The sequence below is a fragment of the Aeromonas sp. SER genome, assembly GCF_038739615.1.
Classification (GTDB): Bacteria; Pseudomonadota; Gammaproteobacteria; order Enterobacterales; family Aeromonadaceae; genus Aeromonas; species Aeromonas jandaei.
Map to the genome: position 1 here is coordinate 1 of NZ_JBCGFC010000015.1, position 56528 is coordinate 56528.

The 56528-nt window shown below is 59.9% G+C and carries 52 protein-coding genes, 4 tRNA genes and 1 riboswitch (1 of these 57 running past the window's edge); of the genes, 34 read left to right on the forward strand and 22 right to left on the reverse strand.

Annotation, left to right across the window (positions count from 1 at the left end; translation table 11 throughout):
• The first annotated feature begins 551 nt into the window (after nucleotides 1-551).
• Nucleotides 552-1043 (forward strand): RNA-binding protein, encoded by a 492-nt coding sequence (locus AAHA41_RS18685; RefSeq protein WP_124242516.1) that lies wholly within the window; start codon nucleotides 552-554, stop codon nucleotides 1041-1043.
• A gap of 7 nt (nucleotides 1044-1050) precedes the next feature.
• Here the strand turns inward: AAHA41_RS18685 and murI are convergent, their stop codons facing one another.
• The 3 genes from murI to AAHA41_RS18700 all read right to left on the reverse strand — a co-directional run bounded on the left by murI (nucleotide 1051) and on the right by AAHA41_RS18700 (nucleotide 4960).
• Nucleotides 1051-1857, reverse strand: coding sequence for a glutamate racemase (gene murI, locus AAHA41_RS18690; RefSeq protein WP_323069297.1), 807 nt, complete (start codon nucleotides 1855-1857; stop codon nucleotides 1051-1053).
• Between the two features lie 111 nt (nucleotides 1858-1968).
• Nucleotides 1969-3792, reverse strand: coding sequence for a TonB-dependent receptor (locus tag AAHA41_RS18695; protein WP_323069295.1), 1824 nt, complete (start codon nucleotides 3790-3792; stop codon nucleotides 1969-1971).
• Nucleotides 3793-3843: 51 nt separating this feature from the next.
• Nucleotides 3844-4022, reverse strand: a riboswitch (cobalamin riboswitch).
• 35 nt (nucleotides 4023-4057) lie between these two features.
• Nucleotides 4058-4960 carry a LysR family transcriptional regulator gene (locus AAHA41_RS18700; RefSeq protein ID WP_215802464.1) on the reverse strand — a complete coding sequence of 301 codons (903 nt, stop codon included), beginning with the start codon at nucleotides 4958-4960 and terminating at the stop codon, nucleotides 4058-4060.
• A gap of 109 nt (nucleotides 4961-5069) precedes the next feature.
• Between AAHA41_RS18700 and AAHA41_RS18705 the strand changes: the two genes are divergently transcribed.
• The 4 genes from AAHA41_RS18705 (at nucleotide 5070) to AAHA41_RS18720 (ending at nucleotide 7997) form a co-directional block, all read left to right on the forward strand.
• Entirely contained in the window at nucleotides 5070-5996 is a 927-nt protein-coding gene (locus tag AAHA41_RS18705) for a sodium-dependent bicarbonate transport family permease (RefSeq protein WP_323069293.1), read from the forward strand.
• A 4-nt stretch (nucleotides 5997-6000) separates the two neighbouring features.
• Nucleotides 6001-6303, forward strand: a complete 303-nt coding sequence (locus tag AAHA41_RS18710; protein WP_323069292.1) for a transcriptional regulator — start codon at nucleotides 6001-6003, stop codon at nucleotides 6301-6303.
• Between the two features lie 63 nt (nucleotides 6304-6366).
• A complete protein-coding gene (gene purE, locus AAHA41_RS18715; protein ID WP_323069291.1) occupies nucleotides 6367-6876 on the forward strand; it encodes a 5-(carboxyamino)imidazole ribonucleotide mutase in 510 nt (169 codons plus the stop codon).
• Nucleotides 6873-7997, forward strand: coding sequence for a 5-(carboxyamino)imidazole ribonucleotide synthase (locus tag AAHA41_RS18720; RefSeq protein WP_323069290.1), 1125 nt, complete (start codon nucleotides 6873-6875; stop codon nucleotides 7995-7997). The genes purE and AAHA41_RS18720 overlap by 4 nt, the downstream gene beginning before the upstream one ends.
• Before the next feature lie 73 nt (nucleotides 7998-8070).
• Here AAHA41_RS18720 and AAHA41_RS18725 read toward each other — a convergent pair whose 3' ends face one another.
• The 6 genes from AAHA41_RS18725 to fabV form a co-directional block, all read right to left on the reverse strand.
• Entirely contained in the window at nucleotides 8071-9261 is a 1191-nt protein-coding gene (locus AAHA41_RS18725; RefSeq protein WP_323069289.1) for an MFS transporter, read from the reverse strand.
• 109 nt (nucleotides 9262-9370) lie between these two features.
• Nucleotides 9371-10102 (reverse strand): LytTR family DNA-binding domain-containing protein, encoded by a 732-nt coding sequence (locus tag AAHA41_RS18730; protein ID WP_323069287.1) that lies wholly within the window; start codon nucleotides 10100-10102, stop codon nucleotides 9371-9373.
• Nucleotides 10103-10148: 46 nt separating this feature from the next.
• Entirely contained in the window at nucleotides 10149-11822 is a 1674-nt protein-coding gene (locus AAHA41_RS18735) for a sensor histidine kinase (RefSeq protein ID WP_033115291.1), read from the reverse strand.
• Nucleotides 11823-11899: 77 nt separating this feature from the next.
• Nucleotides 11900-13084, reverse strand: a complete 1185-nt coding sequence (locus AAHA41_RS18740) for an NAD(P)/FAD-dependent oxidoreductase (protein ID WP_221885921.1) — start codon at nucleotides 13082-13084, stop codon at nucleotides 11900-11902.
• 150 nt (nucleotides 13085-13234) lie between these two features.
• Nucleotides 13235-13759 (reverse strand): non-heme ferritin, encoded by a 525-nt coding sequence (gene ftnA / locus AAHA41_RS18745; protein WP_041210835.1) that lies wholly within the window; start codon nucleotides 13757-13759, stop codon nucleotides 13235-13237.
• Between the two features lie 92 nt (nucleotides 13760-13851).
• Nucleotides 13852-15039 carry an enoyl-ACP reductase FabV gene (fabV, locus tag AAHA41_RS18750; RefSeq protein ID WP_127007939.1) on the reverse strand — a complete coding sequence of 396 codons (1188 nt, stop codon included), beginning with the start codon at nucleotides 15037-15039 and terminating at the stop codon, nucleotides 13852-13854.
• Between the two features lie 411 nt (nucleotides 15040-15450).
• Between fabV and AAHA41_RS18755 the strand changes: the two genes are divergently transcribed.
• Both AAHA41_RS18755 and trpS read left to right on the forward strand, forming a co-directional pair.
• Entirely contained in the window at nucleotides 15451-15888 is a 438-nt protein-coding gene (locus tag AAHA41_RS18755) for a universal stress protein (protein ID WP_005339229.1), read from the forward strand.
• Nucleotides 15889-16080: 192 nt separating this feature from the next.
• Entirely contained in the window at nucleotides 16081-17094 is a 1014-nt protein-coding gene (trpS, locus tag AAHA41_RS18760; protein ID WP_323069285.1) for a tryptophan--tRNA ligase, read from the forward strand.
• On the opposite strand, the gene AAHA41_RS18765 is transcribed toward trpS, so the two are convergent.
• Nucleotides 17073-18032, reverse strand: a complete 960-nt coding sequence (locus AAHA41_RS18765) for a LysR family transcriptional regulator (RefSeq protein WP_033115285.1) — start codon at nucleotides 18030-18032, stop codon at nucleotides 17073-17075. The genes trpS and AAHA41_RS18765 overlap by 22 nt on opposite strands.
• Nucleotides 18033-18123: 91 nt before the next feature.
• Here AAHA41_RS18765 and AAHA41_RS18770 point away from each other — a divergent pair, with 91 nt between their 5' ends.
• Nucleotides 18124-19023 carry an EamA family transporter gene (locus AAHA41_RS18770; protein WP_323069283.1) on the forward strand — a complete coding sequence of 300 codons (900 nt, stop codon included), beginning with the start codon at nucleotides 18124-18126 and terminating at the stop codon, nucleotides 19021-19023.
• Entirely contained in the window at nucleotides 19008-19169 is a 162-nt protein-coding gene (locus AAHA41_RS18775) for a hypothetical protein (protein WP_323069282.1), read from the forward strand. The genes AAHA41_RS18770 and AAHA41_RS18775 overlap by 16 nt, the downstream gene beginning before the upstream one ends.
• 127 nt (nucleotides 19170-19296) lie before the next feature.
• Here the strand turns inward: AAHA41_RS18775 and AAHA41_RS18780 are convergent, their stop codons facing one another.
• Nucleotides 19297-19755 (reverse strand): DUF6314 family protein, encoded by a 459-nt coding sequence (locus tag AAHA41_RS18780; protein WP_323069298.1) that lies wholly within the window; start codon nucleotides 19753-19755, stop codon nucleotides 19297-19299.
• 43 nt (nucleotides 19756-19798) lie between these two features.
• Between AAHA41_RS18780 and AAHA41_RS18785 the strand changes: the two genes are divergently transcribed.
• Nucleotides 19799-20653 (forward strand): carboxylate/amino acid/amine transporter, encoded by an 855-nt coding sequence (locus AAHA41_RS18785; protein WP_041210831.1) that lies wholly within the window; start codon nucleotides 19799-19801, stop codon nucleotides 20651-20653.
• A gap of 7 nt (nucleotides 20654-20660) precedes the next feature.
• Here the strand turns inward: AAHA41_RS18785 and AAHA41_RS18790 are convergent, their stop codons facing one another.
• Both AAHA41_RS18790 and AAHA41_RS18795 read right to left on the reverse strand, forming a co-directional pair.
• Nucleotides 20661-21524, reverse strand: coding sequence for a sensor domain-containing diguanylate cyclase (locus AAHA41_RS18790; protein ID WP_043851699.1), 864 nt, complete (start codon nucleotides 21522-21524; stop codon nucleotides 20661-20663).
• 70 nt (nucleotides 21525-21594) lie between these two features.
• Entirely contained in the window at nucleotides 21595-22308 is a 714-nt protein-coding gene (locus AAHA41_RS18795; RefSeq protein ID WP_033115306.1) for a 3-deoxy-D-manno-octulosonic acid kinase, read from the reverse strand.
• A gap of 200 nt (nucleotides 22309-22508) precedes the next feature.
• Between AAHA41_RS18795 and AAHA41_RS18800 the strand changes: the two genes are divergently transcribed.
• From AAHA41_RS18800 to AAHA41_RS18835, 8 genes are all read left to right on the forward strand, one after another.
• Nucleotides 22509-23564, forward strand: coding sequence for a glycosyltransferase family 9 protein (locus tag AAHA41_RS18800; protein ID WP_323069280.1), 1056 nt, complete (start codon nucleotides 22509-22511; stop codon nucleotides 23562-23564).
• Between the two features lie 299 nt (nucleotides 23565-23863).
• The gene (gene gmk / locus AAHA41_RS18805; RefSeq protein ID WP_033115281.1) at nucleotides 23864-24490 is read left to right on the forward strand and encodes a guanylate kinase; all 627 of its coding nucleotides are present in this window, start codon (nucleotides 23864-23866) and stop codon (nucleotides 24488-24490) included.
• Nucleotides 24491-24570: 80 nt separating this feature from the next.
• Nucleotides 24571-24846 carry a DNA-directed RNA polymerase subunit omega gene (rpoZ, locus tag AAHA41_RS18810; RefSeq protein ID WP_026456240.1) on the forward strand — a complete coding sequence of 92 codons (276 nt, stop codon included), beginning with the start codon at nucleotides 24571-24573 and terminating at the stop codon, nucleotides 24844-24846.
• 136 nt (nucleotides 24847-24982) lie between these two features.
• Entirely contained in the window at nucleotides 24983-27100 is a 2118-nt protein-coding gene (gene spoT / locus AAHA41_RS18815) for a bifunctional GTP diphosphokinase/guanosine-3',5'-bis pyrophosphate 3'-pyrophosphohydrolase (RefSeq protein WP_043851698.1), read from the forward strand.
• Between the two features lie 45 nt (nucleotides 27101-27145).
• Nucleotides 27146-27877 carry a tRNA (guanosine(18)-2'-O)-methyltransferase TrmH gene (gene trmH / locus AAHA41_RS18820; RefSeq protein ID WP_323069278.1) on the forward strand — a complete coding sequence of 244 codons (732 nt, stop codon included), beginning with the start codon at nucleotides 27146-27148 and terminating at the stop codon, nucleotides 27875-27877.
• On the forward strand, nucleotides 27877-28539 hold the full coding sequence (locus tag AAHA41_RS18825; protein ID WP_323069276.1) for a CatB-related O-acetyltransferase: 663 nt from the start codon (nucleotides 27877-27879) through the stop codon (nucleotides 28537-28539). Before trmH ends, AAHA41_RS18825 begins: the two co-directional genes overlap by 1 nt.
• Entirely contained in the window at nucleotides 28539-29579 is a 1041-nt protein-coding gene (locus tag AAHA41_RS18830) for an alpha/beta fold hydrolase (RefSeq protein ID WP_323069274.1), read from the forward strand. The genes AAHA41_RS18825 and AAHA41_RS18830 overlap by 1 nt, the downstream gene beginning before the upstream one ends.
• Nucleotides 29580-29668: 89 nt before the next feature.
• Nucleotides 29669-30481: a Cof-type HAD-IIB family hydrolase gene (locus AAHA41_RS18835; protein ID WP_323069272.1), complete on the forward strand. Its 813-nt coding sequence runs from the start codon at nucleotides 29669-29671 to the stop codon at nucleotides 30479-30481.
• Nucleotides 30482-30514: 33 nt separating this feature from the next.
• Here the strand turns inward: AAHA41_RS18835 and AAHA41_RS18840 are convergent, their stop codons facing one another.
• The 6 genes from AAHA41_RS18840 to AAHA41_RS18865 all read right to left on the reverse strand — a co-directional run bounded on the left by AAHA41_RS18840 (nucleotide 30515) and on the right by AAHA41_RS18865 (nucleotide 32166).
• Nucleotides 30515-31057: a lectin gene (locus AAHA41_RS18840; protein ID WP_255939625.1), complete on the reverse strand. Its 543-nt coding sequence runs from the start codon at nucleotides 31055-31057 to the stop codon at nucleotides 30515-30517.
• On the reverse strand, nucleotides 31054-31494 hold the full coding sequence (locus AAHA41_RS18845) for an RICIN domain-containing protein (RefSeq protein WP_042031112.1): 441 nt from the start codon (nucleotides 31492-31494) through the stop codon (nucleotides 31054-31056). Before AAHA41_RS18845 ends, AAHA41_RS18840 begins: the two co-directional genes overlap by 4 nt.
• A 222-nt stretch (nucleotides 31495-31716) precedes the next feature.
• Nucleotides 31717-31793: transfer RNA gene (locus AAHA41_RS18850), tRNA-Pro, on the reverse strand.
• Between the two features lie 63 nt (nucleotides 31794-31856).
• Nucleotides 31857-31942: transfer RNA gene (locus AAHA41_RS18855), tRNA-Leu, on the reverse strand.
• A gap of 20 nt (nucleotides 31943-31962) precedes the next feature.
• Nucleotides 31963-32038 (reverse strand) — tRNA-His (locus AAHA41_RS18860).
• Between the two features lie 51 nt (nucleotides 32039-32089).
• Nucleotides 32090-32166 (reverse strand) — tRNA-Arg (locus AAHA41_RS18865).
• 252 nt (nucleotides 32167-32418) lie between these two features.
• Between AAHA41_RS18865 and AAHA41_RS18870 the strand changes: the two genes are divergently transcribed.
• The 10 genes from AAHA41_RS18870 (at nucleotide 32419) to AAHA41_RS18915 (ending at nucleotide 48756) form a co-directional block, all read left to right on the forward strand.
• Nucleotides 32419-33015 (forward strand): TetR/AcrR family transcriptional regulator, encoded by a 597-nt coding sequence (locus AAHA41_RS18870; RefSeq protein WP_033115274.1) that lies wholly within the window; start codon nucleotides 32419-32421, stop codon nucleotides 33013-33015.
• Nucleotides 33012-34145, forward strand: a complete 1134-nt coding sequence (locus AAHA41_RS18875) for an efflux RND transporter periplasmic adaptor subunit (RefSeq protein WP_108570980.1) — start codon at nucleotides 33012-33014, stop codon at nucleotides 34143-34145. The genes AAHA41_RS18870 and AAHA41_RS18875 overlap by 4 nt, the downstream gene beginning before the upstream one ends.
• A gap of 15 nt (nucleotides 34146-34160) precedes the next feature.
• The gene (locus AAHA41_RS18880) at nucleotides 34161-37241 is read left to right on the forward strand and encodes a multidrug efflux RND transporter permease subunit (protein WP_124242534.1); all 3081 of its coding nucleotides are present in this window, start codon (nucleotides 34161-34163) and stop codon (nucleotides 37239-37241) included.
• A gap of 119 nt (nucleotides 37242-37360) precedes the next feature.
• Entirely contained in the window at nucleotides 37361-39328 is a 1968-nt protein-coding gene (locus AAHA41_RS18885; RefSeq protein WP_209297106.1) for an ATP-binding protein, read from the forward strand.
• A gap of 76 nt (nucleotides 39329-39404) precedes the next feature.
• On the forward strand, nucleotides 39405-40754 hold the full coding sequence (gene gorA, locus AAHA41_RS18890) for a glutathione-disulfide reductase (protein WP_323069269.1): 1350 nt from the start codon (nucleotides 39405-39407) through the stop codon (nucleotides 40752-40754).
• A gap of 338 nt (nucleotides 40755-41092) precedes the next feature.
• A complete protein-coding gene (gene kdpA / locus AAHA41_RS18895) occupies nucleotides 41093-42769 on the forward strand; it encodes a potassium-transporting ATPase subunit KdpA (protein ID WP_323069268.1) in 1677 nt (558 codons plus the stop codon).
• Nucleotides 42770-44827: a potassium-transporting ATPase subunit KdpB gene (gene kdpB, locus AAHA41_RS18900; protein WP_203974136.1), complete on the forward strand. Its 2058-nt coding sequence runs from the start codon at nucleotides 42770-42772 to the stop codon at nucleotides 44825-44827. It abuts the gene before it with no gap.
• A gap of 60 nt (nucleotides 44828-44887) precedes the next feature.
• Nucleotides 44888-45415, forward strand: a complete 528-nt coding sequence (locus tag AAHA41_RS18905) for a potassium-transporting ATPase subunit C (protein WP_071914552.1) — start codon at nucleotides 44888-44890, stop codon at nucleotides 45413-45415.
• A 69-nt stretch (nucleotides 45416-45484) separates the two neighbouring features.
• On the forward strand, nucleotides 45485-48073 hold the full coding sequence (locus tag AAHA41_RS18910; RefSeq protein ID WP_041210492.1) for a sensor histidine kinase KdpD: 2589 nt from the start codon (nucleotides 45485-45487) through the stop codon (nucleotides 48071-48073).
• Nucleotides 48073-48756, forward strand: coding sequence for a response regulator (locus AAHA41_RS18915; RefSeq protein ID WP_043851686.1), 684 nt, complete (start codon nucleotides 48073-48075; stop codon nucleotides 48754-48756). Before AAHA41_RS18910 ends, AAHA41_RS18915 begins: the two co-directional genes overlap by 1 nt.
• 4 nt (nucleotides 48757-48760) lie before the next feature.
• Here AAHA41_RS18915 and AAHA41_RS18920 read toward each other — a convergent pair whose 3' ends face one another.
• Complete coding sequence (locus AAHA41_RS18920; RefSeq protein ID WP_323069264.1) at nucleotides 48761-49888, reverse strand: multidrug effflux MFS transporter; 1128 nt, start codon at nucleotides 49886-49888, stop codon at nucleotides 48761-48763.
• Nucleotides 49889-49980: 92 nt separating this feature from the next.
• Here AAHA41_RS18920 and AAHA41_RS18925 point away from each other — a divergent pair, with 92 nt between their 5' ends.
• Nucleotides 49981-50769 carry a helix-turn-helix transcriptional regulator gene (locus AAHA41_RS18925; RefSeq protein WP_323069262.1) on the forward strand — a complete coding sequence of 263 codons (789 nt, stop codon included), beginning with the start codon at nucleotides 49981-49983 and terminating at the stop codon, nucleotides 50767-50769.
• Nucleotides 50770-50958: 189 nt separating this feature from the next.
• A complete protein-coding gene (locus tag AAHA41_RS18930; RefSeq protein ID WP_323069261.1) occupies nucleotides 50959-52209 on the forward strand; it encodes a valine--pyruvate transaminase in 1251 nt (416 codons plus the stop codon).
• A 72-nt stretch (nucleotides 52210-52281) separates the two neighbouring features.
• Here AAHA41_RS18930 and AAHA41_RS18935 read toward each other — a convergent pair whose 3' ends face one another.
• Nucleotides 52282-52722, reverse strand: a complete 441-nt coding sequence (locus tag AAHA41_RS18935) for an Hsp20 family protein (protein ID WP_323069259.1) — start codon at nucleotides 52720-52722, stop codon at nucleotides 52282-52284.
• A 92-nt stretch (nucleotides 52723-52814) separates the two neighbouring features.
• A complete protein-coding gene (locus AAHA41_RS18940; RefSeq protein ID WP_005339298.1) occupies nucleotides 52815-53228 on the reverse strand; it encodes an Hsp20 family protein in 414 nt (137 codons plus the stop codon).
• Nucleotides 53229-53509: 281 nt separating this feature from the next.
• On the opposite strand from AAHA41_RS18940, the gene AAHA41_RS18945 reads away from it, so the two are divergent.
• The 4 genes from AAHA41_RS18945 to AAHA41_RS18960 all read left to right on the forward strand — a co-directional run.
• Nucleotides 53510-54280: an MBL fold metallo-hydrolase gene (locus tag AAHA41_RS18945; RefSeq protein WP_323069256.1), complete on the forward strand. Its 771-nt coding sequence runs from the start codon at nucleotides 53510-53512 to the stop codon at nucleotides 54278-54280.
• A 91-nt stretch (nucleotides 54281-54371) separates the two neighbouring features.
• Nucleotides 54372-55331: a helix-turn-helix domain-containing protein gene (locus AAHA41_RS18950; RefSeq protein WP_323069255.1), complete on the forward strand. Its 960-nt coding sequence runs from the start codon at nucleotides 54372-54374 to the stop codon at nucleotides 55329-55331.
• Between the two features lie 64 nt (nucleotides 55332-55395).
• On the forward strand, nucleotides 55396-56100 hold the full coding sequence (locus AAHA41_RS18955; protein WP_323069254.1) for a YafY family protein: 705 nt from the start codon (nucleotides 55396-55398) through the stop codon (nucleotides 56098-56100).
• 66 nt (nucleotides 56101-56166) lie between these two features.
• A protein-coding gene (locus tag AAHA41_RS18960) for a VOC family protein (RefSeq protein ID WP_323069253.1) crosses the window boundary here: on the forward strand, nucleotides 56167-56528 show its 5' portion. Its footprint extends 16 nt past the window's final position; only the first 362 of its 378 coding nucleotides appear in the window; its start codon is at nucleotides 56167-56169; its stop codon lies off the right edge, out of view.

Here is a 56528-nt window from a genome sequence, read left to right on the forward strand (position 1 = left end):
ACATAAAGTTGCTTTGGTCACTTCATCAGACATTGAAAATCAAAAATTGTTTTTGATGCTCGATGCTGTGAGTGCCCACACAGATTGCTTGATTCAAATTGTTAAAGAGCGTCACGCTTATCGCGTTTAGGAGGCGCATATTACGCTTCTCACTTCGAAAGTCAAGCGGTTGTTTTCGCTTTTCTTTCGGCGCCCACTTCGCTAGGAAGCTGGCTCATCAGGTTGGCGTGTTCCGCCGTGCTGGTAGGGGCGCATTATAGGGAGCCGCGCCGCGATGACAATAGTTTTTTTGAAGAAAATCACGAAAATTTCAAATTATTCAATTAGAAACAGCTTATTCAGTGTATATATACAAGGTTATCCACAATCCAACTGTTTCACTCCCCTTTTAGCGTCATTTATATCGCCGCCAGAGCCTTTGGGAGTGCCATACTGGAGCCGATAACCTCTTCCGAGTGGACCATGGTAGCGCCAATCAGGAAAGCTGGTTACCATGGAGGTGAATACAGTGTTGCACCTTTTTTGCTTTCATTTACAAAAGGTCTTTTAAGATGAATTTATCCAAGTTTCCCGTCTATATGCAGGCCGCAATCCTTGCTCTGGTATTGGCAGTGGTTGGCTACCTGGTTGCCCAGGCCCTGCAATTCTCTTTGAAAGCGGAAGTCATTTTTGCTGCAGGTCTGGCGATTGGCGGTTTTGTGGTACCGCTGCTCCTGAAAAGAACCCCGGCTAATACAGCCGAAGCGATCGCCAATCAGGAGACTTGCACCTTATATGTAGGCAACCTGCCATATCGCGCCAACGAGATTGCCGTGCGCGAATTGTTTGCCGAACAGGGCCAGGTAATTTCCGTACGTCTGATGAAGGACAAGGCAACCGGCAAGCGCAGAGGATTTGGTTTCGTCGAGATGCCTGCTGCCGATGCTGCCAAAGCGATTGCCGCATTGAATGACAAAGAGTATCAGCAGCGCACCCTCAAGGTACGCGAAGCGAACGACAAACGAGACAAAGAGGAGAAGGAGGGTGGTGAAGTCGAGGCTTGATCCCCCGTCAGAACCCCACCTCTTCCAATGATGACAGCCCCCATGCTTGCAAGGGGGCTGTCAGTTTTTGGGCCTCCCCATCCAGCCTGGTGCAGTAAGCCCTGGCAATCACCTCTTCTATATGTAGTACAGGCTGCAAGGTTGCATGCCCGCCATTGCTCAGCAACCAGGCCACCCGTTTGGCAACTGCACTGCCCGAGTCGATCAGCTGACATTGCGGCATCAGCTGCCCAATCTCTTCATTGAGTAGCGGGAAGTGGGTACAACCGAGCACCAGCGTATCCGGCTGCTCTTCCCCCTCCAGCCAGTCAGCCAGCACTTCACGCAGCAGCGCCATATTGACCGGCAGGCCCGCAAGCTTGTGCTCCGCTTCTATTACCAGCTCGGTGGTGCCCTTGAGCAACACCCGCTTGCCGGGGGCAAACTGGGCGATCAGTTCGTGGGTATAATCGCGGCTGACGGTGCCCGGCGTGGCCAGCAGGCCGATACAACCGTTGCGAGTCTGCGCGGCGGCGGGCTTGATGGCAGGCACCACCCCCACCACGGGAATATCAAGGGCCTCACGCAGAGCCGGCAGCGCTATGGTGCTGGCCGTGTTGCAGGCAATCACCACCAGATCGATCTGATGACGGGCCACCATGGTGGTAACCAAGCGGGAACAGGCTGCAATAAGAGCGGGCTCACTCAATTCACCATAGGGGAAGTTGGCATTGTCGAAGCAGTAGAAATAGTTGTGTACCGGCAGAACGCGACGGATCTCGCGGTAGATGGTCAAGCCACCCATACCGGAGTCAAACACGAGAATATTGGCCACTTGACCTCCCCCTTTGGTGCAAGGCGGCGATCATACTCCCGCCTGCCGCCAATAGAAAAGGCCCTGCCAATGGCAGGGCCTCGGTTTTTCAAAGATGAACCGAATAAAGCATCAGAAGCGATAATCGGCAGTCACTTTGAACTCGGTACCCGGTGAGGCATAACCATAAGCAGGGGCGTAATCACGATCGAACAAGTTATCTATACGCCCCCCCAAGGTAAATTGCTGGGTCACCTCGTAACTGGCGGCCAGGTTTAACAACGTATACGCACCGAGCTCTACCCGTTGGTTTGTCGCCCAGTTATTGTCATAGCGCTTGCCGACATAAAGCAGCTCAGTCGTCAGTGTCGTGGCATCGAATCGGGTATCTGCGATCCAGCTACCCTTATGCTCGGCTCTGCGCAGCAACTGCAAATCCTGATTACCCTTGTCTTTGGCTCTGGTGTAGTCGTAACTCAAACGATGATGCACGGGCCCGGTATCGATACCGATTTCCGTTTCCACCCCTTTGATATCCGCCGTGGTATTTTTGGGATTGCATGTGTAGCTCATGCTGGTCAGGCAATAAATCAGATTATCGATGCGGTTGCGATACAGATTTACAGACCAGTCCCAAGCCGAATAGCGACCTGACAGACCCAGCTCCAGGTTTTTGCTCTCTTCCGGCTTGAGTGTCGGATTCTCAGACCCTGGATAATAGAGCTGGTTGAAGGTGGGCGCTTTGAAGCCAGTACCGTAGCTCAGCCGGACATTATGGTTTTCATCGATATCCAGCCCGCTGGCCGCAGACCAGGTGTTGTGACGGCCATATTGCTGGTTGTCATCGGTACGACCTGACAGCTCCCACAGCAGCGCCTGCCAACGGTAGCTCCCCACGGCAAACAGACCGGTATTGTCGCGATCAGGTGCGCTGAAGATTTTGCCATAGCTGCGGGAGTCTGATTTCATCTCCTCACGCTGCCAATCTGCGCCACCGGTCAGATTCATCCCTTCGATGCCGCTCCAACTGTTAATCCAGGAGAAGCGGGTTAAACCTGTATGAATAGGCTCACCGCTAGCTTCTCCTTTAGCCTCCTGCCAAGTCTTCAGCTTGTTCTCACCGTAACTGGCTTCAAGTCGACTGATCAGATCCTTACCCTGGAACTTGAGACCACCATCATATTGGAAAGCCTGTACCCGACTCTGGTCCGTGCTGCCATCTGTGTCGGTGAGATTGTCATAGCCCTGAGCATTGAAGTCCGCACTCCAAGCATCATTAAAAGCGTGGTTCAAACCAATTTGGCCATTACGGCTGGCAAAACCATCCCGATCCGGCTGTTTGGTATTGGCTACGACATCAAAACCATCGGTACGCTCGTAGCCGATCAGCATGTTCATATCGGTTTTTTGACCCAATGACTGAACCGTTCTGAGCTCGCCCTGACCATAGCCATGGCTGCCAGCACCGCCCTTCAGGTGTGTCTCGCTGCCATTTTTGGCGGATGTTTTGGTGATGAGGTTGATAACGCCGCCAATGGCATCGGAACCATACACAGCCGCGCGTGGGCCACGGATATACTCGATGCGCTCGATATTGCCGAGCGGGATTTGGCTGAGATCAGGCGTACCCGCCACCATGGCTGCAATCGGACGACCATTCATCAGAACCAGCGAGTGGTTGGAGTTGGTTCCACGGATAAACAGGCTGCTGATGTGACCCCGGCCTCCCAGTGTCGCTATCTGCACACCAGGCAGGGTTTTCAGCAGTTCGGGCAAACTCTGAACCTGACGAGATTCGATCTCGGCACGATCGATCACCACAACGGGCGCCAGCACCGAGCTGACCGGTTGTTCCACGCGGTTGGCCGTAATGACCAGAGTTGGATTGATGGGGATGGTGGTTTGGGCAAACGCCGCCGTCGGCAACAGGGCAGCCGCCAGAAATTTCTTCGACATGAGAGATCCTTAAGTTCGCGTAAGTATCTACTTCGTGGCCGGTTTCTCTCGGCCCGAAATACGAACTCTGGCAGGTCTTCGGGCTCGGGGGCTGATAGCCTACGGCGACGGCTTCCCGCCTGACGGCAGTGCCCTGATGTCGCTTCGTTCCCCCTTACCGCTGCGCGCCAGCTCCGGATTCTCACCGGATTCCCTATTAAGCATGATGCGCCAAAGCGGGAGGATTATAGGCAGAGCAATGCTGGATGTATAGCCATCCAGATTTCTATTTATTGCCAGCCAGCGCCTCCAGCCGCTGCTGGGCGCCCTCCATCACCGCCTGTACCCCGGGATGGGAGAGATGGCGCCCTGCCGAGACCAGATAATAAGAGAGGGTAACGTCGGTGAGGGTCGCAATCCGCTCCACTCCGTAGAGGCGACCAATCTCGTCGGCCATCGCCAGCGGCGCCGGGAAGATCCCCATCCCCGCCTTGCCGAACGACTTCATCAGGGTGGAGTCATCAAACTGCCCCACCAGATGGGGATGAATGCCCTGCTGGCGATACCACTCCAGCAGCCGATCGTGGGTGGCCGACTTCTCTCCGGGAATAAGCAACGGCAACCCCTCCAGCGAGGCGGGAAAGCCGTCCCGCGCCCGCGCCGCCAGCTCCGGGCTGGCAAACAACGCCAGCGGGCTGCGCCCCAGCTCGTGGTTGTAGCCGCGCACGCCGCTGTCGGGAGGGAGCGGGCGATCGATCAGCACCATATCCAGCTTGTGGCGGGCCAGCTCGCTGAACAGCTGCTCGGCCCGCTCTTCGTGGCACACCAGCCGCAGCGGGGTCGCCAGCGCCATGGCGGGAGCCAGCAGCTCGAACGCCAGGGTGCGGGGTACCGAATCGGCGATCCCCACCTGCATGGTCAGCTCCTGACTGGCGTGGCGCAGGGTGTGCTCCAGCTCGGCACCGAGCGAGAAAATCGCCCCCGCCTGCTCCTGCGCCTGCCGCCCGGCGGCGGTCAGCACCAGACGCCGCCCCACCCGGTTGAACAGCGCCACCCCGAGGGACTGCTCCAGCTCGGCGACCTGACCGCTGATGGTCTGCGGCGTGAGATGCAGCTGTTCGGCGGCCTGCGTCACGCTGCCGCAGCGCGCCACATGCCAGAAGTAGTAGAGCTGTTTGTAGTTGAGCATGCCGTTCCCTATCAGTTTTTTCCGAACAACCATCAGTGAGAATCTGATTTTATCGAAACATTGCGGGCTCTAGCATGCAACCATTATCTGAACTGCCCTGCGAGCCATCATGCTGGACGTCGTTGTTCTCTTCTTTCTGTTTGGTCTGCTGGCCGGTCTGGTACGCTCCGAGCTCAAGCTGTCGCCCGCCCTCTACGACACCCTCTCCCTCTTTCTGCTGCTGGCCATCGGCCTCAAGGGCGGCGTTGGTCTGGCCCAGCAATCCCTGCAGCCTCTGCTGCCGCAACTGGCGCTGGTGATCCTGCTGGGCGTGGTGCAGACCCTGCTCGGCTTTGCCGTGCTGCGCCTCAAGATGAACCGGGTGGATGCCGCCGCCACTGCCGCCCACTACGGCTCGGTCAGCGTCGCCACCTTTGCGGTCGGGGTGAACTGGCTCACCGAACGGGGCATCAGCTTTGAATCCCAGCTCTCCATCTTCCTCGCGGTGATGGAGATCCCGGCCATTCTGGTGGGCATAGTGCTCGCCCGCGGCATCAGCCGCGAGACCCGCTGGCGCATGCTGGCGCACGAGACCTTCCTCGGCAAAGGGGTAACCCTGCTGCTGGGCGGCATGGCCATCGGCTATCTGGCCGGGCCGGACGGGATTGCCCCGCTCAAACCGCTGTTTGTCGACCTGTTCAAGGGGGCGCTGGCGCTGTTCCTGCTGGAGATGGGCCTCATCGTCGCCCGCCAGTGTCAGGATCTGCGCCGCCACGGCCTGTTCCTGCTCGGCTTCGCCCTGTTGATGCCGCTCGCCTCGGCGGGACTGGGATTGGCTGCTGGCCAGCTGATGGGGCTCTCCCTCGGCGGCCTGACCCTGCTAGCCACCCTGGCGGCCAGCGCCTCCTATATTGCCGTGCCGGCCACCATGCGCATCGCCGTGCCCCAGGCCAACCCGGGGCTCTCTCTCAGCGCCGTGCTGGGGGTCACCTTCCCGTTCAACATCATGCTGGGGATCCCGCTCTACCACAGCTGGGCCCGCCACTTCACGGAGTAGCCACATGCAGACCGAGACCCGCACCCTGCTGACCATCATCACGGAAGCCAATCTGGAGCCGACCCTGCTGCGCACTCTCACCCGCGAGGGGCTGCGCGGCTACACCATCACAGATGCCCGCGGCAGGGGGGATCATGGCGAGCGCAACGCCAGCTGGAGCGAGAGCGGCAACATCCGGCTGGAAGCCATCTGCAACCGGGAGCAGGCGGAGCGGCTGCTGGCCCATCTGCAGAGTCGTTACTACCCCGATTACGCCATGGTCGCCTTTCTGCAACCGGTCGAAATCGTGCGACCCGAGAAATTCTGAGCCGGCTTGCCGGCTCTTTTTGTTCACCAAAAGCAAACGTTTAACAACAAGGATTCAGAGAAAATGAACACCCCTCCCATGATCGGCCTGGTAATGGGCTCCGACTCCGACTGGCCCGTGCTGCAGGCTGCCGCCCGCATCCTCAAGGAGCACGGCGTGCCCTACGAGGCGCAGGTGGTCTCGGCCCATCGCACCCCGGATCTGCTGTTCGAGTATGCCGCCACTGCCCGCGAGCGCGGCCTGCGCGCCATCATCGCCGGAGCCGGTGGCGCCGCTCACCTGCCGGGTATGGTCGCCGCCAAGACCACATTGCCGGTGCTGGGGGTGCCCATTCCCTCCCGACATCTCAAGGGGATGGACTCTCTGCTCTCCATCGTACAGATGCCCAAGGGGGTACCGGTCGCCACCTTCGCCATCGGCGAGGCGGGGGCTGCCAACGCCGCGTTGTTTGCGGTCTCCCTGCTCTCGGTCGCCCGGGATGACAACGCCCCCCGCTACCGGCAGCAGCTCGACGACTTCCGCAACCACGAGCGAGATCGGGTGCTGGCACTGCAACTGGAGGAGCCGACATGATAGTGCCACCCGCCACCCTCGGCATGCTGGGGGGCGGCCAGCTCGGCCGCTACTTCGTGATGGCCGCCCATCGGCTCGGCTACAAGGTGGTGGTGCTGGATCCCGACCCGGCCAGCATCGCCGGTGCCGCAGCCGATCACCATATTGTCGCCCCCTATGACGACCAGACCGCCCTGCACGAGCTGGCCAGCCACTGCACCGCCGTCACCTGCGAGTTCGAGAACGTGCCCGCCGCCACCCTCGCTCTGCTCGAAAAACAAAAGCCGGTGCACCCGGCCGCCAGCGCAGTGCGCATCTGTCAGGATCGCCGCGAGGAGAAAGCCTTTCTGCGCGGAGCCAACATCCCGGTCGCCCCCTATCTGGCGCTACTGCCGGAAGCGCCCATCCCCGTACAGGCCAGCGAACTCTTGCCCGCCATTCTCAAAACGGCCCGCGAGGGGTACGACGGCAAGGGGCAGTGGCAAGTGAGCGACCTGGATGAGCTGGCGACGGCGCTGGCAGCCAGTGCTGTGCCTTGCGTGCTGGAGCAACGGCTGACTCTGGAGGGGGAGTTTGCCCTGACCCTGGCCCGCAGCCCGAGTGGCGCCATCAGCTCCCTGCCACTGGTGCAGAACTGGCACAGCGGCGGCATTCTCGACCAGACTCGCTCACCGGCCAATGTGCCGGCGCTGGAGCGCGAAGCCAAAGGGATCGCCGAGCAGCTGATCACCGCCCTCGACTACATCGGTGTGCTGACGGTGGAGTTCTTTCTGGTGGAAGGCCGCCTGCTAGTCAACGAGCTGGCGCCCCGCCCCCACAATTCGGGTCACCCCAGTCTCGACAACGCTGCATGCAGCCAGTTCGAACTGCAGGTGCGGGCCCTGTGCGATCTGCCGCTGCCGGAACAGATCGCCGTGCGCCCCGCCCTGTTAATCAACCTGCTGGGGGATCTCTGGCAAAACGGCACCCCCGACTGGGCAGCTCTGCTGGCACTGCCCGGCGTGCATCTGCACCTCTACGGCAAGGGCGAACCCCGCTCCGGCCGCAAGATGGGCCATATCACGGTGACCGGTGACGACTGGCCAATGGTGGAGGATACCTGCCGCAAGGCCCGCCAGCTGCTGGGGCTAGCGCCGCGCTAATCGAGCATCGGAAATGCAAAGACCCGGGCATGGCCCGGGTCTCTATTTTTGCTTGCTGTGGCAGGGAGCCTTGTCAGGCCCGTTCGATGGAGAGGGGGGCAGGCAGGCGGATGGTGAGGGAGAGCACCAGCGCCACCACCAGCAACACCAGGATCAGGTGGAAGGTCGCCATAAAGCCGCCAAACAGGGAGGCTACGATAGAGCCGATGATGCTGCCCAGACCAAAGCCCAGATAGATGACACCGTAGTTCTTGGTCAGGTTGTTGAGACCGAAGAAGTCGCTCACCAGCGAGGGGTAGACGGTGATGGTGCCACCAAAGCTGAAGGCCACACAGGCAACCGCCACGAAGAACAGATTGGCATTGAGCGGCACGAACAGCAGCAGCGCCATGCCCGCCAGGGTAATCAGCTGAGCGATGGTAATAACCCGGATGCGGGACATCTTGTCAGAGAGGATACCCAGCACCAGACGGCCACCCAGGTTGGCCATGGCAATGATGGCGACGGCATTGGCGGCGACTACAGCAGGCAGACCCACCATCTTCTCGCCGATATCCTTGGCCACACCGATGACGTAGAGGCCGCTCATGCAGGCGGTGAGGAACATCAGCGCCAGCATCCAGTATTGCGGCTTGCGCATCGCCTCGGCCAGAGTGAAGTCACGGCTCTCGCTCTGCTGCACGGAGGCGGCCTGCTTGGGCGCATCCTTCATCAGCATGCCGCCCACCAGCACCATGGACATGGCGATCAGCCCCCACAGCTGGAAGGTGGTCTCAAGGCCGGAGCTGGAGAGCAGCAGCAGGTTGATATATTTGAAACCGAGACTGCCGAGGCCATAGGCACCGATGGAGCAGGCGGAGATGAGCCCCTTGCGCTCCGGGAACCACTTCACGCAGTTGGAGAGGGTCATCAGGTAGCCGGTACCGTCGGCAAAACCGACCAGAATGCCGGCGCAGAGGTAGAGCATCGCCAGATTGCTGGCATGGGCGGTGAGGAAGAAGCCGATGCCGAGCAGCACGCCGGCGCCCAAGGTCACGTTGCGCACCCCGAATCGCTCCTGCAGCTTGCCCGCCATGGAGGAGGCGACCGCCAGCGAGAGGCTGAGCAGGCCGAAGGCGAAAGCGACCTGACTCACCGGCTCGTCCAGCTTGTCGGAGAGCTGGGCGTTGAACAGGCTCCAGGTGTAGACAGAACCCAGTGCAAACTGGGTGATGATGGTACCGATCAGTGTCAGGTACCGGGTGCGGTTCATCTCTTTGGTCATGATGCGTCTCGGTCGATGGCCTTAAGGAAATTGAGGCCACTATAGGCAAGACGCAGCTCGCGCCGATCGATTAAGGCATGAAATGCAGATCGGCGGGAATGAATGACAATCAGAGCCGCATCAGCTGACGGAACGCCTTGATGTTGCTGCGACTGACCGGCACCTCGAACGGCAGATCATGGAGCCGGATGAGATAGGTGCTGTTAAACCAGGGGACGATTTCGCGGATCTTGTTGATGTTGACGCAGTAGGAGCGGTGGCAGCGGAAGAACCCCTCGGCAGGCAGCCGGCTGACAAACTCGCTGATGGTCATGGTCATCACGTAGCGGTCATCGCGGGTGTAGACATAGGTAAGCTTCTCGTCGGCTTCCGCGTAGTAGATCTGCTCGCAGGGGGTGACGATGATGCGCTCCCCCTTCACCAGATTGACGGTGCGACTCTGCGCTGCCCCCGGCTCGCTCCCCTGCCCCGCCTGCGCCTTGCCCGCCTGCTCCAGCTTTTGCAGCAGGCTGATGAGGCGCGGCTCGTTGTAGGGTTTGAGGATGTAATCGAACGCCTCCAGCTCGAACGCCTCCACCGCGAACTCCTTGTAGGCGGTGACGAAAACGATGTGGGGCGGGTGACTCGACTTGTGCAGGTTCTTGGCCAGCAGCAGGCCATCGATGGAGGGGATCTGGATATCCAGAAACACCACGTCCACCTCGTGATCCTGCAGGTATTTGAACGCCTCCAGCCCATCCTCAAAGCTCGCCACTATCTCGATCTGGCTGTGCTGATTCACCAGATAGATGAGCTCCTCGCGAGCCAGATACTCGTCTTCCACAATGATCGCTTTCAGCATGACAACACCTCTCGCGGCACACACTTATCCTCAACCATGATGGCACTCAGCATGGCATCGACTCCTGATCCGGCAGATAGAAACTCACTTCGGTACCCGGCTCCAGCCGCTTGAGGTGCAGGCCATCGCCATAGAGCAGCTTGACCCGCTGATGCACGTTCATCAGGCCTATGCTGCGACTCTCCACCCGCCCGGCAGCCACCCCGTCGATCACCTCCTGACTGATGCCGTAACCTGTGTCCCGCACCGCCACCCGGATGCCGCCCGCCAGCTGTTTCACCTCGATGGTGACCCGGCCCGGCGCGCTGCGGGGCTGGATGCCGTGCAGGATGGCGTTTTCCACCAATGGCTGCAACAGCAGGCTCGGCACCTCGATATGCACGTCATCCACATCGAACACCACCTCCAGCTTGTCGCCAAAGCGGGCCTGCTCGATGGCCACGTAGTCGCGCACCTGCTGCAACTCCTCCTTGATGTCGATGAGGGTGTCACCCTTGTTGAGGTTGTAGCGCAGGTAATCCGCCAGATTGGCAATAAGCTGGCGCGCCTGCTGGGGCCGGATGCGGATCAGCGATGAGATGGCGTTGAGGGCATTGAACAGGAAGTGCGGGTTGATCTTGCTCTGCAGGGCGGTGAACTCCGCCTTGCGGGTCATCTCTTTCAACTGCTCGATGCGCGACACCTCCATCTGGGTGGAGATGAGTTGGGAGAGACCGACCGCCATCTCCCGCAGCGAACTGGTGATGCTGTGGGTGCGGCGGTAGTAGATCTTGAGGGTACCGCTAACGGCGCCGTTCTCCCGCAGCGGAATAATGATGACCGAGTGGAAGTCGGCCAGATGGTACTGGCGCAGATCGTTGTTGATGATGATCTGGTCAAGCAGCACCGCCTGCTGGGTCATGCCGCTGATGGCGTGGTGCTCCTCCAGCTCGTAGTAATCCTTGCCCACCCCGACATAGGCCAGCACGTCACGGGTGTCGGTGATGGCCACCGCGTCGGCACTGATCTCGCTGCGAATGATGGCGCAGACCTGGCTCAGGGAATGGCGGTCGATGTTCTGGAAGAAGGGCAGCGTCTTGTTGGCGATATCGAGCGCCAGCTTGGCCTGCTTGGCGGCAATCAGCTCCTTCTCGTCATCCAGATCCTGCACCAGCTTGATGATAAGGCCGATGCAGAGCGCCCCGGCGATCATCGGATAAGCGATGTGACTGACGATCTCGACGCCCACCTCGTGCGGCTCGGTCAGCAGCCAGATAAGCAGCATGGTGAGCCCTTCACAGAGCATTCCCGCCAGAATGCCGTAGAGCCAGAGCCGCGACTTGCGGCAGCGCAGGTGCAGCCAGGTGGCGAGCAGGCCGGCGATGATGCTGGCGATGAGGCACGGGATCGAGGTGTGGCCATCCATGTCGATGAGATAGCGGTGCAGACCGGAGATAACCCCGGCCGGAATGCCGACCCAGGGGCCAAACAGAATGCCGCCGGAGATAATGGCGATGATCCGCACGTTGACCAGCGCCCCCTCCACCGGAATGCCGGTGTAGGTACTGAACACCGCAAACAGACAGAAGATGGTGGCGACCAGCACCCGCTCTGCCGGTGTGTGATCCTGTTTCTGGAACAGCCGCTGGAACGGCCGGGTGCGGGTCAGGAAGAAGAGGGTCATCAGCATCAGCGCCGCCCGTTCGAACACCGCCAGCAGCATCATCTGATTTTCAAGCATCCAGACCCCCTCTTGTCACTCGTTCAACCCACAATCATCACCAAAAACCGGGGCCGGATAAACCAGCCCCAGCGACATCAACAATATTGGCCAGCTACCCAGCCGGAGGACCAGGCCCATTGGAAGTTGTAGCCACCGAGCCAGCCGGTCACATCCACCACCTCGCCGATGAAGTAGAGGCCGGGCACCTTGCGCGCCTCCATCGTCTTGGAGGAGAGCTCGTTGGTATCGACGCCACCCAGGGTCACTTCAGCAGTGCGATACCCCTCGGTGCCGTTGGGCAGGATCTGCCAGTCACCCAGCAGGTTGGCGATCGCCTCAAGTTCCCGCTCGTTGTACTGGCGCATCGGCTTGCTGACCAGCTGACCCAACTCCACCAGCTTGTCGACGAAGCGCTTGGGCAGCTCGCGCCCCAGCACGGTTTTCAGCTCCTGCGCCGGGTGAGCCTGCGCCCATTCACGCAGGGCAGCCGGAATATCCAGCTCCGGCAGCAGGTTGATGTGGATCTTCTCGCCGGCGTGCCAGTAGGAGGAGATCTGCAGGATGACGGGGCCGGAGAGGCCGCGATGGGTGAACAGCATCGCCTCCTTGAAGCGGGTGCCATCCTCGGCGGTCACCGATACCGGCAGGCTGATGCCAGCCAGATCGGCAAAGGCCTCTTTCTCCGCCTGATGGAGGGTAAAGGGCACCAGACCGGCGCGGGTCGGAATGACCTTGAGGCCAAACTGCTCCGCCAGCTTGAAGCCATAAGGGGTCGCCCCCAGCTTGGGCATGGAGAGGCCGCCGGTGGCGATGACCAGCGAGTGACAGCCGATCTCCCCCTTGCTGGTCGTCAGCACGAAACCCTCGTCCTGCTTGCTGACGGTGAGGATCTCGGTCTGGAACTGCAGGGTCACCCCGGCCCAGTCGCACTCGGTAAGCAGCGCATCGACGATCTCCTTGGCGCTTTCGAGACAGAACAGCTGCCCCAGGGTGCGCTCGTGATAGTTGACCCCGTGGCGATCCACCAGATCGATGAAATCCTGCTGGGTGTAGCGAGCCAGTGCCGACTTGCTGAAGTGGGGATTCTCCGACAGGTAGGCGTGAGCGCCAGCCTGATGGTTGGTGAAGTTGCAGCGACCACCGCCACTGATGAGGATCTTGCGGCCCGGCTTCTTGGCGTTGTCGAGCACCAGCACCGAGCGGCCCCGATAGCCTGCCTGCGCCGCACACATCAATCCGGCCGCACCGGCCCCGATCACCACCACATCGACCTGCTTCATCATCACTCACTTATCAAAATAGAAACGGCACCTGGCCAGAACCGTGATTGCCTCTGGCGGAACACAACCATAGTGGCTGCCAACCAGAATAAACAACGGCCCTTAAAAGGGCCGTTATTGTACTGGCTGAACACTAAGTGTCCACGACTATCAGGCGTTGCTGTCCATGATGCTGGCCGGAGCGCCCTTGGCCAGTTCGGCCAGCTCCTTGTCGATGAAGTAGAGGCCTTTGCCATCTTCACCCACCAGACCGAGACGATCGACGATGCTCTTGAACAGCTTCTCCTCTTCATGCTGCTCGGCCACATACCACTGCAGGAAGTTGAAGGTGGAGTAGTCCTGAGTAGTGAAGGCTACGTGGGCCAGACCATTGATGCACTTGGTGATGTGGTACTCGTGCTCCAGGGTGGTACGAAACACGTCGCCCAGCGACTTGAACTCGTGGGGAGGGGCATCGATTGCGCCCAGCTTGGGCATGGCGCCGGTCTCGCTCACGTAGGTGAACAGACGCTCCATGTGCTGGCGCTCCTCGACCGCGTGCTGGCGCAGGAAGGTGGCGGCCCCTTCAAAGCCCTTGTCTTCGCACCAGGCGCTCATCTGCAGATAGAGATTGGAGGAGTAGAACTCCAGGTTAATCTGCTCGTTCAACTTCTCGATCATGGCTTTGGCCAACATCTTGTTTCTCCTCAGTGATTTGGTATCGATTGTCGCCACACTCCGGCCATGAATCAACCCGCCAGAGAGAGGGGGATCCCGTTCCTGCCAACTCAGGGTGTCAGCTCGCCAAGGGAGGCGACATCCACCGGCGCACCGTAATCGACGCCCGGCAACTCGAAGCCGTTGAGCAGCATGAAATCCTGCCGCAGCCCGGCAAAATCCCCCAGCCCGTGGAAATTGTCCGGCGTCACCTTGGGCCAAAGCGCCGAAACTGCGGCCTGAATGGCCGGGTCAAGCTCGTGGTCATCCATCCGGATCAGCCGGTTACCGTCGGCCACCACCCCATTGGGTCCGTACATCTTGGCGGCGAACAGTCGCTGCATCTGCTCGATACAACCTTCGTGTACACCGCGCTCCTTCATCACCCCCATCAGCAAGCCGAGATAAACCGGCAGCACCGGAATATAGGCGCTCGCCTTGGTCACCAGCGCCTTGCAGACCGACACCCAGGCGTGGCCGCCAATCTCGGCCAGCTGCAGGTTGATGGTCTCGGCGGTGGCGTGCAGATGCTCCTTGGCATAACCGATGGTGCCGTCCCGATAGAGGGGATAGGTCGATTCCGGGCCGATGTAGGAGTAAGCGACGGTCTGCGCACCAGCGGCCAGACAGTCGGCCTGCTGCAACGCCTGCATCCAGAGCTGCCAATCCTCGCCGCCCATCACGGTGACGGTATCGCGGATCTCCTCCGGCGTGGCGGGCGCCAGCGACTGCTGCACCAGGGTATCGCGCTCCAGATCCAGCCCCCAGCCGCTGAACGGCTGGCCTGTGGTCTTGAGCACCGAGCGCACTTGCGTGCCATCGGGCAGCACCCGGATGCCGCTCGCGAGCGAATAGATCACCAGATCCACCTGCCCCAGCTGCTGGCGGATGGTGTCGATGGCCTGCTGGCGCATGCCGTCGGAGAAGGCATCACCGATCAGGTTGATGGCGATACGCCCCTCCTGCTCCGCCTCCTTGCGAAACCAGATGTTGTTGTACCAACCGGCGCTGCCCAGCCCCTTGTCGGAGGGGCCACGCTCGAACGAGATGCCAATGGTGTCGGCACCGGCACCAAAGGCGAGCGCAATGCGCGACGCCAGCCCGAACCCGGAGGAGGCCCCCAGCACCAGCACCCTCTTGGGCCCGTTGAACGGGCCGGCGGCCTTGATGCGTTCGATCTGCTGTTGCACGGCGGCGCGGCAGCCGATGGGGTGACAGTTGCGAGCTACGCAGCCCTGGATCTGCGGATAAATGATCATGAGAAGGCCTCCAAAGAAACTGGCTACAGCATAACCAAGTCGCGGGAGATTAACTTGATGCCGGATCTCTATCAGCAAGAAAACGGCAAGAAAAGCAGCAGGAAATGAGGCAGAAAAACAAAAGGGAGCACGTGGCTCCCCAAAGCGGTATTCAGATGCTTTTTGTTGTTTTGTGTTCATTGCGAAGCACGGGCACATCCTATGCCTCTCACCGGCTGCGGGCAATAGAGTGGGTGTGACCTGGCTCAAACTCCTGTTTAATTTACGAGCAAAAAGTGATTATTAATTGAGTTAATTGCAACCGTCAGCTGGAAATTAAACTCGTTCAAATCCCTAAACTGTGCCCAAGGCACCATTTTAGTTTCAGCAGAGATTGGTATAGTGAGTGAAGGATCGGTAAGGAGACATCCCATGAGTGGTACAACCTATTACAAGCACATTCTGGCCGCGATCGACTTGTCGGAAGATAACCGCAAGGTGATCGACAAGGCGGTGGACAGAGCCCGTTCCAACGGCGCCAAGCTGTCGGTTATCCATGTCGATGTGGACCTCAAGGATCTCTACACCGAGATGATCGATATCGACATCGACAACGTGCAGGATCAGGTGATCGCCGAAGCGAAAGAGAAGCTGGAGGCCTTCCTCGCCTCGGTGGACTACCCCATCGAGAAGAAGCTGGTCATCTGCGGCGATCTGAGCGAGCGGGTCAATCAGGCGGTCAAGGAGTACGAGATCGATCTGCTGGTGTGCGGCCATCGCCAGAGCTTCTGGAGCCTGCTCACCTCGAGCGCCCGTCAGCTGATGAATACCGTGCCGTGCGATCTGCTGGTCGTTCCCTTGCAGAAGTAATCAAACAGGCGTAGTGTGATTTACCATGAATATGACCTCATTCAATCACAACTACTGGTGGTGCTGCTCTTAAACAGGCGGCACCGCGTTTCTATTGTAAATTTCCCAAAGAAAACACCGTGACCGCCGAGAGGCGGTCAACTGTTTTTATCCCTTTGTCGCCTCCCGGCTCACCCAACTGGAGAGAGTGACATGCACAACCCTGTAATCCTGACTGGCGATCGTCCCACCGGCAAACTGCACATCGGCCACTATGTCGGTTCCCTGCGCCAGCGCGTCGAAGCCCAGCACCACTACCGTCAATTCGTGATGATCGCCGATCTGCAGGCACTGACCGACAACGGCCACAACCCGGCCAAGGTGACCGACAATGTGCTGGAGGTGATGGCCGACTATCTGGCGGTCGGCCTCGACCCGGCCAAGACCACCTTCTGTCTGCAGAGCGCCCTGCCCGCCCTCGCCGAGCTCACCTGCTACTACCTCAATCTGGTCAGCGTCGCCCGGCTGGAGCGCAACCCCACCGTCAAGGCGGAGATCCAGCAAAAAGGGTTCGAACGCACGCTGCCAGCCGGTTTTCTGGTCTATCCGGTGAGTCAGGCCGCCGACATCACCGCCTTTCGCGCCAGCCATGTGCCGGTCGGGGAAGATCAGCTGCCGATGCTGGAGCAGACCAATGAGATCGTCCGCCGCTTCAACTCACTGGTGGGCAAAGAGGTGCTGACCGAATGCCAACCGATCCTGAGCGACACCGGCCGCCTGCCCGGCATCGACGGCAAGGCCAAGATGTCCAAGTCGCTCGGCAACACCATCGAGCTCGGCATGTCGGCGGAAGAGGTCAAACAGGCGGTGTTCGCCATGTATACCGACCCCAGCCACCTCAAGGTGAGCGATCCGGGTCAGGTGGAAGGGAATACGGTGTTCGCCTATCTCGATGCCTTTCACCCCGACAAGGAGCTGGTCGCCGAGATGAAAACGCACTACCGGCGCGGTGGGCTGGGCGATATGCGCTGCAAACAGGTGCTGAACGACTGCCTGCAGACCCTGCTCGCCCCGATGCGAGAGCGCCGGGCCGCAGCAATCGCCGACAAGAAGATGCTGCTGGAACTGCTCTATCAGGGCACCGAGCAGGCCCGCATCATCACCGATGAGGTCTTGGCTGAGGTGAAAAGCGCCATGGGACTCGACTACTTCGCCAGCATCCGCTGAGTCGGCGTACCGAGCGCATCGGCGCCGTAGAGGTCGTACACCAGCTGGTGCAGCAGGCTCTTGAACCAGCTGATCGCCTCGTCATGGGCGGTCAGCGGGTGGCCCGCCATCAGATAGACGATGGGGATTTCCGGATCCAGCTGATGCATCCGCAGCGGGTAGTAGCGGCAGAAGTGGCGCCCGATCATCTCGGGCACCACCACCAGATAGCGGCCGGTCGCCATCAGCGGCGGCACCGCCATAAAGCTCGGTAACCTGACCCCCAGCTCCCGCTCCACCCCGAAGCGGGCCAGCCAGAGCTCCACCATCGCCTGGCTGTGGCCCCAGCTGGAGGTGTGGATATGAGGGCGGCTCACCAGCTCGACCGGAGTCAACAGATCGGGCAGCTCGCTGCCAAGGGGCGACAGGCAGACCAGCGGATTGCTGAACCACTCCTCGCGCCAGAGACGGGGCGAGAGGTGGTTGGCACCGGCAAAACCGATCACCAGATCCAGCTCCCCCTTCTCCAGCTCCCGCTCGTAGTCGCTGTCGGCCAGCTCGCACACCTCCAACCGACAGTGGGGCGCTGCGCGGAACAAGCGATCCACCAGCAGCGGCACCAGCCCGTGCTCTACCGAACCCGGGGTGGCGATGCGGAAGATCCGCCGCGCGCTGGCAGGTTCGAATCCCTTGGCCTGCCGCAACCCCTGCTCCAGCATCGCCAGCGCCTGCCGCACCGGCCCGGCCAACGCCTTGGCGCGCTCGGTCGGCATCATCTCCCGTCGGCTCATCACGAAGAGAGGGTCATCCAGCGCGATCCGCAACCGACCCAGCGCATGGCTGACGGTGGATTGGGAGAGATGCAGCCGCTCGGCGGCGCGGGTGACGTTGCGCTCTTGCATCAGCATGTCGAATACGGCGAGCAGGTTGAGGTCGAGGCGGGAGAGAGAGCTATCCATCGATATTAGCCATAGTTGAATGCCGACAATTCATTTTTACCATAGTAACAGATTACCTAGAATGCGCAGGCTTAATACATCGGAGATTAAAATGCGTAACTATCTGTTATTGCTGGCCATCGGCCTGCTGTGGGGTTCCCAGTTCATTTTCATGCACCAGGCCGTTGCCGAGCTGCCCCCCATTCTGGTGGCTGCGGGTCGTGCCCTGTGCGGCAGTCTGACCCTGGGTCTGCTCTGCCTGTTCATGCGTCTCAAGAGTGAAAACACCCCGTGGCGTACCTACATGCTGATCGCCCTGCTGGATGCCACCATTCCCTTCATCATGGTCGCCTGGGGCCAGCAGTATGTGGATAGCGCCATCGCTGCCGTGGTCATGGGTTGTATCCCGTTTGTGACCATTCTGGCTGCACCGCTGTTTATTTCTGGTGAAAGAATCACCAAAACCGGTCTGCTCTCCGTGATCATCGGCTTTGCCGGTGTGCTCACCCTGTTCTGGCCGAAACTCTCCCAGGGCATGAACGCCGGTCTGCTCGGTGCCATGGCCATACTGCTGGGCGCCAGCTGCTTCGCCATCGGTCTGCTGATGATCAAGCGCTTCGCCAAGGACCATCCGGTCGTGGTCGCCCGCAATATCCTGATCTCCTCGGCCACCCAGTTGCTGCTGGTCGCCCCCTTCATGGTTGACCTGAGCAGCCTGACCCTGCCGAGCAGCCAGGCCCTGAGCGCCATTACCGTGCTGGGTACCCTCTGTACCGGTCTGGTCTACTTCCTCTACATGGCGCTGATCCAGAAGGCCGGCCCGACTTTCGCCTCTTTCAGCAACTATCTGGTGCCGCTGTTCGGCGTGATGCTGGGCGCCCTGTTCCTCGGCGAGCAGATCCACCCCACCACCGGCGTGGCACTGGCCCTGATCCTCGGCTCGGTCGCCATGAACCAGTGGGCCCAGCAGCGTCGTGTACAGCGTGAGGCAACCCTATGTCAGGCATCTTGACCACCCTGTGCGGCGGTCTGGTCCTGATTGCCGGCTGGCAGTATCGCCAGCGACTGGCGGGCGTGCTGGGGCTGTTGATGGTACTGCTGCCCTGGTTCTTCGATAGCAAGCTGCAAGCCATGCTGAGCTATGCCCTGAATGCCTGAATCGCTTTTCTGAGTGTGTGAAGAGAGTTCATCTCTCCTGTTTTTTGGGACTGTTTTTAAAAAACCTCCGATTTGTCCCCCGCTACCGGCGCTCTGCGCCGGTTTTTTTATGCCCGTTTGCCGCCACTCACATCCGGTAGCGGTAGTCGATCCGCTCATTCTTGCGCGGGCCTGTGATCTGCCAGCTCAGCAGAAAACCGCCGTCAATCTCGGTCAGCTCGGCGCGGTAGTGATCCGCCCCGCACAGATGGGGCTCGGCGGTCAGCCAGCGGCCATCCCCTTGCGGCAGCAACTCGAACAACTCGACCGGCGCTTCATAACGCAGGTGAGAAAGACGGATCCCCTGCTCGCTACGTTGCCACCAGAAACGGTTGTGCATGGTGAGCACCCGACCATGGGTAGTGGTGTAGCTCCCCTGCTCGCTGAAGAGCCAGCCACCCTGATGATCGGTCACCGCCACAACCCCCTCGCCGCGACCATTCCAGTCGGTCGCCGACCCCTCGCCATTGCTGGCGGTAAAGCCAAATGCTCCGACCTGTGGTAATCGTGCCCATAAACGCTGGATTGCCGCTTCCATCTCGGCCATCATAGCCCCCTCAAAAATTGACAACTGATGACAAATCAACCACATGAACTACTTGATAGGGGTCACCCTGCTCTGGTCATTCTCCTTCAGCCTGATCGGGGTCTACCTCGCCGGTCAGGTGGATGCCTACTTTTCGGTGCTGACCCGCATCGCTCTCGCCAGTCTGGTGTTTCTGCCCTTCCTGCGCCGCCGCTGGCTGCGACCCGCTCTAGCAGGCAAACTGATGGCTCTCGGTGCCATCCAGCTCGGCATTATGTATCTCTTCTACTACCACTCCTTCCTGTTGCTGACGGTACCGGAAGTGCTGGTCTTTACCATCTTCACCCCCATCTACGTCACCCTGCTCCACGACCTGCTTGAGCGGCGCTTCAACCTCGCCTATCTGTGGGGAGCCCTGCTGGCCGTCGCCGGTGCAGCCGTGATCCGCTTTGACGGGCTGACCGAGAGTTATGCGCTGGGCTTTCTGGTGGTGCAGGGAGCCAACCTCTGCTTTGCCATGGGTCAGGTGGGCTACAAGGTACTGCTGGCGAGGGAGGCTGAGCAACCGCCACAGCTGGCGATTTTCGGCTGCTTCTATCTGGGAGCACTGGTGATCGCCCTGCCCGCCTGGTGGTTGCTGGGCAAACCCCAGTACCCGACCAGCGGGTTGCAGTGGGGCATTCTGCTCTGGCTCGGGGTGGGCGCTTCGGGGCTGGGCTACTTCCTGTGGAACAAGGGGGCAACGCTGGTCAGCAGCGGGGTGCTCGCCATCATGAACAATGCGCTCATTCCGGCCGGTCTGCTGGTCAATCTGCTGATCTGGGGCAAGGATACCGATCTGACCAGACTGGCCATCGGCGGCGTGCTGATGCTGGCATCCCTCAAGGTGTGCCAGCATCGCAAGGTCACTTCATCCTGAGTGGCAACTAGCCTACGACGGCGTTGCGCTCCCGTCTGGCCTGACCGTGGCAGGTGGCCAGACGGGCCAGCAGATGGTCAAGCTGCTCGCCGGGCTGGCTCTGTACCAACCCGATACTGACGGTCACCGGCCGCTGTGGCAGCAGGCTGGCGTCGGCAATCTCGAGGCGCAGCCGTTCGGCAATCTCCAGCCCCTTCATTCGCTCGGTGCGGGAGAGCATCAGAATAAAGCCATCTTCATCCCAGCGGGCGAAGGGATCTTCGCGGCGCAACTCGTGACGCACGATGCGCGCCAGTTTGGCCAGCATGGCGTCACAGGCAGCCTCGCCAAAGAGCTGGCGGATTTTGGCCATGTGATCGACCGAAAATTGCAGCAGACTGAAGCTTCCTCCCTCGGCCAACAGCCTCTCCTCCAGCAGTTGCTCGAAGCGGCTGCGACTCTCCAGCCCGGTCAGCGGATCGGTGCCGTGCCGCTCCTCCACCAGCACGACGGCGGGATCGAGATGGCGCACCACGCCAAGCAGATGGCCCCGCTCGTCACGGCGGATCCGCTCTTCCAGCCGGATGTAGTGGCCGTGGTGGTGAAGAATGCGATATTCGAGGCGCAGACCGCTGCTGCGGCCGCTCTGGCAGGCGCTCAGGGCATCAGCCAGCCGGGCAACGTCATCGGGATGCACCCGCTCCAGCCAGCCGAGATCATCCGGCCAGCTATCGCCAAGCCCCAGCAGGCGCAGGCAGGAGGGGTCGCGGCGCAGTCCCTGTTGCGGAGACCAGGTCCAGATCCCCGCCTCCAGCAGCGCCATGGCATCGAACAGCAGACCCGGATCAAGCCGGGCGGTGACATCCACCAAAGGTGTCTTGAGCATTTCCATGGGGCACCTCGAAACCGAATCTGAAGAGCTGATTCATAAGTAACATTGGCCATGGCGGCGAGCAACAGGGTCAGCTCGCTTTTCCGTGATAACCCTCCATCAGGGTCTGCCAGTTGTCCGGTACGAAGTGAAAACTGGTGTGCAGTTGAGACTCCTTGTTGAAGGAGCGCAACAGCCGCTCCAGATTGCCTTTCTGCCACTCACCGGGGGAGCGGATCGCCCCCTTGTCGAAGTCGATCACCCACACCTTCTCATCCTGATCGAGCAGCAGGTTGTGGCTGTTGAGATCGGCGTGGTAAACCCCGGCATCGTGCAGCTGACGCACCGTCTGGCCAATCTTGTACCACACCTCGCTGGCAACCGGCCCCTGCTTGAGCAGGGCGACCATGTCCTTGGCACCGCGAATACGCTCGATCAGGATGTCGGCGCGATAAAATGGGCCCTGTTTGGCCATCCGCGCACCGAACGGACGCGGCACCGGCAACCCCAGCTCGCACAACTTGGCCAGCAGGGTGTATTCCGCCATGGCGCGGCTCGATTCGACCCCTTCGAACCAGAAGCGATCCCGCACCACCTTGCCCACCATGCCGCCACGATAGTAGTGGCGCAGCACCAGATGGCGGGACTCATCCTTGACGAACCAGGTCACGCCGCGACCGATGGAGGTTCCCACCACCTGACGGTTGTTCTGCCACCAGGCCGGTTCGAATAACTGGGAAGTGGGGTCGCGAAAGGCCCCTTCGGCGAACCAGCAAACCTGGTTGTGTTCGGTCTGTATCAGCATCATGAAGATCCCGCTCGGTGGGTCGTTGATCGCCCCTGTTTATGGGCGATGAGGCTGCGACTGTGGCATGCCCGCAACATGTGCCAGCCATGGCGGCTATTCCGGTGGCAAAGCCCGGCTGACGATTGCGCGCAATTTTACAATCCACAGGGGAGTTTGCATAATGCCATCCACCCTTTTTGCCAGCCGTGCGCCACATCATGCCGCTATTTCAAACGCCTCCCTCCTCCATCTGCATTCTGCGGCTCTCCGCCATCGGCGACTGCTGCCACGCGCTGGCACTGGTACGGGTCATCCAGCGGGAGTGGCCGCAAACCCGCATCACCTGGATCACCGGAAAAATCGAGGCAACCCTGTTTGCCGATCTGCCCGGTGTCGAAGTGATCGCCTTCGACAAGAGCAAGGGGTGGCGCGGCTATCGCGACCTGTGGCAGACCCTCAGGGGACGTCAGTTTGATGCCCTGCTGCATCTGCAGGCGGCCATGCGCGCCAGCATCGCCACCCTCGGCATCAAGGCCAAGGTCAAACTCGGGTTTGATCGGGAGCGGGCCAACGACGGCCAGTGGCTGTTCACCAACCACAAGGTGCCCTCGCCCGCCTCTCCCCACGTGCAGGACGGTTTCCTCGCCTTTGCCAAAGAGCTCGGCATCAAGGATCTGACCCCGGATTGGCAGCTGCCCATCAGCCCCGAACACCAAGCCTGGGCGAAAGAGAAGATTGGTGGCAAACCGACCCTGCTGATCTGCGCCGCCGCCAGCAAGGCGTTCAAAAACTGGACGGCTGCGGGCTATGCCGCACTGGCGGATCACGCCGCCAGCAAGGGCTTTCAGGTCTATCTCTGTGGCGGGCCTGCCAAACTGGAGCGGGATCTGGCTGCCGACATCCAGCGCTTAAGCCAGAGCAAACCGGTCGATCTGGTGGGGCAAACCAATCTCAAGCAGCTATTGGCGCTGATTGGTGAGGCGAGTCTGGTGCTGGCCCCCGACACAGGCCCAACCCATATGGCCACCATTGTCGGCACACCGGTCATCGGTCTCTATGCCCACCACAATCCGGCCCGCACCGGCCCCTATCTCTGCCGGGATTATGTCGTCAGCGCCTATCAGACCCTGATTGAGCAGGAGACCGGCAAACCGCTGGCCGAGCTCGGCTGGCGCACCCGCCTCAAGGATCCCGATGCCATGAGCAAAATCACCAGCGAGCAGGTCATCGCCGCCTTCGATCGCCTCTGCGCCGATCGCCATCTGCCTGACTGAAAGCAGCTCGGAAATCCCGAGCTGTGAGGCAGGGATAACCTGATGGCCCCATGCCGGAGCGACAGGCAGAATAACGGCCGATGTGGGTTACGCTCCCGCAACAAGCTACGAACACTTTGATCGGCCGGAATATGATTCCGGCCGTTTTTTTATTCGCCACCTTCTGTTAAAATTCGCCGCCTTTACATCCCCCTGATCCAAGAATTTATCCGCATCATGCGTTTGGCTGTCTCCCTTTCGGGCACAAGACGGCGGCCTCTGCTACAACCAAAATGCGGGTTCCGATTAAAGGTAATAACATGGCGCAACAAGGCACTCTCTATATCATCTCCTCCCCGAGCGGCGCAGGTAAGTCCAGTCTGCTCAACGCCTTGCTGACCAACCACAATCAAGCTGGCAAGATGCAGCTGTCGGTCTCCCACACCACACGCGCCACCCGTCCCGGCGAAGAGCACGGCGTCCACTACCACTTCGTCAAGGTGGAAGAGTTCAAGGAGCTGATCGAGCGCGGCGATTTTCTGGAGTGGGCCGAGGTATTCGGCAACTACTACGGTACCTCCCGCGCCGCCATCGAAGCCTGTCTGGCGCAGGGTATCGACGTATTCCTCGACATCGACTGGCAGGGCGCCCGCCAGATCCGCGAATTGATGCCGACCAAGTCCATCTTCATCCTGCCTCCCAGCCGTGAAGAGCTGGAACGCCGCCTGATTGGCCGCGGTCAGGACAGCGCAGAAGTGATCGCCGGCCGGATGGCAAAAGCCATTGCCGAAATGGTGCACTACGACGAATATGACTACGTGATTATCAATGAAGAGTTCGAGCAGGCACTGTTCCAGCTCAGAGCCATTATTGAGTGCCAACGGCTGGAGATGCGTCATCAACAGCAGGCACAACAAAACTTGCTGCAACAGTTACTGGCAGAATAAGCCAAAAACGAGTAAACTTTTGCGTCATTTTTAAACACCGCTTTTCTAAACACAGAAAGCCCACATAACTGGAGTCCTGCATGGCACGCGTTACTGTAGAAGATGCTGTAAAACAGGTTGGTAACCGTTTTGACCTGGTGCTGGTCGCCGCACGCCGCGCCCGTCAAATCGCGGTTCAAGGCAAAGATCCGCTGGTTGAAGAAGAGAACGACAAGCCGACCGTGATCGCCCTGCGTGAGATCGAGCTGGGTCTGGTGAACAACCAGGTAATGGACACCCAGGACCGCTACGAGCAGCAAGAACAGGAAGCCGCCGAGCTGGCTGCTGTTGCTGCCATCGCCGAAGGCCGCGGTTAAGTCACTCTTTCCCCATAGTCGGCACCCGCCCGGGTGCCGACTGTTCATCCCCATTTACAACCGCTCGAAAACCTCGCAAACTCAGGTCTACACGCTCAACTCCACGAATTGCCGTTTCACCGCTGCGGGGACTGTCTTGTATTTATTTGAAAATCTTAAAGAAATAGCCAGTTCCTACCTGCCTCCAGAGCAGGTCGAGAAGCTCAGGCAAGCCTATGTGGTGGCCCGTGATGCCCACCAGGGACAGATGCGTTCCAGTGGCGAGCCCTATATCACCCACCCCGTCGCCGTAGCCCGAATTCTGGGTGATATGCGCCTCGATCATGAAACCCTGATGGCCGCCGTGCTGCACGACGTCATCGAGGATACCCCGATCACCAAGGCCGATCTGGCCGAACAGTTTGGCGATGCGGTCGCCGAGCTGGTAGCCGGGGTCTCCAAGCTCGACAAGCTGAAGTTTCGCGATCGCAAAGAGGCCCAGGCCGAGAACTTCCGCAAGATGGTGATGGCGATGACCCAGGATATCCGGGTCATTCTGATCAAGCTGGCCGACCGCACCCACAATATGCGCACCTTGGGCTCTCTGCGCCCTGACAAGCGCCGCCGCATCGCCCGGGAAACCCTCGAAATCTTCGCCCCCATCGCCAACCGCCTCGGTATTCACACCATGAAGAACGAGCTGGAAGAGCTGGGCTTCGAGGCGCTCTATCCGATGCGCTCCCGCGTGCTGCGCGAATCGGTGCGCCGCGCCCGTGGCAATCGCCGCGAGATCATCGACTCCATCCAGAGCGAAATCAGCGGTCGTCTGAAAGAGGCGGGGATCGAGCATCAGGTCAGTGGCCGCGAGAAGAACCTGTTCTCCATCTACAACAAGATGGAGAAAAAAGAGCTGCAATTTCATGAGGTAATGGATATCTACGCCTTTCGGGTAAAAGTGAAGGACATAGATACCTGTTACCGGGTGCTGGGGCAGATGCACAGCCTCTACAAGCCGCGCCCCGGCCGCTTCAAGGATTACATCGCCATCCCCAAGACCAACGGCTACCAGTCGCTGCACACCTCGCTGGTGGGGCCGCACGGGGTACCGGTGGAGGTGCAGATCCGCACCGAGTTTATGGATCAGATGGCCGATAAAGGGGTTGCCGCCCACTGGGCCTACAAGCAGGATGGCGACAGTTCGGGTACTACCGCCCAGATCCGCGCCCAGCGCTGGATGCAGAGCCTGCTGGAATTGCAGCAGAGCGCTGGCAGCTCGTTTGAATTTATCGAGGGGGTCAAAACAGACCTCTTCCCCGACGAAATCTACGTCTTTACCCCCGAGGGGCGCATCATGGAGCTGCCCGCCGGCGCCACACCGGTGGACTTTGCCTACACGGTGCACACCGACATCGGCCACGCCTGCGTCGGTTCGCGGGTCGACCGCCACCCCTACCCGCTCAGCAGCCCGCTGCACTCGGGCCAGACGGTGGAGATCATCACGGCGCCGGGCGCCCGTCCCAACGCAGCCTGGCTCAACTTCGTAGTGACCACCAAGGCGCGCTCCAAGATCCGCCAGTTCCTCAAGAATCTGCGCACCGAAGAGTCGGTGGTGCTGGGTCGTCGCCTGCTCAACCATGCGCTGGGCGCCAAGAATATCGAAGACATCCCCGAGCCGCGCATCAAACAGGTGCTGGCCGATACCAAGCACGAGAACCTGCAAGGCCTGCTGGCCGATGTGGGCCTCGGCAACGCCATGAGTGTCATGGTGGCGCGCCGCATGCTGGGGGATGAACTGCCGCCGGAAGAACAGCCCAAAACCAGCAGCAAGAAGATGCCGATCAAGGGTGCCGACGGCATGCTGGTCACCTTCGCTAACTGCTGCCGTCCGATCCCGGGGGATGCCATCATCGCCCACATCAGCCCCGGCAAGGGTCTGGTGATCCACCAGGAAGCCTGTCGCAACATCAAGGGCTACAGCAAGGAGCCGGACAAGTACTTGCCGGTACAGTGGGAAGTGGACAAGGAGCAGGAACAGGAGTTCCGCACCGGCATCAGCATCGAGATCATCAATCATCAGGGTGCGCTGGCCGAGCTGGCCAACGTGATTGCCGCCACCGGTGCCAACATTCACGCCATCAGCACCGAAGAGAAGGATGGCCGGGTCTATCAGGTGAGCCTGCTCATCACCACCAAGAGCCGTATCCATCTGGCCAACATCATGCGCAAGATCCGCGTCATGCCCAACGTGCTCAAGGTGAGCCGGCAAAAGAACTGATCACACAGGCGGCGCAAGCCGCCTGCTGCTTTTTAAGAGACAACCATGACCCCCGAACGCTTCAAGCGCATCACCGATATGCTGGCCCAGCGTCAGCTCGATTTGACCGTCTGCATGGAAGAGGTACATAAACCTCACAACCTGGCCGCCATCGTGCGTACCGCCGATGCCATCGGCATCCACCGGGTACATGCAGTCTGGCCCAAAACCTGGATCCACAAGCGCAAGGGCACCGCCCGCGGCAGCCAGAACTGGGTGGATGTAAAACTGCACCCGGATATCGGCAGCGCAGTCGCCGAGCTGAAAGCCTCCGGCATGCAGATCCTGGCAACCCATCTCTCCGACAGCTCGGTCGATTTTCGCGCCATCGACTACACCAAACCGACCGCCATTCTGGTGGGACAGGAGAAACACGGCATCGGTGAAGAGGCGCTGGCCCTGGCCGATCACCATATCGTCATTCCCATGGTGGGCATGGTGCAGTCCCTCAACGTCTCGGTGGCCGCAGCCGCTATCCTCTACGAGGCGCAGCGCCAGCGCGAGCAGGCCGGTTGCTATCAGCGCGGCTGTCCGCTCACTCCGGAGGAGCAAAACAGCATCCTGTTCGAGGGTGGATATCCCATCTATGCCCAGCTCTGCAAAGAGAAAGAGATGCCCTACCCCCAGCTCGGCCCTGCCGGTGAAATCCTGGCAGACGAAGAGTGGTGGCAACGGATGCAGCTGACCCGTAAAGGCTGGGCCCAGCAGAGTGAGCAGGACGACCAACAGGAGGAGTGATGGAGAACCCTTTTGGCAGCTGGCTGGAATCGCAAATCATCCGGGATCACCTGACCAACCCGAACATAGAGACCGGCGACTACAGCTACTACTCCGGCTACTACCACGGCAAGCCGTTCGAGGATCACTGTGTCCGTTATTTACTCGGGGATGGCTCGACCAGAGCAAGCTGGGACAGCGGCGAGTGGGGTACAGAAGTAGACCGCCTGATCATCGGCAAGTTCTGCTCCATCGCCTCGGGCGCCACCTTCATGCTGGCAGGCAATCAGGGCCACCGGCTGGATTGGGTCTCCACCTTCCCGTTCAACCCCGATACCTTTGGCAAAGGGGCCCGTAGTGGCTTTCTGCGCAAAGGAGATACCCGGATCGGCAACGATGTCTGGATCGGCTCGGAAGCGATGATCATGCCCGGCATCACCATAGGTGATGGCGCCGTTATCGCCACTCGTACCGTGGTGACCAAGGATGTGGCCCCTTACACCATAGTCGGCGGCAATCCGGCCCAACCGATCCGCCGCCGTTTCAACGATGAGCAGATCGCCATGCTGCAAGAGATGCAGTGGTGGGACTGGCCTCTGCCCACACTGCAAAGCGCCATGTCGCTGCTCTGTTCCGGCGACATCGCAATGCTTTATCAATACTGGCAAACGGAGTGTGCCTGATGAAATCCCTCTCGATCCCCCTGTTGGCCCTGACCCTGTTTTCTGCCGGAGCCCTTGCCGTGACCAATCCCTATGCGCTGACCAGCGAAGCCGATGTGCCCACCCTCTACCAGCAAACCCTGCCCGACTTCTGGCGCCAGCATGCCATAGAAGGAGAGTTCAAGGGCAAGGATGGCGTCGCCATCCGCTATGCCGCGCTGCGGCAGGAGAAGGTTGATCGCGCCATCCTGATCGTCAACGGCCGGGTAGAAAGCTACCTCAAGTATCAGGAGCTGGCGTGGGATCTCTGGCGCCAGGGCTACAGCCTCTACCTTATCGACCATCGTGGTCAGGGGATGTCCGGCCGCATGCTGAGCGACCATGACAAGGGATATGTCGACCAGTTCGACGATTATGTCGTCGATATGAAGCAGTTTCACGACCAGATAATCATGGCGGACAAGCCCGCCAAGCTGTTCCTGCTGGCTCACTCCATGGGGGGGGCCATCTCGGCCCGCTATCTGGAGCGCTGGCCCGATGATATCCGTGCCGCCGTGCTCTCCTCCCCCATGCTGGGCATCAATCTGGGCGGCCTGCCCAAATGGCTGGCCAAGGGACTGGCCACCACCATAGGCACAGTCGGCGGCTGGTTTGGCGAACCACCCTATGGGCCGGGTCAGGGCCCCTATCAGGATCATGGCTTTGCCGATAACGAGCTGACTCACAGCCACTCCCGTTATCAGGCTTTCCGCCAGATTTATGAGCAGCACCCGCAGATCAAGCTGGGAGGGGCGACTGCCCACTGGATTTATCAGGGGATCACCGGTGCCGATGCCGCCATCGCCGATGCGGGCGCCATCAAGACGCCGCTGCTGCTACTGCAGGCTGGCAACGACAGCGTGGTGGACAACGTAGCGCAGGATGTGTTTTGCACCAAAGCCAACTGCGAAGGGAGCAAACCGCTGCGGATTGAAGGGGCCTGGCACGAGCTCTTCATCGAATCCGACGACAAGCGCCAGCCCGCGCTGACCGCCATGCTCGATTTCTTCGCCCGCTACTAGGCTGGCTATTTTTTGTAACCCTAAATAAATGGGGTGACCATGCAGGCTGGGGTAAACTGCCCCCGCTTTCAATTGATGCCGAGGTAAAGATGTTCAAGGTAGTTGTATCCGATCTCGATGGAACTCTGCTCAACAAGCAGCACCAGATCTCCTCCCGTACCCGGGAGACCGTCCGCCGTCTGGTTGAGCAGGGCGTGAAATTCGTGGTCGCCACCGGCCGTCACCACGTCGATGTACGCAGCTTCCGCGATGCGCTCGGTCTGGATATCTACCTTATCACCTCCAACGGCGCCGTGGTGCATGACAAACAGGGCAAACTGGTGTTCAACCAGCCGCTGCCGACCGACATCGCCGCCGAGCTGGTTGCGCTCGAACGTGACCCATCCATCCATCTCAACGTCTATCAGGGCGATGACTGGGTGGTCGAGGAGGAGCTGCCCTGGTTGCTGCAATTCCACGACGAGTCCGGCTTCACCTATCGTCTGGTCGATGACCTGAAACAGGAGTCGATGGAGCAGATCAACAAGGTCTTCTACATCGGCGACCACGAGAAGCTGCTGAAGATCGAGGCGCACCTCAACCAGCACTACGGCGACCAGCTCAACGTCACCTTCTCCCTGCCGGACTGCCTCGAAGTGATGCACGCCGGCGTCCACAAGGGCAATGCCGTGCGCGCCGTACTGGAGCAACACGGGCTGGAGATGTCCCAGGCCATCGCCTTCGGTGACGGCATGAACGACTTCGAAATGCTGAGCATGGTGGGTCGCGGCATCGTCATGGGTAACGCCCACGACCGCCTGAAAATGGCACTACCGGAGCATGAGCAAACACTCACCTCCGATGAAGATGGTGTTGCCGTCTATCTGGAGCGTTGTTTCGAACAGGAACCGGTCACCAGCTAAATAAAAACGGGAACCATCGGGTTCCCGTTTTTATTACTTCCGCCGAAAGCGCTGGTTGTCACCGCCGTGGCACTGCCAGAGGATCAGGGGAGTGCCATTAGCGCTTCCCCCCTGAGCAACATCCAGACAGAGCTTGCTGCTGCGGCTCATAAGCCGATCTCGCTCCCAGCGCCACTGCTGGTTATCGCCACCATGGCAATCCCAGGCAATCACCTTGGCACCGGCATCGCGGCCGCCACCGGCAACATCCAGACACTTGTCGCCAACCCTTATGGCATTGCCATCAAGACGAAAACGCTGGTTATCCCCACCGTGACAATCCCATAGCTGCAAGCGGTTGCCATTACGCACACCACCTGCAATATCGAGACATTTGCCATTGGCTGCCACGATTTGCCCGCCATGCTCTTCCCGGGCGCGAGCCTCTTTCTTTTCCTGCTTGTGGCCGTAATACGCAGCGGCACCGATGGCGCCAATCACCACAGTGCCCAACAGCAGATCAGAAGAGTCGAGATTCTGGCACCCTCCCAAAGAGAGCGACAGACACGCAGCAATCAGAGGTGACGGGCGAATCATTCAATCCCCCCGACCAGAAAGCTCTGGTTGGCCCCACCGTAACAGTCAGCCAGACGCAGAGGCGTATTCGCAGAGTGACGTCGGCCAGCGACATCCAGACAACGGGAGACCTTGCTGTTAAAGAGTTTGTCCTCCTGCCACACCCACTGCGCATGGCCATCACAGGGCGCCAACATCAGCTCATTGCTGTTCTTGGCCTGCAGGCAGGTCTGCTGCAACTTCAACTCGCCAAGATCCCACTCCAATGGTTGTGCATCTTTATCAGTGCAAACCTGTGTCACCGCCTGCTGGCGGGCAATGCCGACACAAAAACCATTGTTGGTCAGCAAAAGTGAGGGGGCTGACTCGCTCTGCGGATGGGCAACCACGATCGTGCTCAGCATCTCATCGGTCGATGGCGGTTTAAGGGTACACCCGCCCAGTACCATGGCCGCCATAAGTGCGGGGTAGCGGGAGAAAATCGAAATTCTGTTATGCATAAAAACAAGCCTGAAAGAGGTCTGTGACATCCGGTCACCAAGGACTCCAGCTGGCAGGATAACTGAAGAGAGGGCAAGACTGTCCGGATAGAGTGTAAACAGACGTTACAGCAACGTGGAAAACGAGGATAGGAGCGGCAGAAAGCAAAAAACCTCGCCGAAGCGAGGTTTTTCAGAATGTGGTCGGTGATAAAGGATTCGAACCTTTGACCCTCTGGTCCCAAACCAGATGCGCTACCGGGCTGCGCTAATCACCGAGAATATTTTGTCTTACAAAAAACAAAGACGACCTGATGGTCATCCTCGTTATACAGCAAGTATGGTGCGAAGAGAGGGACTCGAACCCTCACACCCGGGGGGCACTAACACCTGAAGCTAGCGCGTCTACCAATTCCGCCACCTTCGCGTACCTGACAAGCTGTAAAATGGGGTGGCTGATGGGGCTCGAACCCACGACAACCGGAATCACAATCCGGGACTCTACCAACTGAGCTACAGCCACCACAGCTGTTTTCGTTCTACAACAACGCCCGTTTAACCGGCGCACTTTGGATGGTGCGCCCGACAGGATTCGAACCTGTGACCTCTGCCTCCGGAGGGCAGCGCTCTATCCAGCTGAGCTACGGGCGCTACGCTGTCGAACGGGGCGCAATATTAATGATGGGGGGCATGCTTGTCTACACTTTTTTTGTCCCTTTGCGCCAAGCGTTGTTTTTTCAAACAAATAGCGCGTTTTTGGCTCATTTTTCCCCCAACAACACACCCGCTGGTTCGCCTGGATGATCGCTTTCGGCGCTATTTTCCGTATTAACCATGTTGCCGCCTTGACTTGATCTCTTCCCCACCTAGAATGAATGAACGTTCATTCACGAGTTCATTCTGATGAGTCACGACAAGAAAGAGATCATCTTCAATGCCGCCCATGAGGTGCTGGGTGAACGGGGTTTTCATGGCCTGTCGATCGCCGAAGTCGCCAAGAAAGCCGGCGTCGCTGCCGGCACCATCTATCGCTACTTCAATGACAAGGATGATCTGATTCGACAGTTGCATCAGCACACGATATTGCAGTGCGTACCGCTGGTCATAAGAGAAGTGAATTTCAATGAAGTTTCATTTCAACAATTTCGACAATTATGGCTCAATATTCATGCCATTTTTGTGAACGAACCCAACGCTCTGAAATGCAAATTACAGTATGAGAGCTCGCCCCTCGGGGCCGAGCTGGCCACCAATCCTGTTCTGCTGTCGGCATGGGAGCCACTGGACAGATTTTTTGAGCGAGGTGTTGAGCAAGAATTGTTTATTGATTTACCGATACGAGCACTCCAGGTATTGAGCCTGGACAGTGTGGTACACCTGGCCCTGCAGTGCGGGGTTCACAAGATCACGCTGACCGAACAGCAGTTGGAAACTGTTATTCGTGCCAGCTGGAATGCAATTTTATCTCCCAATACTTCCACCTCAGGAGCCTGTTCATGAAAAAGTGGATGGCCATTATGTTGCTGATAGCGATCGCCTTGTTTGGCAGCGTCATCGGCTTCAACTTGTTTAAACAGAAGATGATCGCCAAATACATGGCCAACCGGCCGGAGCCAGACTTCCCGGTAACCGCGATGGTCACCAAGGCGCAAGACTGGATCCCGACCATCGAGGCGATCGGCTTCATCGAGCCGAATCAGGGGGTTACCCTCTCGACCGAGCTGGCCGGTACCATTGATGCCATCACCTTCGAATCAGGCAAGCCGGTCAAGGCTGACCAGCTGCTGCTGAGCCTCGACTCCAGCGTGGAGAAAGCCAATCTGCGCGCCTCTCAGGCCAAGCTGCCGGCGGCAAAAGCCAAATTCGACCGCTTCCAGAACCTCTACAAAACCAGTTCCATCTCCAAAGAGCAACTGGATGAGGCGGAAGCAGCCTATCGTTCGCTAGAAGCGGATATCGAGAGTCTGAAGGCGACCATTGCCCGCCGTGAAGTCCGCGCCCCCTTCAGCGGCGTGGTCGGTCTGCGCAATGTGTTCCTCGGTCAGTACCTGCAACCGGGTACCGATATCGTGCGTCTGGAAGACACCAGCGTGATGCGTCTGCGTTTCACCGTACCCCAGACCGATATCTCCAAAATCAAGCTGGGCCAGATCATCAAAATCAATGTGGATGCCTATCCCCAGACCCAGTTTGATGGCCATATCACCGCCATCGAGCCTGCCGTCAACTACCAGAGCGGCCTGATCCAGGTGCAGGCAGATATCCCGAACAACGATGGCCAGCTCCGCTCCGGCATGTTTGCCCGCGCCAGCATCATCCTGCCTACCGTACAGAACCAGATCGTGGTGCCACAGTCTGCCATCTCCTTCACACTCTACGGTCAGAACGTCTACGTGCTCAAAGAGAGCGAAGAGACCGACAAAGAGGGCAAGAAGGTGATGGTCAAACGCGCCAAGCAGGTAGTCGTCAAGGCGGGTGAGCGCCGTGGCAATGACGTGCACGTGCTCTCCGGCATCCAGGCTGGCGACGAGATCGTACTGTCAGGCCAGGTTCGTCTGAGCAATGACACCAAGGTGCATGTGGTCGAGAACGATGCTCTGGCCGTTCCGGCACAAACCCCGATGCTGTAAGCGCGGAGATCTGCGATGCGATTTACTGACATATTCATAAAACGACCCGTGCTGGCAATCTCGCTCAGCTTCCTGATCGCCCTGCTGGGCTTTCAGGCAGTCTTCAAGATGCAGGTACGGGAATACCCCGAGGTGACCAACACGGTGATCACGGTCAGCACCAGCTATTACGGTGCCAGTGCCGACCTGATCCAGGGGTTCATCACCCAGCCGCTCGAACAGGCGGTCGCGCAAGCCGACAACATCGACTTCATGACCTCCTCCAGCCAGCTGGGCAGCTCCACCGTCACCGCGTACATGAAGCTCAACACCGACCCGAATGCCGCGCTGTCCGACATCCTGGCCAAGGTCAACTCGGTGCGCTCCCAGTTGCCCAAAGAGGCGGAAGACCCCTCGGTCACCTCCTCCACCGGTTCAACGACAGCGGTGCTCTACCTCGGTTTCACCAGCCCGGAGCTCAACTCCAGCCAGATCACCGACTATCTGGAGCGGGTTATCAAACCGCAGCTCTTTACCGTCGGCGGGGTCTCCAAGGTTGACCTCTACGGTGGTGTGAAGTTTGCGCTGCGGGTATGGCTGGATCCGGCCAAGATGGCGGCGTTCAATCTGACCGCCAGCGACGTGATGACAGTGCTCAACAGCAACAACTATCAGTCGGCCACAGGTCAGGCGACCGGTTACTTCACCCTCTTCAACGGCAATGCCGAAACGCAGGTCGGTGATATCGAAGAGCTGAAGCGTCTGGTGGTAGCCAGCCGTGACAGCAAGGTGATCCGTCTCTCCGACATCGCCAAGGTCACGATGGAGAAGAGCCACGACGTCTACCGCGCCAGCGCCAACGGCCGTGAAGCCGTGGTTATGGCGGTCAACGCCGCACCGACTGCCAACCCCATCAACATCGCCCACGATGTACTGGAGCTGCTGCCGAGTTTGAAGCGCAACATGCCGAGCACCATGCAGGTGAACGTGCTGTATGACTCCACCATCGCCATCAACGAATCGATCAGCGAGGTTATCAAGACCATTCTGGAAGCGGCCGCCATCGTACTGGTGGTGATTACCCTGTTCCTGGGCTCGTTCCGCGCGGTCATCATCCCGATCATCACCATCCCGCTCAGTCTTATCGGCGTGGTGATGATGATGGATATGTTCGGTTTCTCGATAAACCTGATGACCCTGCTGGCGATGGTATTGGCCATCGGTCTGGTGGTGGATGACGCCATCGTGGTGCTGGAGAACGTGGACCGCCACATCAAGGAGGGTGAAGAGCCCTTCCGGGCAGCCATTATCGGTACTCGCGAAATCGCCGTGCCGGTTATCGCCATGACGGTCACCCTAGCGGCGGTATACGCGCCGATCGCCCTGATGGGGGGTATCACCGGCTCGCTGTTCAAGGAGTTTGCCCTGACCCTGGCGGGCGCCGTGTTCGTTTCGGGCATCATCGCCCTGACCCTGTCGCCGATGATGTGCTCCAAGATGCTCCGGGCCAACGAAACGCCAAGCAAGTTCGAGAGCACTGTCCACCACCTGCTGGAGCGGATGACCGAGCGCTATGACCGCATGCTGCATGCCGTGATGCAAAAACGCATCGTGGTAGTGCTCTTTGCCATCATCGTCTTTGCCAGCCTGCCGCTGCTGTTCAAATTCATCCCGAGCGAACTGGCACCGTCGGAAGATAAAGGGGTAATGGCGGTACTGGGGACTGCCCCCTCCAACGCCAACCTGGACTACATCGAAAACACCATGGCGGACGTGAACAAGATCCTGGATGAGCAGCCGGAAATCGCCTACTCACAGGTATTCTCCGGTGTATTCAACTCCAACCAGGCGTTCGGTATCGCCTCCATGGTGCCCTGGAGCCAGCGTGAAGCGAGCCAGAAAGAGGTGCTGGATCGCGTCGCCAAACTGGTGAAAGACATCCCGGGTATGGCCATCACCACCTTCCAGTTCCCTGAACTGCCGGGTGCTTCCAGCGGTCTGCCGATCCAGTTCGTCATCACTACCCCGAACAGCTTCGAAAGTCTGTTCCTGGTGGCTGGCGAGATGCTCAGCGCAGCCGAGAGCAATGGTCAGTTCGTCTATTCGGATCTCGATCTGAACTACGACTCTGCCACCATGAAGATCAAGATCGACAAGGACAAGGCAGGTGCCTACGGCATCACCATGCAGGACATAGGTATCACCATGGGTACCATGATGGCGGACGGTTACGTCAACCGTATCGACCTGGATGGCCGCTCTTATGAAGTGATCCCGCAGGTTGAGCGCAAATACCGCCTCAACCCGGAATCAATGAAGGGATACTACGTCCGCGCCGCTGACGGCAAGTCGATCCCGCTTGGCAGCCTGATCAGCATCGAAGTGGTCGGTGAGCCGCGCGCCCTGCCCCACTTCAACCAGCTGAACTCCGCCACCATAGGTGCCGTTCCTGCGCCTGGGGTTGCCATGGGTGACGCCATCAACTGGTTCAAGACCACCGCCGACGAGAAGCTGCCGCAAGGCTATCGCTACGACTTCATGGGTGAAGCTCGCCAGTTCGTTACCGAAGGTAATGCGCTCTACGCCACCTTCGCGTTGGCACTGGCCATCATCTTCCTGGTGCTGGCCATCCAGTTCGAATCGGTACGCGACCCGCTGGTGATCATGGTCTCGGTTCCGCTGGCCATCAGTGGTGCCCTGATCGCGCTCGCATGGGGTCTGGCGACCATGAACATCTACTCCCAGGTGGGCCTCATCACCCTGGTGGGTCTGATTACCAAACACGGTATTCTGATCTGCGAAGTGGCCAAGGAGGAGCAGCTGTTGCACGGCATGAACCGGATGGAAGCCGTGATGCAGGCCGCCAAAGTGCGTCTGCGTCCGATCCTGATGACCACAGCCGCCATGATTGCCGGTCTGATCCCGCTGCTCTATGCAGCTGGCGCAGGGGCCGCCCAGCGCTTCAGTATCGGTATCGTCATTGTGGCCGGCCTGGCTATCGGCACCCTGTTCACCCTGTTCGTACTGCCGGTTATCTACACCTTCCTGGCGTCCGAGCACAAACCGCTGCCGGTCTTTGATGAGACCATTCCGCCCAAGGCAAACAGCGGAAACTAAGCGTTCATCTCAAGCAAAAGGCCCCGTAACGGGGCCTTTTTTATGCTTTGCAGGAAAGACGACATAAGTCCATGAAGCAGTTAAACTAAAAAACATCACATCCAGACCGCAAGGACGCCATGTCAGGACATTTCTTCAAGACCGCCAGGGCCGTCGGCAGTAACGGACTCTCATACCGTCTGCTCTCCTATATTCTGGTCTGCAGTACCGTACTGGCGATGATCATCACTGCACTGCAACTTGCCTGGGATTACCGCAAGGACGTTGCCGTTATCGAAGACAGCATCGGCCAGATCGAGGCCTCTTTTCTGCAACCTATCGCCGCCAGCTTGTGGAACCTTGATGAAGAGCAGGTGAAGGTACAGATCGAGGGCATCATGAACCTGCCCAACATGCAGTTCGTGATGGTCAAGGAGATGCTCGGCAACTCCGAAGTCCCGCTACTGACCCAGGGGGTGGAGCGGGAAAGCTACGACATCTCCCGCGAATTCAACCTCACCTATCAAGGCGAAGTGGTGGGCAAGCTGTTCGTAGCAGCCTCGCTGGAGCAGATCTACCAGCGCCTGATCGAGAAATCGGTGCTGATCATGGTCAGCCAGACTATCAAGACGCTGGTAGTCTCGTTTTGCATCCTGATCATCATTTACTACCTGGTGGTTCGTCACATAAACCGCATCGCCAGCTATGCACAGAAGTTCAATCTGGATCGGCTCGACATGGAGCTTGAACTGGAAGGTCGCCCCCTGCCCCGCAAAAAGCCTGATGAACTGGATACCCTTGTTGCGACCCTCAACCAGATGCGCACCCGGCTGCGCGATGAGCTGCTGGCCCGCCATCAGGCCGTGGAACAGTTGCAACAGGAGCGCGACTTCTCTGCCACTCTGATCAATTCGGCCAACATGGTCATCTGCTGCATGGAGCCGGATCTCACCATCGCCAGCATCAACCCGGCAGCCATCCTGCTAACCGGCTACCACCAGCAGGAGCTGCTGCAACACAACTGGCTCGATCTCTTTGTCAGCAGCACCCAGCGTCAGGAGCTGAGCAACATCCTCTCGGCAGAGGGTTCACTCGCCGACAAGGTGGTCATCATGCATGACCAGCAGGCCCATGAACTTGTGCTGCAGTGGACCTTTGTCCCCTTCTACGAAGGGCCCAACCTCAAATACCAGATCGGGTTTGGCTATGACATCACCCAATTGAAGAAGGTCGAGCGGGAGATTATCCAGCTCAACGAGCAGTTGGAAGGCAAGGTTGCCGAGCGGACACGCAGCCTGAGCGAAGCCAACACCCAGCTGGGCAAGGCTTACGACGATCTGAAGCAGGCTCAGCAGACACTGGTCGAGTCGGAAAAAATGGCCTCCCTCGGTTCACTGGTGGCAGGTGTGGCCCACGAGATCAACACCCCGATCGGTATCAGTGTGACCGCCTCCTCCTATCTGCAAGAGCGGGTTGCCGACTTCAAATCACACATTGAGTCAAAACAGCTGTCACGCTCCTATCTCAACGAGTTCACAGTCAACCTCGACGAGTCCATGCAGCTGCTGCAAGGCAACCTGCGCCGCGCCTCCGAACTGATTGCCAGCTTCAAGCAGGTGGCAGTCGATCAGTCATCGGAGGCTCGCTACAACTTCAGCCTCGCCGACAACCTCCATCAGGTGGTCGTCTCCCTCGGTCACAAGCTGAAAAAGGCCCAGTGCGAGGTCGATATCCAGTGCGATCCCAAGCTGTCGATCTTCTCCTTCCCCGGCAGCTTTACCCAGATCTACTCAAACCTGATCCTCAACTCCATCAACCATGGTTTCGACAACTGGGACAAACCCAAGAAGATCACCATCAAGGTGGAGCAACAGGGAGAAGAGCTGCTGATCGACTACAGCGATAACGGTCGCGGCATTCCGCCGGAGATATTGCCGCGCATCTTCGATCCGTTTGTCACCTCCAAGCGGGGTCAGGGCGGTAGCGGCCTCGGTACCCACATCATCTACAACCTGGTGGTACAACTGCTGCGCGGCCGCATCCACTGTGCCAGCGAACCGGGCAACGGCGCCGAGTTCCATATTCGCCTGCCGATCCAACATAACTGAGCGCTGGCTCTTGTGAGCCAGCCGCTTTATCCCCATCATGCTGTGATTGCATTCTTAATGAGCGGAGAACCTCGCAATGGCACAGCATTTTGACTATATCGCCATCGGCGGCGGCAGCGGCGGTATCGCTTCTGCCAACCGGGCTGCCATGTACGGTAAGAAAGTTGCCCTGATTGAAGCCAAAGAGTTGGGTGGAACCTGCGTCAACGTAGGCTGCGTCCCGAAGAAAGCCATGTGGTATGCCGGCCAGATCGCCGATGCCCTGAAATATGGCGCCGATTACGGCTTCGACACCACTCTCAACCACTTCGACTGGGCCAAGCTGGTCGAGTCCCGCCAGGCCTACATCGGCCGCATTCACACCTCCTATCAGAATGTGCTGGGCAAGAACCAGATCACCGTCATCAAGGGATTCGCCCGCTTCGTCAATGGCAACACGATCGAGGTCAATGGTGAGCAATACACCGCAGATCACATCCTGATCGCTACCGGTGGCCGCCCGGAAATCCCGGCCATCCCGGGTGCCGAGCTGGGTATCGACTCCGACGGTTTCTTCGAACTGCAGGCACAACCGAAACGGGTTGCCGTAGTGGGTGCCGGCTATATCGCGGTGGAGATCGCCGGGGTGATGCAGGCACTGGGCTCCGAGACTCATCTGGTGGTGCGCAAACACGCCCCGCTGCGCAATTTCGATCCCATGATCCACGAGACACTGGTGGAGATCATGGCACAGGAAGGACCCAAGCTGCATACCCACGCTATTCCCAAGGCTGTGCTCAAGAACGCTGACAACAGCCTGACCCTGCAGCTGGAAGATGGTCGCCACCTCACCGTAGACTGCCTGATCTGGGCCATCGGTCGCGTCCCGGCTACCGACAACCTGAATCTGGCCGCCGCCGGTATCGCGCTGGACGAGAAGGGCTTTATCCCGACCGACAAGTTCCAGAATACTGCCGTTGCCAGCATCTATGCAGTAGGTGACAACACTGGTCGCATCCAGCTCACGCCGGTAGCCGTCGCAGCGGGCCGACGCCTCTCCGAGCGGCTGTTCAACAACAAGCCGAACGAGCACCTCAACTACGATCTGGTGCCGACCGTGGTCTTCAGCCACCCGCCCATCGGCACCATTGGCCTGACCGAGCCGGAAGCCATCGCCGAATATGGCGAGGAGCAGGTGAAAATCTACCGCAGCCAGTTCACCGCCATGTACTCGGCGCTGACCCAGCATCGCCAACCTACCCGGATGAAACTGGTCTGCGTCGGCCCTGAAGAGAAGGTGGTCGGTCTGCATGGCATCGGCTTTGCCATGGACGAGATTCTGCAAGGCTTTGGCGTCGCCATGAAGATGGGAGCCACCAAGGCGGACTTCGACAACTGTGTCGCCATTCATCCGACCAGCGCAGAAGAGTTTGTGACAATGCGATAAGCACGTTGCAGGCTGACCCGCCACTATCAGGTCATCTTCATCCACCAGCGTTCAAACCCGGCTCAGGCCGGGTTTTTTGATCCCGACTTGCCACCAAAACCTCGTTCTTTACGCCGATTTTACGCCTGCCACATGGCGCTTTATGGCGCCTTTACGCCGGTTCTTCTTACCATTTCAGCGTCAATGACACCAACAGAGTCGATATGGTTTTACATCGGCTCTCGCAGCTAATTATCTCAATGGAGTCGATATGAATTGGCTATATCTGCTGCTGGTCCTCGCCTTGATGGTCTATCTGCTGCGCGCACTCACGCGCAGTCACGAGTGAGGAATCCGCTATGTGGCAAGAAATGATCTACCCCGTCGCATTTGTGCTGCTGGTTCTGCTGCCAGCGCCGCTGCTTGGCAATTATCTCTACCGGGTATTTGAAGGCCAGTGCCGCTGGCTGGCCCCCGTGGAGCGTGCCACCCTGTTATGTTGCGGCACGGACGGACGGGAACAGGACTGGAAGTCCTATACCCTCAGCCTGCTGGCCTTCAATGGCGCCGGCTTCGGCCTGCTGTTCCTGATCCTGATGGCGCAGGGTCTGCTGCCCCTCAACCCGCAGCAGTTGCCCGGCCTGAACTGGCAACTCGCCTTCAACACTGCGGTCAGCTTTATGACCAACACCAACTGGCAAGCCTATTCCGGTGAGGCCAGCCTCTCCTACTTCAGCCAGATGGTGGGCCTGACCACCCAGAACTTCGTCTCTGCCGCCACAGGTGCTGCCGTAGCGGTTGCGATGTTCCGCGGTATCGCCCGCCAGCAGACAACCCACCTTGGCAACTTCTGGCTGGATCTGGTGCGTTTTTGCCTCTACGTGCTGCTGCCGATGTCGCTGATCCTGGCGCTGCTGCTGGTATGGCAGGGGGTTCCGCAAAGCCTGTCAGCCTATCTGCCGTTCCACACTCTGGAAGGTCAGGAGCAGCTGCTGCCGCTCGGCCCGGCAGCTTCGCAAATTGCCATCAAGCAGCTCGGCTCCAACGGCGGCGGCTTCTTCGGCATCAACTCCGCCCACCCGTTCGAGAACCCGACCGCCCTCTCCAACTGGCTGGAGATGGTCACCCTGCTGACCCTGGCTGCCGCCATGGTCTTTACCCTGGGTCGCTATGTGAAGGACATGGCCCACAGCAGCGCTATCGTCATTGCCATGACCATCATGCTGGCACTGGGACTCTTCGTTTCCATCACTCAGGAGATGAAGCTGGATCCGGCCCTGACTCATCTTGCCAGCGAAGCGGGTAACTGGGAGGGCAAAGAGAGCCGCTTCGGCCCGGTGCTCTCCAGTATCTGGGAAGTGGCGACCACCGCTGCCTCCAACGGCTCGGTCAACTCAATGCACGACAGCTTCGCTCCGCTCTCCGGCATGGTCGCCATGATCAACATGCTACTGGGTGAGGTGGTGTTCGGCGGCGTGGGTGCCGGCATCTACGGCATGATGCTGTTCGTGCTGCTCACCGTCTTCCTGTGCGGTCTGATGGTGGGTCGTACCCCGACCTATCTGGGCAAGCGCCTCGGTATCACCGAGATGAAGTGGGTCGTCGCCAGCATGCTGGTGATGCCGGTGGGGGTTTTGGTGATCGGCGGTGTCACTCTGCTGATGCCGGATGCGGCCACTATCATCGGCCATGATGGCCCCCACGGCCTGTCACGCCTCATCTATGCCTACGCCTCGGCTGCCGGTAACAACGGCTCAGCCTTCGCCGGCTTTGCTGCCGGTGACAACTGGCAGTGCGTTGCCATCGGTCTGGCCATGCTGCTCGGTCGCTTCGGCTACATCATCCCCATCATGGCCATCGCCGGCCAGCTCGCCCGCGCTCCGCGCCAGGAGATAAGCGAGGGGGATTTCCCGATCCGCGGCCCACTCTTCATTACCCTGCTGATCATCACCGTATTGCTGATTGGCGGCCTCTCCTTCCTGCCGGTGCTGGCACTGGGCCCCGTGGCAGAACATCTGATGCTGGGAGCTTTCTAAATGAGCAAGTCCACTTCAATGAGTCCCGACACCATGCTGGTGAAGGGCAAAAAACAGCAATCGCAGATCCTGCAGGCCATGGTTGAAGCCATCTACCGCTTCAATCCCAAGGCGCTGTTTGGCAGCCCCATTCTGTTCACCCTCTGGCTGGCAGCAGTCATGGCGACGGTGGAGTCACTGCTGGGGCAGCCGTTCTCCGGCGTCGCCCCCTCGCTGGCCTGGCAGCTGACTGCCTGGCTCTGGCTCACCCTCTGGTTTGCCAACTTCGCCGAGACGCTGGCCGAAGGTCGCGGCAAGGCGCGAGCCGACAGCCTCAAGGCTGGCATGAGCCAGCTCAAGGCCCGTCGGGTGGCTAATGCAAAAGATGGTCAGGGCGAATGGGTCCCCGCCACCAGCCTGATGAAGGGTGATCTGGTGCTGGTACGCAGCGGCGAGATGATCCCGGCCGACGGCGAGGTGATCGCCGGTATCGCCTCGGTCAACGAGGCCGCCATCACCGGTGAATCTGCCCCCGTCATCCGCGAGTCGGGTACCGATCGCAGCGGTGTAACCGGCAATACCACCGTCGTTTCAGACGAGATCTGGGTACGCGTCAGCAACAATCCGGGCGAAAGCACGCTGGATCGCATGATTGCACTGGTGGAAGGGGCCAAGCGCCAGAAGACCCCCAACGAGATGGCGCTGGATGCCCTGCTGGTCGGTCTGACCCTCATCTTCCTGCTGGTGGTCGCCACCCTGCCCTGGTTCCTCGACTACAACGGCACTCAGGTCCCGCGCCTCTACCTGATCGCCCTCTTTATCACCCTGATCCCGACCACCATCGGCGGCCTGCTCTCCGCTATCGGCATTGCCGGTATGGATCGACTGGTGAAACTGAACGTGATTGCCAAATCGGGCCGGGCCGTCGAAGCGGCCGGTGACGTGCGCACCCTGCTGCTGGACAAGACCGGCACCATCACCTTCGGCAACCGGATGGCTGACGAACTGATCCCGGCACCGGGCATCGACCCGGCCCTGCTGGCACAAGCGGCCATGCTGGCCTCGCTGGGTGACAACACTCCCGAGGGTAAATCTATCCTGACCCTGGCGGGCAAGAGCCACACCAAACCGAGCCAGCTGGACGATGACAAGGTGATCCCCTTCAGCGCCGAGACCCGTCTGAGCGGACTGGATCGCAACGGTCACCAATATCGCAAGGGGGCTGTCGATGCGGTACTGAACTACCTCTCCCTCGACCGCAAAGCGGTGCCGGAGCTGGTGCTCAAGTCAGTCGACAACATCGCCCGCCAGGGTGGTACTCCGCTGCTGGTCTGTACCCATGAGCAGCTGCTGGGGGTGGTCTACCTCAAGGACATCATCAAGCCCGGCATCAAGGCCCGCTTCCAGATCCTGCGCCACATGGGGATCCGTACCGTGATGATCACCGGTGACAACCCGAAAACGGCCGCCGCCATCGCTGCCGAAGCCGGGGTGGATGACTTCATCGCCGAAGCAACGCCAGAGAAGAAGCTGGCCTATATCCGGCAGGAGCAGGCCGATGGCCGTCTGGTCGCCATGTGCGGTGACGGTGCCAACGACGCACCGGCGCTGGCACAGGCTGATGTGGGTCTGGCCATGAACGAGGGTACCCAGGCCGCCAAGGAGGCGGGCAATCTGGTGGATCTCGACTCCAACCCCACCAAGCTGCTGGATGTGGTGCTGGTCGGTAAACAGCTGCTGGTGACCCGTGGCGCCCTGACCACCTTCTCCATCGCCAACGACGTGGCCAAGTACTTTGCCATCCTGCCGGCCCTGTTCATCGCCGCCTACCCGCAACTGGGGGTACTGAACCTGATGCAGCTGGGCAGCCCGCAGAGCGCCATCCTGTCGGCCATCATCTTCAACGCCCTGATCATCGTAGCGCTGGTGCCGCTGGCCCTGCGCGGTGTCGACCTGAAGGGATCGGCCGCTAGCCTGCTGCGCCGCAACCTGCTGATCTACGGTGTCGGCGGCCTGCTGGTGCCTTTTATCGGCATCAAGCTGATCGACCTGGTCATTACCGGCCTGGGTCTGGTGTAACGGCATAACCGGGATGCGGGTCAGCCCGCATCCACACAACGAATTCGGAGCATATCCATCATGATCGCAATCAGAACCCTGCTGACCCTGACCCTGCTGCTGGGAGTGGGTTATCCGCTGGCCGTCACCGGACTGGCCCAGCTGCTCTTCCCCTGGCAAGCCAACGGCAGCCAGCTGACCGACAGCAAGCAGCAACTCATCGGTAGCGCCCTGCTGGCACAGAAATTCGAGCGGGCTGACTACTTCCACCCCCGCCCCTCCGCCAGTGATTTCAACACCATTGGCGGTAGTGCCAGCAATCTGGGGATGAGCTCACCGCTGCGGGCAGAGTTCGCCGAACAGGCCGCCAAGGCACAGCCTGAAACCAGCTCTCCTGCCATGCTGACCCGTTCCGCCTCTGGCCTCGATCCCCATCTGCCACTCGATGCGGTGCTGGCGCAGGTGGATCGCGTCGCCAGAGAACGTGGACTGGATCCCGCCCAACTGACGGAGCAGGTCAAGTCGGCCACACAAGCTGGTATCCTTGGCCCGCAGGTGGTCAACATTCTCCAGCTGAACCTGCAACTGGATCATCAAAAGGGCGCCTGAGGGCGCTCCTTGCCGATCTGGCGTTGACCTCCATTTTCGACGCGGGCAGTTGGCTCGATAGGGATAAGCATGCGTGATGAGGTAAGGGCTGACGCCCTGCTGGCAAGTCTGGAGCAAGAGCACAAGGGCAAGCTGAAAGTCTTTCTCGGGGCCGCCCCCGGCGTGGGCAAGACCTACGCCATGTTGCAGGCGGTGCGGGAACAGGCCAAGGAGGGGGTCGACATCCTGATCGGCGTGGTGGAGACCCACGGCCGGCAGGAGACGCTGGCCCTGCTCGACAAACTCGCCATCCAGCCGCGCAAGATCCACATGCACCGTCAGCAGCGGCTGGAGGAGATGGACCTCGACGGCCTGCTGGCACGCAAGCCGGCCATCGCAGTAGTGGACGAGCTGGCCCATAGCAACGCCCCTGGCAGCCGCCACGAGAAGCGCTGGCAGGATGTCGAGGAGCTGCTCAACGCCGGTATCGACGTCTATAGCACACTCAACGTCCAGCATCTGGAGAGCCTCAACGATCTGGTGTGGCAGCTGACCGGGGTCAGGGTCAAAGAGACCCTGCCCGATCAGGTTCTGCTCGATGCAGACAGCATTATCCTTATCGACCTCCCCCCCAAGGAGCTGCTCGGCCGCCTGCGCGAGGGGAAGGTTTATGTACCCCATCAGGCCAAGGCCGCCCTGCAATCCTTCTTCTCCCTCAACAACCTCACTGCATTGCGGGAGCTGGCGATGCAAACCGCAGCCAGCCATGTGGAGGGCGATCTGCAACTGCAATGGCAGGCGGCGGGCAAGACCACATTGCCGCTGCGGGGCAAGCTGATGGTCTGCCTCGGCAACCAGCACGGGGCTGCGCTGGTGCGCTATGGCCACCGCTTTGCCCAGCGTCGCCAGCTACCCTGGCTGGTAGTGCACGTGGATAGCAATGGCCGCAGCTCGGCCGACGTGGAGCAAGCGCTGGCGCTCGCCTCCCAGTTGGGCGCCAAGGTGCTGACCCTCTCCAGTCCTGCTGTCGCCAATACCCTGCTGGAGACTGCCGAGCAGCAGCAGGTCTCCCAGCTGCTGCTTGGCAAACCCCACAAGGCGCCGTGGCGTCGCTCGCTGGTGCAGCACCTGCTCAAGCAGGCACAGGGGCTGGAGATCACCCTGGTCGATACCGAGAAGCAAAAACACAGAGTGGGGATGCGCTCCCCGACACCCAAGGATATTCACCACAGCCTGCTGGCGGTAGCCATCATGGGCATCACCTCGGCCATTGCATGGGGGCTATCCTACTGGCTGCCCCCCGCAGCGTTGCCGCTCATCTTCGTTCTGGGGGTGCTGGCGACTGCCCTTACCACCAGTCTGGTGCCCGCCACGCTGGCAGCAGTGCTGGGCTTTATCGCCCACAATCTGCTCTTCACCGCCCCCTACTTCTCCCTGAGCGTCGCCAACCACAGCGACCTGCTCACCCTATTCGTGCTGCTTATCGTCGGCATGACGGCGGGGCGCCTAGCCTCCCGCCAGCGGCAACAGCTGATCGGCCTGCGCGAGACCCAGCAGCTGGGCAATGCCCTGCTCTCCCTCAGTCAGGGGCTGGCGACCGCCAACAGCCCGGAGGAGGTGCTCAGACAAGGGGCACAAGCGATCTCGCTGGCGCTTGGCCAGCCGACCGTAGTGATCGACAAGGATTTTCACGACCGACTCGGCAACGAGAAGCACAGACCCGGCCAGACCGACAAGGCGGCCATCGACTGGTGTCTGGCCCAGAAGCAGAGCGCCGGTGCCCACACCGCCACCCTCAATGCCGCCGAGGCGCAGTATCACCACCTCAGCGATGACCTGGTGATCGGTATAACGCTGGCCAATCCGCTCTCCTCCTCCGCCGAGCATCAACTTCAGGCGCTGCTCACCGACATTCGCGCCGCGCTGGCGCGGATCGACCTCAACGAGCGGCTGGCCGACAGCCAGCTGCAGGCGGAAACAGACCGGATGCGCGCCGCCCTGCTCTCCTCGGTCTCCCACGACTTGAAGACGCCGCTGGCCACCATCATGGGGGCCGGCAGCACCCTGCTGGAATATGGTGACCGGATCCCGCCGGATGATCGCAACGAACTGCTCCACTCGGTACAGGACGAGGCACGCCGCCTGCACAGCTATGTGCAAAACCTGCTGGATATGACCCGTATCGGCTCCCCCGACTTCCAGTTGAAGCGGGACTGGGTCGACCTGACCGATCTGGTGGAGAGCGCCCGCAAGCGGCTCGACTCCTCCTGGCGCCAGCACAAGCTGCTGGTACACATCGATCAGCATGTGCCCCAGCTCTATGTCCATGGCGCCCTGATCGAGCAGGTGCTGGTCAACATCCTCGACAACGCCTCCCGCTACTCGCCGGCAGGCACCCCCATCGAGTTCAAGGTGATGGTGGCCGAACCCGACCTTATCATCGATATCATCGATATCGGGGTCGGTATCGCCGAGTCGGATCGGGAGAAGATCTTCAATCTCTTCTACACCCAGCCGGTGGGCGATTGCGGCAGCCGTGGCACCGGGCTTGGCCTCGCCATTTCCCGCGCTATGATAGAGGCCCACGGCGGCAAGATTTGGGCCTTCTCCGGCCCCAATGGCAACGGCACCTGCATGCGTATCTCCCTGCCGCTCGCGCTCAATTCACCGGAGGTTTGATGGCGCACATTCTGGTCATAGATGATGAAGCGGCGATCCGCCGCTTTCTGCGGATCAGCCTGATTGCCGAGGGGCATCAGGTGAGCGAAGCGGTCAGCGTCACCGAGGGGCTGGAGCAGTATCGCCACCTCAACCCCGATCTGGTGATCCTCGATCTCGGTCTGCCGGATGGCGATGGTATTCAGGTATTGCAGGCCATTCGCGAACACCACCCCAACCCGGTGCTGGTGCTGTCGGCCCGTGATTCGGAGCAGGAGAAGGTGCGCTTGCTGGATGCCGGTGCCAACGACTACATGAGCAAGCCGTTTGGCATCGGCGAGATGATGGCCCGCATTCGCGTACTCTTGCGCCAGCGGGCTGGTGTCAGCAGTGGCGAGCGGCGCCACTTCCCCCAATGCGGCCTGACGCTCGATATCAGCAGCCACAAGGTGACCATGAAAGACGAGGAGATCCCCCTCTCTCGCAAGGAGTTCGCGCTGCTGCAGGCGTTGGTGTGCCACCCCGGCAAGCTGGTGATGCAGACCCAGCTGCTCAACGACATCTGGGGGCCAAGCCACAAGGAGGACACCCACTACCTGCGCATCGTTATCGCCAGCCTGCGTAAAAAGCTGGGGGATAACCCCCAGCAACCGACGCTTATCGAGACCGAATCAGGTATCGGCTACCGCTTTATCGGCAACTGACGTTTCACGTGGAACGACGCCCGCAGCAAAGCAGTGCCAGCAGACCGCAGCCACTCAGCAACAGGCCGAGATCCTGCAATCCGGCCGCCACCGCCAATCCCAGACTGAGCAGCAGGTAGTAACCAAGCCCGAACAGGGCGCCAGCACTGCCCGCCACCTCGCGATAGGCCAGCAGCGCCTGACTCAGCACGTTGGGGATCGCCAGTCCGAAGGCCACCACGATTCCCATCATGGGCAGCAGGAACCAGAGGCTGGCCTGAGTCGTCCAGACCAGCAGCCCGGCGACCAGTGCCAAAACGCAAGCCAGTCTGATCGGAGAGGACGGCAGCCACCCCCTCCCCAGCAGATGCTTGTTGAGCAGGCTGCCAAGCAGGGTCGCCAGCGCCAGCAAGATCCCCGAATAACCAAACTCGCTGGTGCTCAATCCCAATCCGGCAAAGAGGAACGGCGCCAGACTGTAGTAACCAAACAGCATGGTGTTGAACAGGGCGACCAGCATGGCACTGCGCCAGAGCCCGCCATCCTTCATCATCCGGCACGCCAGCGGCCAGAGTGCGACTTGCCGGGTGGTGGCCGGACGGGTTTCCGGCAGTTGCCAACAGGTAACCAGCAGCAAGCCTACCGCCAGTATCAGCAAACCGCTGAACACCCCGAGATAACCGAACCAGCTCGCCAGCTGCCCGCCACTGAGCAGCCCCAGCACCGGGCTCAGGGAGAGCGCTATGCCCATCACCGAGAAGACCCGCGCCAGATCGCTGCCCTGATAGCTATCGCGCAGCATGGTCTGGGTCACCACGGAACCCACTGCAGCGCCAAAGGCCGAGATAACCCGGGCCAGCAGCAGGGTTTCAAACTGATTAGCCAGCAGCGCCAGCAAGGTGCCGACGCCATAGGTGAGCAGACCCGCCAGCATGGCGGGACGGCGCCCGATCAGATCGCAGAGCCGTCCCCAGCAGACCACGCCCACCGCAAACGCCAGAAAATAGACCGACAGGGTCTGGGATGCCTGCCCCTCGCTCACCTGAAACTGGCTGGCGATGTGGGTCAGTACCGGGCTGTAGATGGTCTCCACAATCTGGGGAAACATCATCAATCCCACCACCAGCCAGAGCGGTGGCAACTTGTTGTTCATGACAAACCTCCTTCACAAGAGGTCGCCATTCTAGAGAGATGCCGACTGTCTGATTACAATAAGCAGGACTATAAACATCAAAAATCGGACATATGGCCTTTATTCTTCCCGATCACCCTTTTGACCCCGACCAGCTGACGGGCAGCGTGATCGGCATCGCCTCCGCCCTCGGCTGGCACGACTCGGGCCTGCATCAACATCAACGCCATCAGCTGCTGTTCGCCCAATCCGGCTGCATGACCATGGAGCTGGAAGGTCGGGTCTGCCTGCTGCCACCCACCCGCGCCGCCTGGCTGCCAGCGGGCACCGCCCACAGGATCTTGATGCGCGGTGTGGTGGCCTACCGCTCTCTCTACTTCCAACCGCACCCCGAGTTGCCCGGCACGGTAGAGGTGTTGGCGGTCAATCCGCTGCTGCACGAACTGATCGAACGGATGGCGCTCTGGCCGTGGGACAAACCGCAAGAGCAGCAACAACGGACGGTGGCACTGTTTATGGAGGAGTTGGGGCAGGCGCCGCGGGAGTCGTGGCAGTTGCCGCTGCCAACCGATCCCAGACTGGGCGACTGGCTACAGCAGTTGAAGCGGGGGGATGCCCTGCCGGAGCGGCTAAATCAGTTAGCCGGACAGATTGGTGCCAGCGACAAAACCATTGGCCGTATCTTTATGCGGGAGACCGGCATGAGCTACCAAGCCTGGCGTCAGCAGTGGCGACTGCTGCGGGGGATGGAGCTGTTGGCCGAGGGACAATCCATCAGTCGCATATCCTCAGCTCTGGAGTTTTCCAGCGACAGCGCCTTTATCAGCTTCTTCAGGCAACACACCGGGCAGACTCCTGCACGCTACATCACTCCCCACCAGAGAGACGCTACAACCAGCTGATTTGGTTCAAATAAATCCATTTTTCCTGTGCGCTTGTCAGGTTAATGTTTCTTTCGAAACTGCTGTGCTTCAGCGCTTAATTTTTATGCCATGTTCCACGTGGAACGTCCCATCTTTTTGATCGACACCCGCTTTTAAACTGAGCTATGGTGCTACATCCCCGTAAATCAAATCTGGATCTGTCACTGAATGGAATTTTCCTTGTTCGGCGAGAAGTTCACTCGCCACGCCGGTATTACCCAACTCATGGATGACCTCAATCAGGGGCTGACCAATCCGGACGCCATCATGCTGGGTGGCGGCAATCCGGCCCCCATCCCCGCCATGCTGGAACGCTTTCAGGCCGAGGCCAAAACCCTGCTCGACAACGGCGAACTGGTGAAGGCGATGGCCAACTACGATGGCCCGCAAGGCAAAGACAGGTTCACCAGGGCGCTAGCCGGACTGCTCAGCAAGGAGCTGGGCTGGGATATCTCAGCTCGCAATATCGCCCTGACCAACGGCAGCCAGAATGCCTTCTTCTACCTGTTCAACCTGCTGGCTGGTGAATTTTCCGATGGCCGTAAGAAGAAGGTGCTGTTCCCGCTCGCCCCCGAATACATCGGCTATGCCGACTCGGCGCTAGCAGACGACTACTTCGTGGCCTACAAGCCCACCATTGAGAAGCTGCCCGATGGCCAGTTCAAATACCACGTGGATTTCGAGAGCCTGCAGGTGGGTGACGATATCGGGGTGATCTGCGTCTCCCGCCCGACCAACCCCACCGGCAACGTGCTGACCGACGAAGAGATCGAACACCTCGATCAGATCGCCCGCGACAAGGGGATCCCGCTGCTGATCGACAACGCCTACGGCGTCCCCTTCCCGGGCATCATCTTCAGCGAAGCCAAGCCGTTCTGGAATGCCAACACAATCCTCTGCATGAGCCTCTCCAAGCTCGGCTTGCCGGGCACCCGCTGCGGCATCGTCATCGCTGACGAGAAGATCATTCAGGCCATCACCAACCTGAGCGGCATCATCAATCTGGCGCCGGGCAGTCTGGGGCCTGCTATCACCATCCCGATGATCGAGAGCGGCGAGATCATCGCCCTCAGCGAACAGGTGGTGAAGCCCTTCTATCAGCAGAAGGCGGAGCTGGCGGTGCAGCTGTTGCGCGAAGCGATCCCCGACCCGCGCTTCCACATTCACAAGCCGGAAGGCGCCCTCTTCCTCTGGCTCTGGTTTGAAGATTTGCCGATCCACTGTCAGGAGCTCTATGAGCGACTGAAGGCGAAGAACCTGCTGATCGTGCCGGGTCACTACTTCTTCCCCGGTATCGATGACCCTGAGTGGCGCCACAGCCAGGAGTGCATCCGCCTCAACTACTCCCAGAGCGAGGAGCTGGTGCGCCGCGGCATCGCCATTCTGGCCGACGAAATCAATGCCCTCTACGCCGGCTAAGTCAGTCCGGCCAGCCAAAAACAGAAAGGCCTGCAGATGCAGGCCTTTGTTGTCTGTCGCGATCCGGTTTACTTAGCCGGGCAGCGCCAGCTGCTCGGGTTTGCCTATCGGGATGGCGCGGGGCTTGAGCGCCTCCGGCAGCTCGCGTGCCAGATCGATGGTCAGCAGACCATGCTCCAGCTTGGCGCCCTGCACTTCCACGTGCTGGCTCAGCTTGAAGGCGAGCTCGAAGTCACGCTCGGCAATCCCCTGATGGAGGAACTGACGCTCACCGGCCGCAGCCCCTTTGCGCCCCTTCACCTTGAGGGCGCCGTTTTCGGTCTCCAGCTCCAGCTCTTCGCGCTCGAAGCCAGCCACGGCGACCGTGATGCGATAGCCATCCTGATCGCGCTTCTCAATGTTGTACGGGGGGTAAGCGGCGGTCTTCTGCTCAAACAGACCTTCCAGCTCACGGGCCATCCGCTCGAAGCCGACGGCGTTGGAATAGAGATGAGAAAAATCGAGGTTACGCATAATCCTATCCTTCTAATAAGCAACAGGTTCAACTCTCCACAGGCCCGTCATCGGCACCCGGGAAATTTTAAAATTTCAGTGAATTCAGGCTATCAGCCGTTGATCTCGATCTTGCGCGGCTTCATAGCCTCGGGCACTTCACGCACCAGCTCGATGTGCAGCAAGCCGTTTTTCAGGTCGGCCCCTTTCACCCGCACATAGTCGGCCAGCTGGAAGCGACGCTCGAAACCACGTTCGGCAATCCCCTGATAGAGATAGTTGCGCCCGGTGTCGGCCTGCTTGTTGCCCTTCACCGTCAACAGATTTTCCTGGAAGCTCAGCTCCAGCTCTTCCTGGGTAAAGCCCGCTACCGCCATGCTGATGCGGTAGTCGTTGTCACCCAACTGCTCGATGTTGTAGGGGGGATAACCGGCATTGCCATTGCTGGCCGCAGATTCGATGAGATTGGCCAGACGATCGAAACCGATGGCAGAACGATAGAGCGGAGAAAAGTCGATAGAACGCATAGTATTACCCTCTTGTGAGCGATAACGGATTGTTTGCCCTCCTTATGGACGGGCGCCTGGTCGAAACCTCTGTCGAGCGTTCCGGCCTTGTTACCTATATAGGGGCTCACTTTTTCCTTTCAAGGGGATTTTTTCAAATTTTTTAAATGGCCGCGCCGACCTGTAGAACATCAACCTGTTGGCCCGATAGTGATGATAATCGACCCGTGGGCCACTGATGGCAACTCGCTCCGTCTCCCATAATTGGTTGCATATCCACCAGCCAACATGGAGCCATACCCATGAAGATTACCCAGGTTCGCAACGCCACCTTGCTGCTCGACTATGCCGGCACCCGCTTTCTGATCGACCCCATGCTCTCGGCCAAAGGGGCCTTCCCCGGCTTTGAGGGCACCGCCAACAGCCAGCTGCGCAATCCGCTGGTCGAGCTGCCGCTGCCGCTCGATGAGCTGGTCGATGTGGATGCCGTTATCGTCACCCACGACCATCCCGACCACTGGGATGACGCCGCCAGAGCGCTAATCCCCAAACATCTGCCGCTCTTGGTACAACATCAGAAAGATGCCGATGCCATTCGTGCCAGTGGCTTTGAGGATGTGCGCCTGCTGAGCGACCAGCCCGAGTTTGCCGGCATTCACCTGCAGCAGACCGGTGGCCAGCACGGCAGCGACCAGTTGATGGCGGTATTGGGCGAGCGCATGGGAGAAGTGTGCGGCGTGGTCTTCTCCCACCCCGATGAACAGTGCCTCTATCTGGCCGGTGACACCATCTGGCATCCCCGGGTCGAGCAAGCCCTGCAACAGCATCAACCCGAGGTCATCATCCTCAACTGTGGCGATGCACAGGTGCCCGGGCTCGGTTCCATCATCATGGGCAAGGAGGATGTCGCCGCCGTTTATCAGGCCGCACCGCAGGCCACGCTGATCGCCAGCCATATGGAGGCGGTCAATCACGCCGTGCTGTCACGCCAGGAGCTGCACGACTATCTGGCGGAACGGGGCATGATGGATCGGGTACGGGTGCCGCAAGATGGCGAGGCGATATCACTGTGATCCACAAGAGGGCCATGCCAGAGATGGCCCTTCGGCTTTCACTGCCGAACGCTTATGATGAGGGGTCTGCGCGCAGAGAGGAGCCAACACCATGCCCACCCCGATCGTTGCCGTGGTGACCTTCGATCACTTCAGCCCTTTTCACTGCGCCGTCCCCTGCCTCATCTTCGGCGATATCCTGCCGGGCCAGCCGCTGTTCGAGCTCAAGATCTGCTGCGGCGATGGCAACCCTCATTCACACTCGGCGCAAGGCTTCACCATTCAAGCTCCCCATGGGCTGGAGGTGCTGGCCGAGGCGGAGATCATCGTCATCCCCTTTTGGCACGACCCGACAGCACGGCCACCCGCAGCACTGCTCGATGCCCTGATTGCCGCCAGAGCCAGAGGTGCACGGCTGGTCGGGCTCTGTCTCGGCACCTATGTGCTCGCCTACACCGGGCTGCTCAATGGTCGCAAGGCATCGACCCACTGGGAGTACGAACAGGATTTCTGCCGCCGCTTTCCCTCCGTGCAGCTCGATACCAACGCCCTCTATGTCGATGACGAGGGGCTGGTCACCTCGGCAGGCACTGCCGCCGGGCTGGACTGCTGCCTCTATATGGTACGCCAGTACCACGGCTCGGCCATCGCCAACAAGGTGGCACGGCGGCTGGTGATCCCGCCCCACCGGGAAGGGGGGCAGGCCCAGTTTATCGAGCAGCCGGTGCCCGCCTCCACCCGCGATGTCAGGATGAACCAGTTGCTCGATCACCTGCGTGCCCATCTGGCCGAGCCTCACACCCTGGACTCTCTGGCAGCCCATACCCTGATGAGTCGGCGCACCTTTACCCGCCGTTTTCATCAGGCAACTGGCCTCTCGGTGGGTGAATGGCTGCTGGCGGAACGGCTCAGGCGCAGTCAGGAGCTGCTGGAGGTAAGCGGCCATTCCATCGATCGCATTGCCGAGCTGGTCGGCTTCAAGAGTGCCACCTCCCTGCGCAATCACTTTCGTGCTCGCTTTGCCATCTCCCCCAGCGAGTGGCGACGCTCTTTTCGTGGCCATAACTCCTGATGATGCCCGCTGTACCCGCTCACTCCGCTATGGCAGGCTAACCAGAGACCCGAGGAGTCATTCCATGTCCCGTTCCGAACGCCTGCTGGCCCTGCTCCAGTTGCTGCGCGGCCATCGCTACGCCATCACAGGTGCGGAGCTGGCCAGCCAGCTTGGCATCAGCCTGCGCACCCTCTACCGGGATATCGCCACCCTGCAGGCACAAGGCGCCCATATCGAGGGTGAACCCGGGATCGGCTATGTGTTGCGTCCCGGCTTCATGCTGCCGCCATTGATGTTCAGCGAAGAGGAGCTGGATGCGCTGGTGCTGGGGTCACGTTGGGTCGTCGCCCATGGTGATGGAGCCTTGAGTGCATCGGCCAGCAGTGCGCTGGCCAAGATAGAAGCCGTGCTGCCCGCCGACTATCGCCAGCAGCTCCAGAGCAATGCCCTGCTGATCGGCACCTCCCGCAGCGACAGCCTCACCGATGAAGCCCCGCTGCGCTGCGCCATCCGCCAGCAACGCAAGGTGATCCTGGGCTATCGCGATCTCAAAGATGAGGCCTCTGAGCGCACCGTCTGGCCCTTTGCCCTCGGCTACTTCGAACAGGTACGGGTACTGGTGGCCTGGTGCGAACTGCGTCAGGGCTTTCGCCACTTTCGGGTAGATCGCATCACCCGGATGCAACCGCAAGATTGCCGCTATCCAAAAAGCAGAGAGAGCCTGCTGAAGGAGTGGCGCGCCACCCAGCAGATCCCGCAGCCGAAATTCATTGCTGACAGAAACTGACAGCAGGTAGCGCCATGCTGACAGGGTCGGCGCCAATGCGCCATCTCATCAGCAAGGAGCATCACCATGTTAGTCCCCCAATTCACCATCCTCTACGTTGCCAACCCGACCCGCAGCGCGCTCTTCTACCGCGAGCTGTTCGGTCGCCAGCCGGTGGAGGAGTCACCTACCTTTGCCATGTTCGTGTTCGAATCGGGCGCCAGACTGGCACTCTGGTCCAACGCCACAGTTGAACCTGCCGTGACCCAAACGGCCGGAGCGATGGAGCTGGCCTTCGCCCTCCCCGATGATAATGCCGTCGATCGCCTGTCAGCCGAATGGCTGGCGCGCGGGCTCACCCTGATCCAGGCGCCGACCAAGATGGAGTTTGGCTACACCTGCATGGCCCTCGATCCGGATGGCCATCGTCTGCGCCTCTACTGCCCGGC

Excerpts from the sequence above, each read along its gene's own strand:
- gmk (WP_033115281.1), top strand. The coding sequence starts at position 23,864 with ATGGCGCAACAAGGCACTCTCTATATCATCTCCTCCCCGAGCGGCGCA.
- gorA (WP_323069269.1), top strand. The coding sequence starts at position 39,405 with ATGGCACAGCATTTTGACTATATCGCCATCGGCGGCGGCAGCGGCGGT.
- AAHA41_RS18940 (WP_005339298.1), bottom strand. The coding sequence starts at position 53,228 with ATGCGTTCTATCGACTTTTCTCCGCTCTATCGTTCTGCCATCGGTTTC.
- AAHA41_RS18840 (WP_255939625.1), bottom strand. The coding sequence starts at position 31,057 with ATGATTCGCCCGTCACCTCTGATTGCTGCGTGTCTGTCGCTCTCTTTG.
- AAHA41_RS18695 (WP_323069295.1), bottom strand. The coding sequence starts at position 3,792 with ATGTCGAAGAAATTTCTGGCGGCTGCCCTGTTGCCGACGGCGGCGTTT.
- AAHA41_RS18795 (WP_033115306.1), bottom strand. The coding sequence starts at position 22,308 with ATGCTGATACAGACCGAACACAACCAGGTTTGCTGGTTCGCCGAAGGG.
- AAHA41_RS18925 (WP_323069262.1), top strand. The coding sequence starts at position 49,981 with ATGGCCTTTATTCTTCCCGATCACCCTTTTGACCCCGACCAGCTGACG.
- AAHA41_RS18880 (WP_124242534.1), top strand. The coding sequence starts at position 34,161 with ATGCGATTTACTGACATATTCATAAAACGACCCGTGCTGGCAATCTCG.
- AAHA41_RS18770 (WP_323069283.1), top strand. The coding sequence starts at position 18,124 with ATGCGTAACTATCTGTTATTGCTGGCCATCGGCCTGCTGTGGGGTTCC.
- kdpB (WP_203974136.1), top strand. The coding sequence starts at position 42,770 with ATGAGCAAGTCCACTTCAATGAGTCCCGACACCATGCTGGTGAAGGGC.
- AAHA41_RS18775 (WP_323069282.1), top strand. The coding sequence starts at position 19,008 with ATGTCAGGCATCTTGACCACCCTGTGCGGCGGTCTGGTCCTGATTGCC.
- AAHA41_RS18765 (WP_033115285.1), bottom strand. The coding sequence starts at position 18,032 with ATGGATAGCTCTCTCTCCCGCCTCGACCTCAACCTGCTCGCCGTATTC.
- AAHA41_RS18700 (WP_215802464.1), bottom strand. The coding sequence starts at position 4,960 with ATGCTCAACTACAAACAGCTCTACTACTTCTGGCATGTGGCGCGCTGC.
- AAHA41_RS18755 (WP_005339229.1), top strand. The coding sequence starts at position 15,451 with ATGAGTGGTACAACCTATTACAAGCACATTCTGGCCGCGATCGACTTG.
- AAHA41_RS18710 (WP_323069292.1), top strand. The coding sequence starts at position 6,001 with ATGCAGACCGAGACCCGCACCCTGCTGACCATCATCACGGAAGCCAAT.
- kdpA (WP_323069268.1), top strand. The coding sequence starts at position 41,093 with ATGTGGCAAGAAATGATCTACCCCGTCGCATTTGTGCTGCTGGTTCTG.
- AAHA41_RS18825 (WP_323069276.1), top strand. The coding sequence starts at position 27,877 with ATGGAGAACCCTTTTGGCAGCTGGCTGGAATCGCAAATCATCCGGGAT.
- trmH (WP_323069278.1), top strand. The coding sequence starts at position 27,146 with ATGACCCCCGAACGCTTCAAGCGCATCACCGATATGCTGGCCCAGCGT.
- AAHA41_RS18790 (WP_043851699.1), bottom strand. The coding sequence starts at position 21,524 with ATGGAAATGCTCAAGACACCTTTGGTGGATGTCACCGCCCGGCTTGAT.
- AAHA41_RS18705 (WP_323069293.1), top strand. The coding sequence starts at position 5,070 with ATGCTGGACGTCGTTGTTCTCTTCTTTCTGTTTGGTCTGCTGGCCGGT.
- AAHA41_RS18915 (WP_043851686.1), top strand. The coding sequence starts at position 48,073 with ATGGCGCACATTCTGGTCATAGATGATGAAGCGGCGATCCGCCGCTTT.
- AAHA41_RS18945 (WP_323069256.1), top strand. The coding sequence starts at position 53,510 with ATGAAGATTACCCAGGTTCGCAACGCCACCTTGCTGCTCGACTATGCC.
- AAHA41_RS18930 (WP_323069261.1), top strand. The coding sequence starts at position 50,959 with ATGGAATTTTCCTTGTTCGGCGAGAAGTTCACTCGCCACGCCGGTATT.
- AAHA41_RS18870 (WP_033115274.1), top strand. The coding sequence starts at position 32,419 with ATGAGTCACGACAAGAAAGAGATCATCTTCAATGCCGCCCATGAGGTG.
- AAHA41_RS18725 (WP_323069289.1), bottom strand. The coding sequence starts at position 9,261 with ATGACCAAAGAGATGAACCGCACCCGGTACCTGACACTGATCGGTACC.
- AAHA41_RS18730 (WP_323069287.1), bottom strand. The coding sequence starts at position 10,102 with ATGCTGAAAGCGATCATTGTGGAAGACGAGTATCTGGCTCGCGAGGAG.
- AAHA41_RS18800 (WP_323069280.1), top strand. The coding sequence starts at position 22,509 with ATGCCGCTATTTCAAACGCCTCCCTCCTCCATCTGCATTCTGCGGCTC.
- AAHA41_RS18935 (WP_323069259.1), bottom strand. The coding sequence starts at position 52,722 with ATGCGTAACCTCGATTTTTCTCATCTCTATTCCAACGCCGTCGGCTTC.
- fabV (WP_127007939.1), bottom strand. The coding sequence starts at position 15,039 with ATGATCATTTATCCGCAGATCCAGGGCTGCGTAGCTCGCAACTGTCAC.
- AAHA41_RS18720 (WP_323069290.1), top strand. The coding sequence starts at position 6,873 with ATGATAGTGCCACCCGCCACCCTCGGCATGCTGGGGGGCGGCCAGCTC.
- AAHA41_RS18785 (WP_041210831.1), top strand. The coding sequence starts at position 19,799 with ATGAACTACTTGATAGGGGTCACCCTGCTCTGGTCATTCTCCTTCAGC.
- AAHA41_RS18885 (WP_209297106.1), top strand. The coding sequence starts at position 37,361 with ATGTCAGGACATTTCTTCAAGACCGCCAGGGCCGTCGGCAGTAACGGA.
- AAHA41_RS18735 (WP_033115291.1), bottom strand. The coding sequence starts at position 11,822 with ATGCTTGAAAATCAGATGATGCTGCTGGCGGTGTTCGAACGGGCGGCG.
- AAHA41_RS18905 (WP_071914552.1), top strand. The coding sequence starts at position 44,888 with ATGATCGCAATCAGAACCCTGCTGACCCTGACCCTGCTGCTGGGAGTG.
- AAHA41_RS18950 (WP_323069255.1), top strand. The coding sequence starts at position 54,372 with ATGCCCACCCCGATCGTTGCCGTGGTGACCTTCGATCACTTCAGCCCT.
- AAHA41_RS18920 (WP_323069264.1), bottom strand. The coding sequence starts at position 49,888 with ATGAACAACAAGTTGCCACCGCTCTGGCTGGTGGTGGGATTGATGATG.
- AAHA41_RS18830 (WP_323069274.1), top strand. The coding sequence starts at position 28,539 with ATGAAATCCCTCTCGATCCCCCTGTTGGCCCTGACCCTGTTTTCTGCC.
- AAHA41_RS18685 (WP_124242516.1), top strand. The coding sequence starts at position 552 with ATGAATTTATCCAAGTTTCCCGTCTATATGCAGGCCGCAATCCTTGCT.
- purE (WP_323069291.1), top strand. The coding sequence starts at position 6,367 with ATGAACACCCCTCCCATGATCGGCCTGGTAATGGGCTCCGACTCCGAC.
- ftnA (WP_041210835.1), bottom strand. The coding sequence starts at position 13,759 with ATGTTGGCCAAAGCCATGATCGAGAAGTTGAACGAGCAGATTAACCTG.
- rpoZ (WP_026456240.1), top strand. The coding sequence starts at position 24,571 with ATGGCACGCGTTACTGTAGAAGATGCTGTAAAACAGGTTGGTAACCGT.
- AAHA41_RS18910 (WP_041210492.1), top strand. The coding sequence starts at position 45,485 with ATGCGTGATGAGGTAAGGGCTGACGCCCTGCTGGCAAGTCTGGAGCAA.
- AAHA41_RS18845 (WP_042031112.1), bottom strand. The coding sequence starts at position 31,494 with ATGGCGGCCATGGTACTGGGCGGGTGTACCCTTAAACCGCCATCGACC.
- AAHA41_RS18835 (WP_323069272.1), top strand. The coding sequence starts at position 29,669 with ATGTTCAAGGTAGTTGTATCCGATCTCGATGGAACTCTGCTCAACAAG.
- trpS (WP_323069285.1), top strand. The coding sequence starts at position 16,081 with ATGCACAACCCTGTAATCCTGACTGGCGATCGTCCCACCGGCAAACTG.
- AAHA41_RS18780 (WP_323069298.1), bottom strand. The coding sequence starts at position 19,755 with ATGGCCGAGATGGAAGCGGCAATCCAGCGTTTATGGGCACGATTACCA.
- AAHA41_RS18955 (WP_323069254.1), top strand. The coding sequence starts at position 55,396 with ATGTCCCGTTCCGAACGCCTGCTGGCCCTGCTCCAGTTGCTGCGCGGC.
- AAHA41_RS18875 (WP_108570980.1), top strand. The coding sequence starts at position 33,012 with ATGAAAAAGTGGATGGCCATTATGTTGCTGATAGCGATCGCCTTGTTT.
- AAHA41_RS18740 (WP_221885921.1), bottom strand. The coding sequence starts at position 13,084 with ATGAAGCAGGTCGATGTGGTGGTGATCGGGGCCGGTGCGGCCGGATTG.